57 protein-coding genes and 9 tRNA genes (2 of these 66 cut by a window edge) are annotated in these 56,568 nt (G+C 51.2%); 33 read left to right on the top strand and 33 right to left on the bottom strand.

Annotation, left to right across the window (positions count from 1 at the left end; genetic code table 11):
• Both NT239_05775 and NT239_05780 read right to left on the bottom strand, forming a co-directional pair.
• A protein-coding gene (locus tag NT239_05775) for a hypothetical protein (protein XGA72349.1) crosses the window boundary here: on the bottom strand, nt 1-950 show its beginning. It extends 1,093 nt beyond the left edge of the window; the window shows 950 of its 2,043 coding nt (coding positions 1-950); its start codon is at nt 948-950; its stop codon lies off the left edge, out of view.
• A gap of 187 nt (nt 951-1,137) precedes the next feature.
• Nucleotides 1,138-1,416: a hypothetical protein gene (locus tag NT239_05780; GenBank protein XGA72350.1), complete on the bottom strand. Its 279-nt coding sequence runs from the start codon at nt 1,414-1,416 to the stop codon at nt 1,138-1,140.
• A gap of 90 nt (nt 1,417-1,506) precedes the next feature.
• On the opposite strand from NT239_05780, the gene NT239_05785 reads away from it, so the two are divergent.
• The 3 genes from NT239_05785 (at nt 1,507) to NT239_05795 (ending at nt 2,797) form a co-directional block, all read left to right on the top strand.
• Nucleotides 1,507-1,842 (top strand): helix-turn-helix domain-containing protein, encoded by a 336-nt coding sequence (locus NT239_05785; GenBank protein XGA72351.1) that lies wholly within the window; start codon nt 1,507-1,509, stop codon nt 1,840-1,842.
• A 592-nt stretch (nt 1,843-2,434) separates the two neighbouring features.
• Complete coding sequence (locus NT239_05790; GenBank protein ID XGA72352.1) at nt 2,435-2,602, top strand: hypothetical protein; 168 nt, start codon at nt 2,435-2,437, stop codon at nt 2,600-2,602.
• Between the two features lie 51 nt (nt 2,603-2,653).
• Complete coding sequence (locus tag NT239_05795) at nt 2,654-2,797, top strand: hypothetical protein (protein XGA72353.1); 144 nt, start codon at nt 2,654-2,656, stop codon at nt 2,795-2,797.
• Nucleotides 2,798-2,992: 195 nt separating this feature from the next.
• Here NT239_05795 and NT239_05800 read toward each other — a convergent pair whose 3' ends face one another.
• The 3 genes from NT239_05800 to NT239_05810 all read right to left on the bottom strand — a co-directional run bounded on the left by NT239_05800 (nt 2,993) and on the right by NT239_05810 (nt 5,688).
• Nucleotides 2,993-4,276 (bottom strand): hypothetical protein, encoded by a 1,284-nt coding sequence (locus tag NT239_05800; GenBank protein XGA72354.1) that lies wholly within the window; start codon nt 4,274-4,276, stop codon nt 2,993-2,995.
• Nucleotides 4,277-4,547: 271 nt separating this feature from the next.
• A complete protein-coding gene (locus NT239_05805; protein XGA72847.1) occupies nt 4,548-4,934 on the bottom strand; it encodes a hypothetical protein in 387 nt (128 codons plus the stop codon).
• Nucleotides 4,897-5,688, bottom strand: coding sequence for an ROK family protein (locus tag NT239_05810; GenBank protein XGA72355.1), 792 nt, complete (start codon nt 5,686-5,688; stop codon nt 4,897-4,899). Before NT239_05810 ends, NT239_05805 begins: the two co-directional genes overlap by 38 nt.
• Before the next feature lie 294 nt (nt 5,689-5,982).
• Between NT239_05810 and NT239_05815 the strand changes: the two genes are divergently transcribed.
• A complete protein-coding gene (locus NT239_05815; GenBank protein XGA72356.1) occupies nt 5,983-7,416 on the top strand; it encodes a DUF2252 domain-containing protein in 1,434 nt (477 codons plus the stop codon).
• Nucleotides 7,417-7,492: 76 nt separating this feature from the next.
• Here NT239_05815 and NT239_05820 read toward each other — a convergent pair whose 3' ends face one another.
• The 10 genes from NT239_05820 to NT239_05865 all read right to left on the bottom strand — a co-directional run bounded on the left by NT239_05820 (nt 7,493) and on the right by NT239_05865 (nt 18,357).
• Nucleotides 7,493-7,687 carry a hypothetical protein gene (locus NT239_05820; protein ID XGA72357.1) on the bottom strand — a complete coding sequence of 65 codons (195 nt, stop codon included), beginning with the start codon at nt 7,685-7,687 and terminating at the stop codon, nt 7,493-7,495.
• 656 nt (nt 7,688-8,343) lie between these two features.
• Nucleotides 8,344-9,567: a hypothetical protein gene (locus NT239_05825; protein XGA72358.1), complete on the bottom strand. Its 1,224-nt coding sequence runs from the start codon at nt 9,565-9,567 to the stop codon at nt 8,344-8,346.
• The gene (locus NT239_05830; GenBank protein XGA72359.1) at nt 9,506-10,672 is read right to left on the bottom strand and encodes a di-heme enzyme; all 1,167 of its coding nucleotides are present in this window, start codon (nt 10,670-10,672) and stop codon (nt 9,506-9,508) included. Before NT239_05830 ends, NT239_05825 begins: the two co-directional genes overlap by 62 nt.
• A gap of 17 nt (nt 10,673-10,689) precedes the next feature.
• Complete coding sequence (locus tag NT239_05835) at nt 10,690-11,643, bottom strand: metallo-mystery pair system four-Cys motif protein (GenBank protein ID XGA72360.1); 954 nt, start codon at nt 11,641-11,643, stop codon at nt 10,690-10,692.
• A gap of 116 nt (nt 11,644-11,759) precedes the next feature.
• Entirely contained in the window at nt 11,760-12,227 is a 468-nt protein-coding gene (locus NT239_05840) for a copper chaperone PCu(A)C (protein ID XGA72361.1), read from the bottom strand.
• Between the two features lie 702 nt (nt 12,228-12,929).
• Nucleotides 12,930-15,677, bottom strand: a complete 2,748-nt coding sequence (locus NT239_05845; protein XGA72362.1) for a hypothetical protein — start codon at nt 15,675-15,677, stop codon at nt 12,930-12,932.
• Nucleotides 15,674-17,095, bottom strand: coding sequence for a site-specific integrase (locus tag NT239_05850; GenBank protein ID XGA72363.1), 1,422 nt, complete (start codon nt 17,093-17,095; stop codon nt 15,674-15,676). The genes NT239_05845 and NT239_05850 overlap by 4 nt, the downstream gene beginning before the upstream one ends.
• Nucleotides 17,095-17,346: a hypothetical protein gene (locus tag NT239_05855; protein XGA72364.1), complete on the bottom strand. Its 252-nt coding sequence runs from the start codon at nt 17,344-17,346 to the stop codon at nt 17,095-17,097. The genes NT239_05850 and NT239_05855 overlap by 1 nt, the downstream gene beginning before the upstream one ends.
• 121 nt (nt 17,347-17,467) lie before the next feature.
• Nucleotides 17,468-17,809 (bottom strand): hypothetical protein, encoded by a 342-nt coding sequence (locus NT239_05860; GenBank protein ID XGA72365.1) that lies wholly within the window; start codon nt 17,807-17,809, stop codon nt 17,468-17,470.
• Nucleotides 17,810-17,946: 137 nt separating this feature from the next.
• Nucleotides 17,947-18,357, bottom strand: a complete 411-nt coding sequence (locus NT239_05865) for a hypothetical protein (GenBank protein XGA72366.1) — start codon at nt 18,355-18,357, stop codon at nt 17,947-17,949.
• Nucleotides 18,358-18,491: 134 nt separating this feature from the next.
• Here NT239_05865 and NT239_05870 point away from each other — a divergent pair, with 134 nt between their 5' ends.
• Nucleotides 18,492-20,243 (top strand): SulP family inorganic anion transporter, encoded by a 1,752-nt coding sequence (locus tag NT239_05870; protein ID XGA72367.1) that lies wholly within the window; start codon nt 18,492-18,494, stop codon nt 20,241-20,243.
• A gap of 11 nt (nt 20,244-20,254) precedes the next feature.
• Here NT239_05870 and NT239_05875 read toward each other — a convergent pair whose 3' ends face one another.
• Entirely contained in the window at nt 20,255-20,725 is a 471-nt protein-coding gene (locus tag NT239_05875; protein ID XGA72368.1) for a multidrug/biocide efflux PACE transporter, read from the bottom strand.
• A 100-nt stretch (nt 20,726-20,825) separates the two neighbouring features.
• On the opposite strand from NT239_05875, the gene NT239_05880 reads away from it, so the two are divergent.
• Nucleotides 20,826-21,689, top strand: coding sequence for a LysR family transcriptional regulator (locus NT239_05880; protein ID XGA72369.1), 864 nt, complete (start codon nt 20,826-20,828; stop codon nt 21,687-21,689).
• 48 nt (nt 21,690-21,737) lie between these two features.
• Here the strand turns inward: NT239_05880 and nadA are convergent, their stop codons facing one another.
• The gene (gene nadA, locus NT239_05885; protein ID XGA72370.1) at nt 21,738-22,652 is read right to left on the bottom strand and encodes a quinolinate synthase NadA; all 915 of its coding nucleotides are present in this window, start codon (nt 22,650-22,652) and stop codon (nt 21,738-21,740) included.
• 236 nt (nt 22,653-22,888) lie between these two features.
• On the opposite strand from nadA, the gene NT239_05890 reads away from it, so the two are divergent.
• The 6 genes from NT239_05890 to NT239_05915 all read left to right on the top strand — a co-directional run bounded on the left by NT239_05890 (nt 22,889) and on the right by NT239_05915 (nt 23,558).
• Nucleotides 22,889-22,964, top strand: a tRNA-Gly gene (locus tag NT239_05890).
• Between the two features lie 41 nt (nt 22,965-23,005).
• Nucleotides 23,006-23,081 (top strand) — tRNA-Gly (locus tag NT239_05895).
• A gap of 20 nt (nt 23,082-23,101) precedes the next feature.
• A tRNA-Gly gene (locus tag NT239_05900) sits at nt 23,102-23,177 on the top strand.
• A 20-nt stretch (nt 23,178-23,197) separates the two neighbouring features.
• Nucleotides 23,198-23,273, top strand: a tRNA-Gly gene (locus NT239_05905).
• A gap of 43 nt (nt 23,274-23,316) precedes the next feature.
• Nucleotides 23,317-23,390, top strand: a tRNA-Cys gene (locus NT239_05910).
• Between the two features lie 83 nt (nt 23,391-23,473).
• Nucleotides 23,474-23,558: transfer RNA gene (locus NT239_05915), tRNA-Leu, on the top strand.
• A gap of 162 nt (nt 23,559-23,720) precedes the next feature.
• Here the strand turns inward: NT239_05915 and NT239_05920 are convergent.
• Complete coding sequence (locus tag NT239_05920; GenBank protein XGA72371.1) at nt 23,721-24,128, bottom strand: hypothetical protein; 408 nt, start codon at nt 24,126-24,128, stop codon at nt 23,721-23,723.
• A gap of 160 nt (nt 24,129-24,288) precedes the next feature.
• On the opposite strand from NT239_05920, the gene NT239_05925 reads away from it, so the two are divergent.
• The 18 genes from NT239_05925 (at nt 24,289) to NT239_06010 (ending at nt 40,660) form a co-directional block, all read left to right on the top strand.
• Entirely contained in the window at nt 24,289-24,966 is a 678-nt protein-coding gene (locus NT239_05925) for a beta-ketoacyl synthase chain length factor (protein ID XGA72372.1), read from the top strand.
• Nucleotides 24,963-25,730 (top strand): 1-acyl-sn-glycerol-3-phosphate acyltransferase, encoded by a 768-nt coding sequence (locus NT239_05930; protein ID XGA72373.1) that lies wholly within the window; start codon nt 24,963-24,965, stop codon nt 25,728-25,730. The genes NT239_05925 and NT239_05930 overlap by 4 nt, the downstream gene beginning before the upstream one ends.
• Nucleotides 25,723-25,986: a phosphopantetheine-binding protein gene (locus NT239_05935; GenBank protein ID XGA72374.1), complete on the top strand. Its 264-nt coding sequence runs from the start codon at nt 25,723-25,725 to the stop codon at nt 25,984-25,986. Before NT239_05930 ends, NT239_05935 begins: the two co-directional genes overlap by 8 nt.
• Nucleotides 25,987-26,081: 95 nt before the next feature.
• A complete protein-coding gene (locus NT239_05940; protein XGA72375.1) occupies nt 26,082-26,327 on the top strand; it encodes an acyl carrier protein in 246 nt (81 codons plus the stop codon).
• A 5-nt stretch (nt 26,328-26,332) separates the two neighbouring features.
• The gene (locus NT239_05945; GenBank protein XGA72376.1) at nt 26,333-26,881 is read left to right on the top strand and encodes a hypothetical protein; all 549 of its coding nucleotides are present in this window, start codon (nt 26,333-26,335) and stop codon (nt 26,879-26,881) included.
• Nucleotides 26,878-28,557: an AMP-binding protein gene (locus NT239_05950; protein XGA72377.1), complete on the top strand. Its 1,680-nt coding sequence runs from the start codon at nt 26,878-26,880 to the stop codon at nt 28,555-28,557. Before NT239_05945 ends, NT239_05950 begins: the two co-directional genes overlap by 4 nt.
• On the top strand, nt 28,554-29,300 hold the full coding sequence (locus NT239_05955) for a glycosyltransferase family 2 protein (GenBank protein XGA72378.1): 747 nt from the start codon (nt 28,554-28,556) through the stop codon (nt 29,298-29,300). Before NT239_05950 ends, NT239_05955 begins: the two co-directional genes overlap by 4 nt.
• Complete coding sequence (locus NT239_05960) at nt 29,297-30,250, top strand: acyltransferase (protein ID XGA72379.1); 954 nt, start codon at nt 29,297-29,299, stop codon at nt 30,248-30,250. The genes NT239_05955 and NT239_05960 overlap by 4 nt, the downstream gene beginning before the upstream one ends.
• Entirely contained in the window at nt 30,231-31,793 is a 1,563-nt protein-coding gene (locus NT239_05965; GenBank protein XGA72380.1) for an aromatic amino acid ammonia-lyase, read from the top strand. The genes NT239_05960 and NT239_05965 overlap by 20 nt, the downstream gene beginning before the upstream one ends.
• Nucleotides 31,790-32,224, top strand: coding sequence for an acyl-CoA thioesterase (locus tag NT239_05970; GenBank protein ID XGA72381.1), 435 nt, complete (start codon nt 31,790-31,792; stop codon nt 32,222-32,224). The genes NT239_05965 and NT239_05970 overlap by 4 nt, the downstream gene beginning before the upstream one ends.
• 15 nt (nt 32,225-32,239) lie before the next feature.
• The gene (locus tag NT239_05975; GenBank protein XGA72382.1) at nt 32,240-32,848 is read left to right on the top strand and encodes an outer membrane lipoprotein carrier protein LolA; all 609 of its coding nucleotides are present in this window, start codon (nt 32,240-32,242) and stop codon (nt 32,846-32,848) included.
• Nucleotides 32,848-35,196, top strand: a complete 2,349-nt coding sequence (locus NT239_05980; GenBank protein ID XGA72383.1) for a hypothetical protein — start codon at nt 32,848-32,850, stop codon at nt 35,194-35,196. The genes NT239_05975 and NT239_05980 overlap by 1 nt, the downstream gene beginning before the upstream one ends.
• A 23-nt stretch (nt 35,197-35,219) precedes the next feature.
• Nucleotides 35,220-36,446: a tryptophan 7-halogenase gene (locus NT239_05985; GenBank protein XGA72384.1), complete on the top strand. Its 1,227-nt coding sequence runs from the start codon at nt 35,220-35,222 to the stop codon at nt 36,444-36,446.
• On the top strand, nt 36,443-36,955 hold the full coding sequence (locus tag NT239_05990) for a DUF3261 domain-containing protein (GenBank protein XGA72385.1): 513 nt from the start codon (nt 36,443-36,445) through the stop codon (nt 36,953-36,955). Before NT239_05985 ends, NT239_05990 begins: the two co-directional genes overlap by 4 nt.
• Entirely contained in the window at nt 36,952-38,136 is a 1,185-nt protein-coding gene (locus NT239_05995) for a beta-ketoacyl-[acyl-carrier-protein] synthase family protein (protein XGA72386.1), read from the top strand. Before NT239_05990 ends, NT239_05995 begins: the two co-directional genes overlap by 4 nt.
• Nucleotides 38,133-38,612 carry a hypothetical protein gene (locus NT239_06000; protein XGA72387.1) on the top strand — a complete coding sequence of 160 codons (480 nt, stop codon included), beginning with the start codon at nt 38,133-38,135 and terminating at the stop codon, nt 38,610-38,612. Before NT239_05995 ends, NT239_06000 begins: the two co-directional genes overlap by 4 nt.
• Entirely contained in the window at nt 38,609-39,337 is a 729-nt protein-coding gene (gene fabG, locus NT239_06005; protein XGA72388.1) for a 3-oxoacyl-ACP reductase FabG, read from the top strand. The genes NT239_06000 and fabG overlap by 4 nt, the downstream gene beginning before the upstream one ends.
• 81 nt (nt 39,338-39,418) lie before the next feature.
• Nucleotides 39,419-40,660 carry a beta-ketoacyl-ACP synthase gene (locus NT239_06010; GenBank protein XGA72389.1) on the top strand — a complete coding sequence of 414 codons (1,242 nt, stop codon included), beginning with the start codon at nt 39,419-39,421 and terminating at the stop codon, nt 40,658-40,660.
• Nucleotides 40,661-40,679: 19 nt separating this feature from the next.
• Here the strand turns inward: NT239_06010 and NT239_06015 are convergent, their stop codons facing one another.
• From NT239_06015 to folD, 11 genes are all read right to left on the bottom strand, one after another.
• On the bottom strand, nt 40,680-41,603 hold the full coding sequence (locus NT239_06015; GenBank protein XGA72390.1) for a class I SAM-dependent methyltransferase: 924 nt from the start codon (nt 41,601-41,603) through the stop codon (nt 40,680-40,682).
• 336 nt (nt 41,604-41,939) lie between these two features.
• Complete coding sequence (locus NT239_06020) at nt 41,940-43,703, bottom strand: diguanylate cyclase (protein XGA72391.1); 1,764 nt, start codon at nt 43,701-43,703, stop codon at nt 41,940-41,942.
• The gene (locus tag NT239_06025; GenBank protein XGA72392.1) at nt 43,700-44,563 is read right to left on the bottom strand and encodes a transporter substrate-binding domain-containing protein; all 864 of its coding nucleotides are present in this window, start codon (nt 44,561-44,563) and stop codon (nt 43,700-43,702) included. Before NT239_06025 ends, NT239_06020 begins: the two co-directional genes overlap by 4 nt.
• Nucleotides 44,564-44,650: 87 nt before the next feature.
• Nucleotides 44,651-45,352, bottom strand: coding sequence for an electron transport complex subunit E (locus tag NT239_06030; protein ID XGA72393.1), 702 nt, complete (start codon nt 45,350-45,352; stop codon nt 44,651-44,653).
• Nucleotides 45,349-45,978, bottom strand: a complete 630-nt coding sequence (rsxG, locus tag NT239_06035; GenBank protein ID XGA72394.1) for an electron transport complex subunit RsxG — start codon at nt 45,976-45,978, stop codon at nt 45,349-45,351. The genes NT239_06030 and rsxG overlap by 4 nt, the downstream gene beginning before the upstream one ends.
• On the bottom strand, nt 45,975-47,024 hold the full coding sequence (gene rsxD, locus NT239_06040; GenBank protein ID XGA72395.1) for an electron transport complex subunit RsxD: 1,050 nt from the start codon (nt 47,022-47,024) through the stop codon (nt 45,975-45,977). The genes rsxG and rsxD overlap by 4 nt, the downstream gene beginning before the upstream one ends.
• Nucleotides 47,021-49,444 (bottom strand): electron transport complex subunit RsxC, encoded by a 2,424-nt coding sequence (gene rsxC, locus NT239_06045; protein ID XGA72396.1) that lies wholly within the window; start codon nt 49,442-49,444, stop codon nt 47,021-47,023. Before rsxC ends, rsxD begins: the two co-directional genes overlap by 4 nt.
• Complete coding sequence (gene rsxB, locus NT239_06050; GenBank protein XGA72397.1) at nt 49,444-50,013, bottom strand: electron transport complex subunit RsxB; 570 nt, start codon at nt 50,011-50,013, stop codon at nt 49,444-49,446. The genes rsxC and rsxB overlap by 1 nt, the downstream gene beginning before the upstream one ends.
• Nucleotides 50,010-50,591, bottom strand: coding sequence for an electron transport complex subunit RsxA (rsxA, locus tag NT239_06055; protein ID XGA72398.1), 582 nt, complete (start codon nt 50,589-50,591; stop codon nt 50,010-50,012). The genes rsxB and rsxA overlap by 4 nt, the downstream gene beginning before the upstream one ends.
• Nucleotides 50,592-50,820: 229 nt before the next feature.
• Nucleotides 50,821-51,852, bottom strand: coding sequence for a quinone-dependent dihydroorotate dehydrogenase (locus tag NT239_06060; GenBank protein ID XGA72399.1), 1,032 nt, complete (start codon nt 51,850-51,852; stop codon nt 50,821-50,823).
• An 82-nt stretch (nt 51,853-51,934) separates the two neighbouring features.
• On the bottom strand, nt 51,935-52,789 hold the full coding sequence (folD, locus tag NT239_06065; GenBank protein XGA72400.1) for a bifunctional methylenetetrahydrofolate dehydrogenase/methenyltetrahydrofolate cyclohydrolase FolD: 855 nt from the start codon (nt 52,787-52,789) through the stop codon (nt 51,935-51,937).
• Nucleotides 52,790-52,935: 146 nt separating this feature from the next.
• Here folD and NT239_06070 point away from each other — a divergent pair.
• The 3 genes from NT239_06070 to NT239_06080 all read left to right on the top strand — a co-directional run bounded on the left by NT239_06070 (nt 52,936) and on the right by NT239_06080 (nt 53,231).
• Nucleotides 52,936-53,012, top strand: a tRNA-Pro gene (locus NT239_06070).
• 29 nt (nt 53,013-53,041) lie between these two features.
• Nucleotides 53,042-53,118: transfer RNA gene (locus NT239_06075), tRNA-Arg, on the top strand.
• Nucleotides 53,119-53,155: 37 nt separating this feature from the next.
• Nucleotides 53,156-53,231: transfer RNA gene (locus tag NT239_06080), tRNA-His, on the top strand.
• Nucleotides 53,232-53,375: 144 nt separating this feature from the next.
• Here the strand turns inward: NT239_06080 and NT239_06085 are convergent.
• The 4 genes in view from NT239_06085 to NT239_06100 are tightly spaced (at most 26 nt apart) and all read right to left on the bottom strand, a layout consistent with a single transcriptional unit that may run on beyond the window.
• Nucleotides 53,376-53,858, bottom strand: a complete 483-nt coding sequence (locus NT239_06085) for a hypothetical protein (protein ID XGA72401.1) — start codon at nt 53,856-53,858, stop codon at nt 53,376-53,378.
• On the bottom strand, nt 53,855-54,442 hold the full coding sequence (locus tag NT239_06090) for an OmpA family protein (GenBank protein XGA72402.1): 588 nt from the start codon (nt 54,440-54,442) through the stop codon (nt 53,855-53,857). Before NT239_06090 ends, NT239_06085 begins: the two co-directional genes overlap by 4 nt.
• Nucleotides 54,443-54,468: 26 nt before the next feature.
• Entirely contained in the window at nt 54,469-55,773 is a 1,305-nt protein-coding gene (locus NT239_06095; GenBank protein XGA72403.1) for a TolC family outer membrane protein, read from the bottom strand.
• A 13-nt stretch (nt 55,774-55,786) separates the two neighbouring features.
• Nucleotides 55,787-56,568, bottom strand: the 3' portion of a protein-coding gene (locus tag NT239_06100) for an HlyD family type I secretion periplasmic adaptor subunit (protein XGA72404.1). 499 nt of this gene lie beyond the right edge of the window; only the last 782 of its 1,281 coding nucleotides appear in the window; its start codon lies off the right edge, out of view; its stop codon occupies nt 55,787-55,789.

The following is a 56,568-nucleotide window of genomic DNA, read 5'->3' on the forward strand; positions in this document are numbered from 1 at the left end:
TTGACGAAAAATAATTGCTCACCGTTTTCTTTCCGCTTGCCAGCGCTGCCAGTCTTAAGCACGAAAGCCTCGTTATCTCGCATGCCAGTGAAGGAGAGCACCAGCATATAGACATGTCGCGGGAGATCCTTGAAATAAAGCTTAATCAATGTACTAAGGCGGGCGCTCGCCTCCCTTTGCTGCGAAGGAATGACCTGGCGGATCAACTTTACAGCACTACCAGGAATGGCTTGATTTGTTAGCCACACTAACGTTTCAAGCTCCTCAAAGCGAGCTCTGGCTTCTTTGATATACGCGTCTGCTTCTGCGATCAGGGACTTCATTACGCCCGTAGGAATGATCGGATGGCGCAAACGGGCTTCCGCCTCGTGTTTGTCGATATGGCCAAGCGTCAAATCGTCCAACAGTTTTCGATAATCACCTCTGGAAACAAGCCCATAGTCTGCGACAAGCTTTAGGGCATCACGGAATGTCTTGTAACCAGAGGAACACTTTTGGACACTCAAACCTCCCTGATCCTCACCGGCTCGCATGAATTCCTGCATCAAAAAACGAAGACGCAATAGCTCTATCGTCTCGAAATCCCGGAAGGATGTAATTCCGCGCTTGAGAAGATACAAAGCAAACCGATGTAGCATTCTTACTCGCGTAGAGACGGAGCTCCACTTGTAAGTTGCACCACCCTCTTGTAACCCGAGATGCAACAAAGCAAGCATAATAGACTTGATTTCGAAATCGAAGATAGCGCTACCGGAATTGATTACAACAGATTTATTGAGGTTTTGCGGTCTGAATTCAGTATCACCAAATCGAACTATTCCTTGCAGGGTGCGGCGATCTCGATACGCCCAGACAACCATTTGCGATAATTTGGCGATAGCCTGCTCGTCCAGCGCGAGCAATCTTACCCGCCCATCAATGTGAGCAATCCGATCTAGAATTTCTGACATGTCTGACATACTCATTCTGGGCCTGATTTACCTTCATGACGGAAAGACAGCTTTATCGAATCGGCTGGCTTGAGAACAATAAGAGAGTTCCCGAGTTGCCAGCGGAATTGGCCAGACGCGTTTTACAAGTTGAATTTATTGCTGAACGACACGCAATCTATCTGTGAATTTTAACATTCACATGATGTCAGCACATGAAAAACAAACGAGCTGCTTGGCGTAGCACTGCATTCTCTTGCTCAAGTCGCTGTATGCGCTGTTCTAGCTCGTGTGTGGACTTTCGTGGTTCGAGCGTTTTGGTATTTTGCAGTTCACGTTTCATAAATTCTTCGAGCCCGATGCGTTGCCATGTGGCCAGTGTCGATGGGTGAACGTCAAAGCGGCGCGCCGCTTTGGTCAGGCTGCCAACACGGCGCAGGTATTGCAAGGTCTCGATTTTAAAGTGGTTTTGGTAAAAATTTTTCATGACGGCATTGATAACTAAGAATTCCTTAGTATATCTTATGTGAAGGAACTAAGAAAATCTTAGGTATTGCATCTAACTCGGACGTTCGCAATGCCTATCCAATCGCCGTTCCCAATTCGCCTGAAAGAAGCGCGACTCAACAAAGGCTTAACCCAAGTGCAACTGGGAGTGAGGATAGGAATGGATGAAAACAGTGCAAGCGCACGTATGAACCAGTACGAAAAAGGCAAACATGCGCCGGATTACGACACGATGAAGCGGATGGCTGACGAGCTAGGAGTGCCAGTGGCTTATTTTTATTGTGAGAGCTCAGTGGATGCTGAGCTCGTTAAAGTGATTAGCCATCTGAGTGATGATGAAAAGGTAGCAATGCTGGAACGGCTACTGAATGCAAAACCCGAATCAAATGCTCAATTTATTCTTTGATGCTGAGCATTGAAATTCCTTGCTTTTCAAAAAAAGTTGACATCATGATATATAACAATAGTAAATCCATCAAAGATCACAACAGAACGAAGGCGTTAACTACGTGATTTCCTAGCAAAAAAGTGGCATTTTTAGTCTCAATTGTGCCCCGACGAAGGCAAACTATGCTCACAAGTGACAGCTCCGCAGGTAAATCTTGGTAATTTCAAGCACATAAAATCACAACAGAACGAATTGCGGATTCTTATCAATTTATCCAGCCGTTCTTATCTGATGCCGCCACCCACGCTCACGCAATTATCCAGTGGACTGAGCTGCTGCACCCGACCCACTTCCGATACTCAGCTAGCTTTATCATGAGTGGCAGGTAACGAAAGTGAAGCTGCCGCACAGTGGCCGATGCTGAGCTTCAGCACCTCGGCCAAAGCGGCCAGTCAAATCTTATGAATAGATGTCCAAAATCAATGTGCCTCTGAAGTCAGATGCAAAATCAAATCACCACCGGCCCATGCCGTAGATCGAGTCGGTCAAGCTCCTCTAGGGTTTGGACAACCCTGCGAAGATGCTGGGGTAGATTGATCAAGACTACAAAATGTTCGCCGGCCCATCGTACTTGCAAAGCTGCACCCGTATCTTCGCGCCCGACGCGCAATACAGCGTGCCGGTGATTTTAAATATCCTGAAGGGCATTTCCTCAGCAATGATGCAGCTCAATAGTCATGGGCTAATACATGTTGATGTATATGCGTACAACATCTAAGTTCATCAAGACGGCAGGTGCCTACTCGGCGACTTCGGCGCCGCATCCTTCATGCCATCTGAACATCAAGCCGAACTCACCGCGATTGAAATGCGCGCGTTTGCATGTTTGATGGATGACTTGATTTACCGTGCTTACGCTGTAACAGATAGAGAGGTTCGGCGGCGTGCAATGCTGAAGTTACTGATGGAGTAATGTCGAGCTAGAAATCACAAACTACGTCCCACTGCTTTACAGAGCTAGTTGGGCAATTGCATCCGTTTAATTCAGATCCATCTGAATTGCTTCATGTTTGAATACTGATTCCATTTTATGACTCTGAGCCTGAAATTAAAAAGCGCCCAAGTGAGTTCGGGCGCCATGAAGAGTTTTTATAAATAAAAGAGGATTTTATTTTGATACTCGATAAAGCGTATCTGAGCCTAAACTAAGGCTTAAGCCATCCGCTGAAAGAATAATTGTAGAATCAAAGCCAAGGTTCGCTGGTTTATCCCAGAGCCCTGCGCAGTTATTTGTGTCTGTTTCAATTGATGTAATTTTGAGCGATTTACTGCTGCTATTGAATATGTATTTTCCCTTCTCGAGGCCGCCGACACTGCATGGAGTAGAACCCTCGTTATCTCCTATTGGGTCTGCCATTATATAGCTACCATCAGCTAAAAAGAAAAAATGCTGAACACCAATATTAGTGCTTGACCCTAGGGCCCACATTCCAACTAGGCTTCTATTATCATTAGTTATCCGTGCAAATTTTGTTTCAAGACCATCTACATCAACAAGAATAAGAACATCACCATCAAATCTAATCTTTTCATCGCCATTGACTTGGTTTAGCCCCCATCCTCCATTGGAATCAAAGGGCGGAATAATTAGGCGAGAAATTTTTCCGGTCTTTGGATCCCAACCAATTTGTCCTACTTCCGTTCCTGAATTTCCATCCGAATCCGTTGACCCAACCTCTCCAAGAATATAATTGCCTAGTTTGTCAAACCGAATAATCGTTTCAGTTGGAATCGTAGTATCAATGGTCCTCCATGTACCACTAAGTTTAATAAAGAACTCATTTTTAAAATGTGCGAGTGCATCTGCTTCACTGACTGGCGTTGATTTTGGTAGTGAGGCGGATTGCATTATTGTAGTGAGTGCCGTATTAGAGCTACTAGCAAATGTTGCAGGAGATACTGTTAAATCAATCACTGTATTTGCAGCTTGAGTTTTGACTGTGTCATTAATGGTAATGCCATTTGACGCATCGCCATCAGCATCGAGAGATTGGAGGAGAACTAACAGATTCGTAGCAATATTACTACTATTTCCTCCTGTATTTGCAGCAGCTAGTTCAAGTGGGGTAATTGTACCCGTAGCTTTGACTGTGCCAAGTGTAATCCCACCAATTTTGAATGTCACTGTCTCTCCAGAATTATAAGAATACTGCCCATTGGCATTGGTAGTTCCTGAATATCCCCCCGATGTTGAATAACTCACACCACCTACTGGGCTGTCACTCAATACACCTACTGACGTCCCAGGAGGTGTTGTTGGGGTAGGTGTTGGAGTTGGAGTTGGAGTAGACGCGGGCGTTGGAGTAATACTTGACTGAGATGCTTCTCCTCCTCCCCCGCAGGCGACTAGAAACAGCGTGGTTAATGAAACTGCAAGCGGAGTTATTTTCATGAGTGGGCGTCCTGTGTTGTTGCTTCAGAGCTTCAACGCTAGAATTTGACATAAGCATTTACTAATGAAATGTTTTCAATAAGCCGACAAGTGGACAGTATGCGTCCGGCGTAAACACCTTGTTGGAAGTTCAGGTTTGAATTAGCCACGCGGCGGCAGTAATTCATCAATACGGTTATTGGGCCAGGTGGGGAGCTTTCCAGTACATCCTTCAGCAACTCTGATAGTGGGTTAGAACGACCAAGCCCTGCATATACACATGCAGCAGTTCTCAAGGCTCATTTTTTGCGTCTTCCTGCTTACTGTCGATGCCGTTTGTCAATATTCGTTGAATGACCCAGCGGATTGTTGAGTCGTCGAATGCTCCATCTATCATTAATTCAATCTGATGAAATTCAGGATCACTCCGCTTGATCCCTAGATCTGTACTCAATAAGTCAGCTCGAAAATGGCGATAGATATCAGCAGCAATGTCATCAGCAGTGATCTCATTCTTAATCCGCTTATCAATTTCTACGATAAGCTCAGACGAGATTCGTTTAAAACCAGCTCTGTTTAATGCTGAAATTACTCTGCTCTGTTCGGTGTGCATCTTCTCATCATCAGCGTGTTTTCTGTATTTATAGAGAACCCGTGCTATTCCGTTGCTTATGGGCATACATGGCGGCTCCAACAATACCTGCATTATTCTTGAGCATCGCAGGTACGACATCGCAGCGGAGGTTTTTCATCAATGGAATGAATCTTTCAGCCTTTTTACTGATACCGCCGCCAATGATAATCAGGTCAGGAGAAAGTAAAAGCTGCAAATGAAGTAAATAATTATTGAGTCGTGTGGCATAGACATCCCAGCTTAGATCTGGATTTTCCTTGATGATTTTGCCTGCACAATAGAGCTCTGCAATGCTATCCGTTGGGAAAATGACATGTCCTAGCTCGGTATTTGGAATCAGCTGTTGGTTGACGACAAGTGCCGAACCGATACCAGTCCCTAGGGTGATCACGAGAATCTTGCCCGATCGTTGTTTTGCTGCACCAAATAGGACTTCAGCATATCCAGCGGCATCTGCATCATTGCAAAGATAGATGGGGCGTTGGAGTGCTTCCGAAAGTAGTGTTTGAGCAGGAGCATTGAGCCAACTGGAGTCGACATTAGTGGCTGAGAGGGTTATGCCGTTGTGAACAATGGCTGGAAAGGTGCATCCAACAGCGCCGTGCCAATTCAGCGTTTCGGAAATTGCATTGATTGTTGCCCCAACAGCCGCTGCTGTCGCCGGCTGAGGGGTGTCGAGCCGAACCCTGTCACTCAAAAGCTCACCCGAAGTCGTAGAGACCAAAGCCCCTTTGATTCCTGTTCCACCGATATCAATGCCGAGGATGATATTGTCGGTTTCACCTTTGCTTGAATCCATGTTTATCTCACGTAACTCATGCTCATCACTACCGATTTTACACCGATTCCCTCATGCTAGGTTTCATTCGCATGACAATACCAGGAATCTGTGGATAACCTCGTTAGCAAGTCAGTTTATTCTATAAAAATCAATGCCATATAAAATCGATTAAATAGTAAGCAGTTGACCTTTCGGGACGTAGGGCGCATCCGCTCAAGCAGTGAAAATTTCGGTCCGAATATTATTAAAGTATCTGATTAATAAAAAACACCACCTGCTAGACTGCTATCAATCTCCCATGGAAAATTGACCATGCCCCTCCAACAACAGCAGCAGTATGAACGAGGTAAACAGTTAAGAGCGCAAGCTCCATTGGCAAGTCACAGTGACGTGGGCAATGTTCAACGTAACGTGCTTGATTTAATCAAGGCCAGCAGTCAAGGGCGGATAGTGCGTCTAGTCCCGTTGCGATACGGACGGATGCTGGCATCACCATTCTCTTTTTTTCGTGGATCAGCAATGCTACAAGCGCATGATCTAGCTGCTACTCCATTTAGTGGTGTCATTCAGCAAATATGCGGTGATGCACATCTTGCCAATTTTGGAGGTTTTGCGTCACCAGAGAGAACGCTGCTTTTTGATCTGAATGATTTTGACGAAACGCATCCTGGGCCATGGGAATGGGATATTAAGCGTCTGGTTGCTAGCTTTGTATTAGCCTCACGCACCTCAGGCTTTGCAGCACATGTCGCGGATGACATTGTTTATCGATTAGTCAGCAGCTATCAGCGCTGGATGTTGGAATACTCTAAAAAAGGGGCTATGCAGATTTGGTATGACCGTATCAGCTATGAGCGCTTACTGGATCACATTGACGATCAGAACGCCCGCAAAGTACTTAAAAAAGAAATGAAAAAGGCGTTGAACAGGACTCATGAACGGTTGCTACCTAAAATTGGCAAAAAGGTCGATGGTTACTGGCGTATTAATGATGCTTTGCCCTCGCTATTCCATATTTTTGAAGACAACCGAATCTTTGGCCCCGAAGAGCGGGAAATCTTACTGGGTAATAAGCAAGCGCTTGCAGAACAACTCTTTAGCGAATACCTAAATACAATCAGTATTAGTCACCGCCATTTACTTGACCGCTTTACGACACAGGATCTGGTATGCAAGATCGTCGGGGTTGGTAGCGTAGGTACACGCTGCTTGGCGCAATTGCTATCTGATGAGCAAGATCAGCCACTGTTTTTACAGATTAAAGAAGCTCGTGCATCGGTGCTTGCCCCTTATGTACCGCACACAGCCATCTCTAGCTATGTTAATCAAGGGCAGCGCGTGGTTGTCGGTCAACGATTAATGCAAGCATTTAGTGACATTTTTTTAGGCTGGTCGAACGCAGGTGGGCATCACTTCTATTTTCGGCAGTTGCGCGATATGAAAATCTCGCCAGCCATTGAGCGATACAACCCAACGATCATGGGGCTTTATGGTGATCTTTGTGGCTGGGTATTAGCGCGAGCACATGCGAGAAGTGGCGGTTTCGCTAGCGAAATAGCAGGATATATCGGAATGGATGATGAATTTGCTACGGCACTTGTTCGATACGCGAATGCCTACTCGGCTCAGTGTGAAAAGGATTATGAAGTGTTTAAATCTGCGTGCAAAACCGGCCGGTTGTTCGCTCAATCCGAAGATGAGTTTCTAAATGCTCTAGATAAAACCAAGCTCAAAATTAAACGGTAGAGAATAAAGCAAAGAGTGGGGGCCTCGCCACGCATAATGACGCTCCTCTCATCGCAATTATTGCCGCACATAGTAGTTATGGCGCGAGCTCACGAGAATAAGACTTCTTTTTGGTGACACTCACGATCAATGGCGCGCAATATTCTTGGCGTTCGTTGAGTTTAATCCATGAAAATGGATTTTCTACTACAGGATGCTTTTTGATGGGTCTTTGCTTGCAACGAACTACTTTTGCTAGGGCTTGATGAAGACGTTTTGCGATTTCAGTCATTTTTCCCTCCAAACACATTGTAGCTACTCATCTGGTATTACAGTAAGCTCATCGAAAAACACGAATTGATGCCAGCTTTCTGCAGTTCAGCTACCGCAGTAGCTTAACCAAATCTGGGGCTTGCCGACTGATGTTCAATCCCAGAACTCAGTAGATCCTTTGCATCACAGACAATATTCCAAGTAGATTGCAATCCGATTACGCTACACAGTATTGGGCGATCAAACCCTTGGACCTCATCTAATATCGCCTCAATGCAGTAGTGTTTAATTACACCAATTTCAATATCCGAGGTGTGGCGAACTAACTTCCCAACAGAAAGATCAGACATATCTCCCCCGAGAAAAGTTGAGAAAATGGATATCGTGCACACTAAATGTGGCAATACCTCACTATTAGCCCTCCGAATATCAGCTGTTACGCCTGTCTAGTGTGCAAAATTGATTCATGTGCTAGCGGCGAAACTGTCTGCTAAGGCCGATCTCTTGATACTAAGGTTAGAAAAACGAAAGGCCGCAACCTGATGGTTTGCGGCCTTTCGTTTTTCATAATGTGGCATTCACAGATCGGTCTTAGCTGACCTTCATCTAGGTCTAGCGCAACTCAATGAGCAGCAATAGCTAATTTCCCAAGGTTTTTATGCGAGTCTGGTAACTTTACCATTGGCTATGCAATAGGTTTGACCATTGCCAGCTAGCGCGTATGGCCAGATAACGATTGTCGCGGGTATTGCTCTGCTCTTGCCCTGCCTCTAGAGCGATCAGCGTACTACGATGCGGACGCCAGCCGAGCATCAGGCTAAATCGCTCGCCGCCGTCATTGGGGCTCAGCAGCGCTTGTTGTGAGAGGAGCGTAGCCGAGAAACCACGTAGCTCATTATCGCCGTGCAGCCATTCATAGCGAGCGGCTATTTCCCACTGCGGTGTGAATTGCCAACGAGGTTCAAACCAGCCACCCCAGCTACGACTCTCGTAGGCTGCTTCGCTTGTGGTTGAGCGCAGTATCCCGCTCTCTTGGCGCCAAGCTCCGGCGGCACGCAGACTCAGTGCCGGCCATGGGCTCTGCCACACGAGGCTACCCCCGAGCAGAGCAGTATCGCCGGCATAGCAGACCACATTGTTCTTGATTGGCGCACAGCTGCTGCTGTCATGGCTGTGGCCAGCGCTGGTTCGCAGTGCGCTGCTTTGCCGCTGGGTGCTGGTTAATCGGCTGGCGAATAGATTAATCTGCCAGTGGTCATTCCGTGTTTCCAGTTGCAGAATCGGAAATGTCTCACTCTCTTCGCCGAGTGGATATTCCGTTTGCTGCCAGCCACTGAGACTAATTCCACTTTCCCAGTGTCCAATTGCGCCGCGCCAGCTTATCTGGCCACCGTTGGCAATCCAGTCACCACCGAGGAAGGCCTGTTTGACTAAGGGCATCAGCATGAAGCGATCCAGATGCCCAGCTTGTTGCCACACTGCGCCAATCGGCACGTTATTTCTACCTATGCCAATGGTCAGGTCTTGCCCTTGCCAGTGAGGTTCTACTTGCAGCCAAGCACTCTCCCAGTGCATTTCATCATGATCATGCCAGCCAAGGCCGACATGCGCGCCCAGCCAGTCATTGACCCGTACCCCAGCATTGAGTGCGCCGTGTTCTAGCCGCCAGCCTTGGCCATCGTGCGGCATCTCGCCAGTGCCCAGCACCCCTGAAACAGGAAGAGCAGGAAACTCGGCATCGCTATAAGCAACCCCGAGTGCGCCTCCCAGTTGCCAGCCCGGCTCGGCTGGAATGAGGCTTTGCTCGCCGTCATGTGCCCAAGTGAAGCCAGCCAGACTAATGCTGAGCAGGCTGAGTAAACGGATTGGCCAGTTTTGGATTGGTGAGTAGTGTGTCATCGGTCAGGGTCTTCAGAAAAGCCACCAAATCGGCGACTTCTTGTGGTGTCAGAGAAATATTACTGATCAGAGGATCTTTATACGGATTGATCCGTCCATCACCGGCATTGGGTCCACTTGTTATGTTGCGGCCGCCAGCGGCATAGGTGGAGACGACTTCTTCTAGCGTAGCCATACTGCCGTCATGCATATACGGTGCGGTAACCGCGACATTGCGTAAACTCGGAGCTCGGAACTGCCCCATGTCGCGCAACAGGCCGCTCAGTTCAAATACACCGCGATTGGGCTCAGGGTATGCACCCTTGCCATCAGTATTGTAGAGACCCGTATTGTGAAACGGCGTTTCGACTTGCGTTGAGGCTGCGTGAATGATTTGATTGTTAAAGTTAAAGCTACCATGGCAATGGAAGCATTCAGCTTTCTCGCCATTAAATAAATTCATGCCACGAAGTTCGGCGTCGTTGAAATTGGCTTTTCCTGCCAGATACTGATCGTAACGACTATTACCTGATAGGATCGAGCGCTGAAAGCTGGCAATGGCACGGATGATATTGATCCAGCTTACTGGGGTAGCATCACTAGGATAGGCCGCTTTGAACTTGGCTTGATAATCACTATTGCTGCTAAATCGCGCTAACACTGCGGCCTTATTGCTATCATTGATACCCATTTCTACTGGATGCTCGCCAAACAGCGGCACTTCCATCTGCTTTTCCAGCGAAACCAGTGCCGGATTAGCCCAAGTCAGTGTCGGGCTATACACCACATTGGCAAGGCTTTGCGAATTGCGATCAGTTGGCTCGCCGGTTGAGCCGATCGAAACTGAGCGTGCATCGGTAAAGGCTTTATCTTGCTGGTGGCAGCTGGCACAGGATTGCGTAGCGTTACCGGACAAACGTACGTCGTAAAAAAGATGTCGGCCTAGCTCAACCTTCTCTGTGCTCATCGGATTGTCGGCAGGGACTTTCGGTGCAGGAAAGAAAGCCGGCAACACCCAACTAAAACCGGTTGAATTAGGAATGACTTCGGTTACTTTGGTTTCGCCACCACCGCCACAACTGACCAGAGCCGCAGCCCCGGTCAGTGCAGCGAGCGAACGGATCATAGCTCGCTGCATCATGGTTATTTCGCTTCCACGCGGAATAATTGCTGGCCATCACCACCGTTGATGCTGGTGCCGGCATTTAAGTCAATTTTGAACGCACTAAAGATCGCAGTGCATTCTGGATCGGTCTTGCCTGACATGCACCCTGCCGGGCCACCACCGTTGATCGTGACATTTGAATTCGCCAGTAGCGTCTGCAGATCAATTACCACATTTTGATTTGCAGGATTAAAGCTGCTGAGCTTCACATCCATCCGATTGCTACTAGTACACGTGGTGGTTGCGCCTGTGGCCGGATTGCCCGTGCAACCGGTTGAGCCCAAATGCACCATGAAGGTTTTAGCTGTCCAAGTTCCAGCGACTCCTTGTGGATCAGTTACTTCGATCTTGGCGAACTTACGACCTGACTGCCATGACCATGCCATCGCTTGTACATTCATCGGTGCGCTAGCGGTCGCATAATCGGTATGATTCTGGTTGCTGGGCACGCCAACCGTCATTTTCAGACCGGTGTAAGTACCGGCTGGTACTTCGCCAATGATGTTGGCATTAGTGGCACTGGTACCGCCTGCGCAACTGCCGGTGCCGTCTTCTAGATCGATCAGTGCCACTTCGCTATTTTGCCAATCGTTAGCCGTAAGTTTTAGCGGTACTTCGCGGTTATCGCTGGTGATCAACACCACATTTGACAGATATAGGCGCAAATCTTTTAACTGAGCGGCGGTGCTAGGGTTACCAATACTAGTGATTGGCGTCCCGCACTTCACTGCTTCGGCACCAGACTTAGCCACAAACGATATATTCACGGCTTGTGGTGCGGGGATGGGTGAGGCGGATGGGGCTGGAGAGGCCGTTGGGGTTGGTGTGTTAACTGCAGTGGCTGTCGATGTACTGCTATCAGCACCGCCACCACCGCACGCTGTAAGTAAAGCGATGAAACCCAATGATGATGCCAAAATAGTTTTTTTCATTTCAATTTTTCTCTAAATAAGTACCGTACGCTGTTGCGCGGAACGGCAAATACGAATGCCGCAAGGTCGATACGATTTGTTAAGGGGTAGTCGCCTATATCGAGACCCCGCCGAAATTAATGACCTTCGTGCGAGCTAGACGCAGCCTGATAAGTCATATCTTCAACTTTCACATCGACAGTGGTTTTACCTGCCTTGGCAAATGTGAGTGTCATCGGAAAGCGCTCGCCTTTTTTCAAAGGCTTTTTCAGTCCTAATAGCATGATGTGATATGAGCCAGGAGCCAGCTTAGTTACACCGCCTTTAGGTAAGGTGACGGCATTGATTGGGCGCATTTTCATCACGCCATCGCTCATTTTCATTTCGTGGATTTCTACTTTGCTGGCCGCATCACTACTTGCTTGCAGTAGCTGATCATCAGCTGCGCTGTGAATAACCATGAATACACCAGCATTACTGGCCGCGCTGGCACTTTCGCGTGCCCACGGATGTTTGATTTCGAGCTGCCCTACGCTGTACTCGTGAGCAACTACCAATGCAGAAAGGCATAGCAATGCCGAGCCGCAAAAGAATCTTTTGAGCATATTTTATCCATTGATTCATTAACTTAAACAGGGTATGTCGTTCTAGTTAAGCAATATCAACGGGCGGGGCGTGACTCAAGGGGAGGGTATAAGGTATTTTCGGTATAAAAAAACCCTCATATCGCACCAGTCGTAGCGAGCTGATGTGCTCTCGAACAGAAGGTAAAACCGAAGGCGCCGACAATGGCGCAGGATGGTGGGCGGCACTTGCAATACAAATCGGGCATTGCATTTGGCCGTTTACAGCGGGGAGCTTACGATCCGTATCTTGGCTTGGTGAATTGACGCTACATAACGTCAATCCGCTTAGCCCCGATGCGGCATCACGCATTTGCATCGCATGTACAAAGGGCAATAGCATCTGCATGCAGAGCGCGATAAGCGCTATGCAATAAATGCCCCTCGTTTTTAAGCGATCAAAGTACATGATTGTCAATGTAAAAAATTTGGGCAGATTGTACTGGAAAAAAATCCGTGAGCAAGATCTATTCCTTCCTCGGCTCAGATCATATTTTGTAGTGGCTCAGTGATTTTGGCCTTCGATAAATAGGTTTTGACTGGCCGCTTTGGCCGATTATGTAGATGCCAAGTCATGGAATCGGGATAGGGGCGACCATACGTGCGATGAGTTTGGGTGGATAAATAAAATAAGATTCCGCACGAATTTCAATGCATATTGTTCATTGAGGAAAACAACACCACCTATTGGATCGGCGCATCTGGGAGCGCAAACGACCAATCCGGGTGCATTCCGCGGCTCCTAAGTAACATCTCCCCCTGCTCGGTCACTCCCGGAGAAATCTTGCTCAGTCGCTCAAGCATTTCCGAAACACGGTTTCGAAGAGTTTCGATATGAAACTGCTGGTCGTCAGTTTCATCGCCTTCCAAGGCTGAAGACTCCATGCTGCTTAGCAGATATTCCCGATAACTGAGTAGTTTCCAGGCGTGCTCAGGGTCAGCGACAAGCCGAAAATATTTGCACCAGACACAACTCAAGAAATCTGCGCAGACTCGCGATACGACTCCTTTTTCGGCATGCAATTTCTTATGATCCTTGTTGTAGCGTTCAACCTCCGCATCATTACCACTGGAAGCACATTCCCCAACCGGTGTGTGCTGCATATCTAGGGACGGCTCTGTAATAATGACAATATCCTTGGCAATCTCCTTGCCAGTGAAATATTTGCCCATTACCTCAACTGCTTTACCAAGCGAGTAGCGCGACTGATTTTCATCGATCCTGTAATAGTGGGATTCGAAGGTTTCGAAGTTGTGTTTGGCAGATGCCTCGTAAGCTTGTAAATCCTTCTGGACTTGCCGATACAGATGATTCATCCCACCTTTACGAATCTTCATGCTGTCGAAGGTGAGTGAGCTTCGCCGTCGTTCAAGATAAGAGGTCAGTGTGTTGACGGCATTATCCGCAAGCCTTTCAATACCAAGGCCATCTCTATGCACAAGAAATACGAAATTCCGGAACGGGTTATCCAATGGCAGCGAGTCTCGATATGAGGCAGTTAGTTTATCTCGAACCGTCAAAAGATCGGCGACAGCGCTTTTCATTGCTGCCGCATTCATTTCTGGATCGGCAAATGTGTACCCATCAGTCCGATACCCTGCCCTTGCCTTTCTCAATACGACAGTAACTATGCCATTGGGATTGAGAGAAGAAGGTACTCGCACGATGTCGTTGCATTCAATACCAAGCGTTGGGGCAAGATTCCAACCAGTTTTCAGAAGGATTCGCCCCAGCAGTAAAACAACTTTGAAATCATCCGGAGCGTCCATGTCCTGCAGGCCGCACTCGATGTGATAGGCAATCTCCCGACACTGCTCCGCACTGTAGTAGTCGTCGGTGTTCAATCTTTTGAGATGCTTTGCTGTCTTGGTTTGCGTGATCGGATAAGCTTCCACAATATGGAAACCGAACTTATCTAGGACCCATATGACTGCGGATTTGTAGGTATAGGCCGTGGATGTCGTCACTCCCCCTGTCTTTGCGGTATTTTGCAAAAAGAACCACAACGCTTTTTGTAACTTATGGCCAGGGAGATCAAAAGCCTTCATCCCGTGTTTTTCCAGCATCAAAAGATCTTCAGCAGAAAGTGATTCCTTAGCAAGCATCATCGCCGCCTTGAAGTTCGTAAACTGATGACAGACGGTTTTGATGTTGTACGACTTCTGGTCAATCGATTGCTTCTGCTCTTCCAGAAAAGCGGCCATGTCGTCGAAGAGCTTAACTGAAATCTCACGAATTGAACCATAATCGCAGTAGGTAGGGCGCGAAGAAAACTCGCTATCGAAGGCCAAGCGGTAGGGAAGGGATATTTCCTTCCATTTTGGAAACGCCGGAAACAGTTGTTCAACGAAATCTTTGATTGCGGAAAAAGTTCGAGCCTCAATGCGAGTTTCTCCGTCCAGCCAACGAAGCAATCGCGCCTCGTTCTCAATCAAAACACAAACACCTCGCTCCTTCAATGCAGCAGCGTCTGGATCCGATAGATATGAGTAGCAATCGAGGATTGCCCGCTGAACCATCGTCATCTTGTCCCTAAAAGTCATCGGTTTGCGTCCCTTCAATGGGGTTGCCGAGAGCAAATCACCGAATCGTTTCAGGTCACCAAATAACACTGATGAAAGATTGTAGATCTCTGTTAGATCTGCGGCATGCCCATGAACGAAAACCCATTTTTGCCCCCATCGCACTGGGTCATGCTGTTCTAGTACATACTCCAAAGCAGTAGGCGAGTGTCTGGGTTTCACTTCCTGCAAAATCCTAATGAGTAGGGCTGACTCATTTTCAAACGCATCAAACCCATGAGCCTTCAGCGCAGCTACAGCGGCCTTGTTTCTGACCAAGAGAGCAAGAAGTGGATAGGAATGATGCTTCACATTCATCGAAGTTGAAGGCAATTCCTCTTTGGCATCTATTTTCAGAATTAATTGCTTGAAATACAGCATAAAGGAAGGCGACACACGATATAAGTCCCCCACGTAGGAGGTACCAAAGCGTAATTGCAGAATACTTGGCGGGGGCAGGCCTGGCTGATTTTTGTGAATCGAATATAAGAGATTGAAGGCACGGGCTATTGAATTCCCCCGCTGGGGTGTCGAGCTAGGCAGAGTAAGCGACTTGCCCTCAACGTCCGCCCACACCGCTTCTACATTTAGCGCCGCCAGCCCTTCCCTAGACAATGCTAAAAGGTGTTCCGGCTCCAATGCTGCGGCCACCTCTGGTAATGCGGGCACCAATCGTGATAGAAGAGTTCTTACCGTAGCAGGTTTCACTTTCCACCGATCTGGATCAGCTCGGTATATTTCAATGGCTTGTGCTATATCACTCGCAAAACGATGGGAAATATCCACAGCACGTTGAAGATTAATAGTGCTGCCGGTAATAGTGCTGCCGGATTGAGCACAATTACTGGTGTCTGGATTTCTAATCTTCATGTTGATAATCCATTCTCACGAGCCTTGGCTTCGGCAGAGAGTTTGGGATTCAGATCACTGAAAATTTTATCGACCCAATCATTCATCTGGCTTTCAAAAGTGATAGAGCGTGCAAAGTTGATGTATTTCAGGGTAGATGAGAAGTTCTCGTGTCCCATCAACGCCATAAGCTTGTACTGAATGAAGCCGAGCGGTAAATGTTTCTCCAGCATGAAGCGGGCAAGACTTGTGGCAAATGTCGCCCGAAGATCGTGAAAACCTCGATCAAACGACTGACCAACCATAAGTTGTTCTTCAACAACCTTGGATGCTGCATTGGTAATCGACTTGCTCTTGATTCCGCCGCCCGAACGGTTAAGAAATAGCGGGCGGCGTTTCCCTGACCCCTTATCCAAATCCCATTTGGCAGCGCGCCTCAAGCGCTCCGGTGAATTTTTAAACACCCAGAGGGATTGCATCAAGAATAGAGGGATCAGAATTTTGCGCTCCTTGTTGAACTTCCCAAGGATGGTCACCTCGAAGACAGTCTTGTCACTTAAAGCAGGATCGACCACGATATCTTCGGGGAAACCTGCCACCTCCATGGCTCGTAGCCCACAGGCTAAACCAAGCTCCCCCCAGAGTTTCCTGTTCTCAAGCCGCATGTATTTGCTATCGAAGAATACCCTAAGTTCGGTAGCTGAATATGGCGTCAGTGCTTCCCCGAGGGACTCATTTTTCGACTTGTACTTCTTCGGGATCGTCAGGTCGCTGGTTTGAATCATCAGCGTCTTTTCATCTTGGAAGGTGCTGAACAAAAGATCGAAATCCCCACCTTTCCGAGGCTTCTTGATCGCAACACGAGAGTAGGTGAATGGGATGCGCTCAATCCGCCGAGTCTTCAATGCCCACTCGTAAAACTGCCGAATATGACTGAGGTACAGATTGGCAGTGTCCCGCGAGATGCTCTCCCGCTTCACTCTCTCGATCAAAACCGTTCGATATCGGTATGGAGGAAGCCATTCCTTTGCTTTTTCGCTGTCAGCTACGGCATAGACCTCTCGCCAATCCGTATTTGTCTCAGCCAGCCAGGCAAGGAATCCGCGCAATGAGTTTGCAATCCCGTAGAGAGTTTCAACTGTGACCCCTCCACGCAGGTTGCGTTTACCGCCCTGCTTGGGGGGTAAAAAGCGGCCACGATAGCGATGCTCAATGAACAGATTCATTTCAAGCCCGTCGATTATTCGGGCCGGGCAAAACAAGAGGGGAAAGCCTTCCACCACATGATCGCGGTGAAAATGGACATTACGAATTTCTGCCACTTCGCTCTTCATGGCGATCTCGGACTGCCCATCGAAATAGGGTAAGTCGCCAAGATTGATCGCGACACGGACAACCTGAACCAAAGACGACGGAAAAAATTCCGGGACAGAATCCATCAGCTTGCCCCACCTCTGCTGCCTCGGTTAGTGGCGACCTCCGGCAGTAGCTCGTTGATTAACTTCTCACCGACCAAGCTAAGGCGAAAATCACGGTACTGATGACCGACTTGAACTCGGACGCTTTTCCAGACTAGATCGAGGGCTTTATTTTTACGCTCGACCTTATGGTCTGCGCAAATGAAGGCCAGCACCTTCGCGAAACTCGCGCACCTAGCTTGGTTGATCGGTTCGGTATTCCACAGACTCATGAAAAGCGCTCCTGAACACTACTGGATTTAGATGTAGAGCAATGTGATTCATTACAATTCAGTGTAACACTTTTGCGATTTATTTCAAATGGACATTAGTTTGCAAATATCGTAGATGGCACTACACGCCGTCTTCCAGATATTGATACACCGCCGAGTACGACATCGGCTGGCGAATCGACATATTGTGCTGCTCATTCCCCAGATCGGTCATGTGTACACCGGGGATTTTATCGAGCACTTGGCCGATGAAAGTCGGCTTGGTTTCGGCGATGGTTTTCTCGCCAACTTTACCAATCGAGACCGGTGCTTTGCTCAGTAGCGTGGCTTCACGCGTGGCGCTGACGACGATTTCATCGAGTTGTATCGGCTCGGCGGCTGATTGCGCACAAACCAATGGGGAAAACGCGGCCAAAATAGCGCACGTTAATGGGCGACGAGCCCAACAAAAAGAGGCTGACATTGCATTTCCTAATGCGTCTGCTGCGCACGGGCGCAAGCTGAACAAACACCTTGCGCCGCAAGGTGCCATTTAATCGATGTAGCCAAACAGCGAGCAGGACAAAGCCGGCACGCCGATTGGCTGCGCAATAAATACAATTAGGAACTCAAAGGGGGGCCGCGCGGCGGCGGTGGAATCGCGTAGGAATCTACAGAAAAAGACTCTGTGAGTCGCAAAATTGGCGAGTGACCAACGGGGATCAATAAGGGCAGACTAATTTGCGCCGGTGGGGGCGCAATCGCGTGCAAGCTAGCTACCGAACAGATCGCGCACTTAACGATGATTTTGGCATCGCTGCTACTTAGCGATGAATCCTGATTCACGCTCGGCGCTTGACCCGTGCCACACCATGCTAATGGCACTCCGGCATCCATCGCCGCGGCGTGCGCAAACGGCAGCAATAGCTGCGCCACCATGGCCAAAACAGCGAACCATGGTGCTAACTTGCGACGAAGAAATAGCGGCAAATTCACGGAGTACAAAGCACAGATAAAATTGGCCGCGATCATAGCCGATGTCGCAACGGACTCACAATGACATCAGTATGCGCTAATGCAAAGTGCGCTTTTTTCAGCACAGGTGTTTTCCCTAACGCGCGTTTGCTGACTACACTGAATTACCCCGCTGCGAGAAGGACCGCACTATGGCGCAAGATTCCGCATCACGCGTACACACGCTATGGCAACAATCGGGCTTGGCCAATATCCGCCGCGAGCATTTATCTGCCGATGTTGTCGCCGGGATTAGCGTATGCATCGTGCTGATTCCAGCTTGTGTTGCTTACGCCGATTTGGCCGGCATGCCGGCGCAAAATGGCCTGTATACCGCATTGGCAGGCATGTTGATGTATGCACTGCTGGGTAGCTCACGTCATGTGATTGTTGGGCCTGACGCGGCGATTGCCCTGCTGGTTGCTGCGGCGATTGCACCATTGGCGCATGGCAATGTGGCGCAGTATGTCGTGCTATCAGCAACGCTGACTTTTCTGGTCGGCGTATTGATGTTGATTGCCGCCAAGGCGAAATTGGGCGCGATTGCCGATTTACTCTCCAAACCCGTTTTGCTCGGTTTTATGAATGGCGCGGCGCTGATTTTAATCGCCAGCCAATTGGGAAAATGGACGGGAATGAGCTTGCACGAAGCGGCGTTTTTTCCGCGCCTGATCGAGCTTTTATCCCACAGCGATGAAATTCACAGCACGACGCTAATCGTTGGCACGCTCTCGCTGTTCTTTCTGATTTTGATGCGCCAGCTTTTCCCAAGCTGGCCTGCTGCCGTGCTGCTGTTTGTGCTAGCCATTGGCGCGGCGTATCTGCTTGAAATCACCCAGCACGGCGTCGCTTTGCTCGGCAATTTGCCGCAAGGTCTGCCCGACCTGGAAATGCCGCATTTAAGTTTTGAGCATCTCACCACCCTGCTGCCTGCCGCTGCCGGTATCGCGCTACTGGCGATGCCCGAAGGTATTTTGCTGGCACGCGCTTTTGCGCAAAAAAATCATTATGAAATCGCGCCCAACCGCGAATTAATGGCGCTGGGCATGGCCAATATCGCCGCTAGCCTGTGGCAAGGCTTTGCACTGGGCGCTAGCCAATCACGCACCGCGATTAACGATGCGGCGGGCGGTAAATCGGTGGTATCTGGTTTGGTGGCCGCACTCATACTATTGCTGTTTTTGGTATTTTTATCCGGCTCTTTACGCTATCTGCCGGTCACCACTTTATCAGCGCTGCTAATTTTTGCCGGGATCAATTTGATTGAAGTACGCACCTGGTTGGAAATGTATCGCTTGGATAAAACCGCGGCGATGTTTTCCTTAATCACGACCGCTGGCGTACTGATTGTTGGGGTATTGCCCGGTATCATTGTTGGGATATTGCTTTCACTGGCATACCTCATACAATTTATGGCCAGACCATTCGATGCGGTTTTGTGCTCCGCCGAAGGACGCAAAGGCTTTCATGATGTGGCCGAAGCGCATTTGATTGGTGAATCACGCTATCTGCAAGGCTTGCTCGTGTATCGCTTTTACGCGCCACTGCTATTTGCCAATAGCAGCTTTTTTGTCGATCGAATCAGCCAGCTGGTCGCCGAAGATGGCGATACGCGCTGGGTGCTGATTGATGCGCAGGCGATGACTTTTTTGGACGTCACCGCTGCGGAGCAACTCCTCACACTGAATCACCTACTCGAAGAAGCTGGCATTGATTTGAAATTTGCCCGCTGCAATCGACCGCTGCGCGAAGCATTTGATCGCTATGGCGTCACCCGAGCAATCGGCGCTGATAGTTTTTACGCCCATGTACACGATGCGCTGGCTGCCTACAAAGCGCTTTACCCCGATGTTGTGCCAGAACCCGTCAGCAGCTGGAACGGGGTTGAACGACGCCAACGCTAAATTCGCGCCTATCACGCCGGACGAAAACGGCGAAAATATTGCAGGCGTAGCGCATCGTAGGCCCAGTTGTACGCATAGGTATACGGTAGGAAAAATACAAAAAACCCGATATCCAAAGCCAAGGCCTGCCACAGGCTTAAATCCATCCACCACATCGTTAATGGCAAGGCCATCAACATAAAACCGCCTTCGAACAGCAGCGCGTGCAACGTGCGGATTTTTGGCGTGCGCTGCCAGCCTTGTTTGCGTTCGATTTTGTCAAACACAAAATTAAACAGCGCGTTCCACGTCATGGCGGTGCTCGCTAAAATCACAGCCAAAACCCCGACGTGTGAGACGCTCGCGTCCATAATCCACGCCGCAATCGGCGTTACTAAAATCACCCCACCCACTTCAAACAGCACGGCATGCAAGGCGCGTTCCAGCCAGGTTTTTTCTGGCAATTGCGCTAAATTCGACAAATTTGTTGCTGAATCACTCATAGCCTTTTCCTTCTGCTTTGTGTAATTAAAACGATTATCACCATGAAAACCGATAGAATAAAATCAGTTACCATCGGAATAACCGATTCAAGGCAGACCCATGTTCAATTCCATCGACAGCCTCGCCGCTTTTGTGCACGCCGCGCAGCTAGGTTCTTTTTCCGCTGCGGCGCGCCATTTGGGCAAAAGCCAATCCACCGTTTCCGAGGCTATCAGCCAGCTTGAAATCGACGCAGGCGTACAACTATTTGATCGCCGCACGCGGCAACCAACGCTCACGGCGGCGGGCTCACGTTTGCTGAGCCACGCTCAGCATGTGCTCAATAGCCATGCCGATTTGCGCCATCAAGCACTCGCCTTGCAAGCGGGCGAAGAAGCGCAATTGAGCATTGTGCTCTCAGATACGTTTCAATCCTTGGAGTTTGAAGCGCTGTTAACAGCATTTGCCGCGCAGTTTCCGATGCTGCGGCTGGAATGTTTGGTGGGAGAAGACCAAGACGTATTGGCGCTGCTGCGCAGTGGGCGGGCCCAGCTAGGATTGGTACGTGCGCAAGGGGCGTATCAAGCTGATATTTCTTATCAGGCGATTGCTGGCCAAACCCAGATTGCGCTGTATGTTGGCAAGCAGCACCCGCTAGCACTGTATGGACACGTCGATGAAGCACAATTGCTGATGCATAGGGAGTTGATGCTCAGCACTTATTCAGAGCGCCAACCCAGCATCCATAGCCCGCGTTGCTGGCTGGCACCGAGTTACTTAATGCTATTGGAAATGACAGCTCGAAATTTTGGCTGGGCGGCTTTGCCAACTTGGCTGGCAGAGCAATTTGGCCAAAGCCAACTCGTTCAGCTCTCCGCCGCCAATTGGCCCAAAACCACCACGATTGATTTAGTCTGGCTGCGCAATGCCAACCTGGGGCCAGCGGCGTGCTGGTTGATCGAACAAATTAAACGCGCATCTTAACTAGCAAAGAAAAACGCCCCGATTGGGGCGTTTGGTATTGATGACGACTTAAGCGTAATAACGCTTAGAGAATTCCAACATGCGCTCGATCGGTGCGCGGGCGGCATCCATATCGGCAGGCGTTAGGTAATCGATTACCGTGCCCTGCCCTGCTTGCGCGCGTTTTACCGCCTCAATCGTATTCATTTTCATGTACGGGCAAGAGTTACACTGGCAACCAGCATAAATCGGCGCTTGCTCGATATTCAGATCGGGGCGAGCGAGGCGCATATTGTACAAAATGCCGTCTTCAGTCGCGACGAAGATCGCAGCATCTGGCTCTTTATCAAATGTTTTGATCCAGTTCAGCATGCCCGATGTTGAGCCAACATAATCGGCTTGCTGCAATACGGGTAGCGGGCTTTCTGGGTGAGCGATCAGGTATTTAGCAGTTTTCACTGCAGCAAACGCTTCATCCAAGGCGGTTTGGTTGAATTTATCGTGCACTTCGCACACCGCCGACCATAGCGGCATATCGTAGCCGTGCTGGAAGTTTAGGTAAGCGCCCATATTGCGATCTGGCGAGAAAATCACTTGTTTGCCTTCGGCATACAGGTGAGCAATGATGTCGTCGACGTTGCGGCTAGTCACGATCCAATCGCTCAGCGCTTTGTGCTCAGCCGAGCTATTGATGTACGACACATGCACATGATCTGGATAAGACTCGCGCCATTTTTTCAACGCCGCCACATCAGTTTGAGTTACCAAAGAACAGGTTGAACCTGCGTCTGGCAAAATTACTGTGGCATTCGGATTGAGGATTTTGGCGGTTTCGGCCATAAAGCGCACGCCAGCAAACACAATAATGTCGGCATCAGCATCACGCGCAAACAGCGAGAGCTCCAAGCTATCGCCCACTTTGTCGGCCATTTGCTGAATTTCAGGCGCGGTATAGTAATGGGCAAGTGTCACAACGCGTGGCATAAGTTTATCCTCGATCAGACTAATAGATTCATGCGCCTACTTGTATAAGCGCATTGCAAAAATGGATTGGTGCGAATATTAACACGTCGATGCCCCTCAACTCATTAGCAAAAACAGCATTTTCGATTAAAAAATCGACATTTATAAAAAAAATTGTTCTGCGGTGCTTGACACACCAAAAGCCCTTAGCCATAATTGCGCTCCTCTGCAAATCACTTAGAAATGCAGAACGTGATGCGGGATTAGCTCAGTTGGTAGAGCGATACCTTGCCAAGGTATAGGTCGAGAGTTCGAGCCTCTTATCCCGCTCCATCACATACTGGCGTAGTACAAATTAGTAGCATCATTGCGATGCGGGATTAGCTCAGTTGGTAGAGCGATACCTTGCCAAGGTATAGGTCGAGAGTTCGAGCCTCTTATCCCGCTCCAAAATCTGCCAAGCAGACGATGCGGGATTAGCTCAGTTGGTAGAGCGATACCTTGCCAAGGTATAGGTCGAGAGTTCGAGCCTCTTATCCCGCTCCAAAATCTGCCCAGCAAACGATGCGGGATTAGCTCAGTTGGTAGAGCGATACCTTGCCAAGGTATAGGTCGAGAGTTCGAGCCTCTTATCCCGCTCCAAATTTTTAAGAAAGTAGTTTTAAATACTTTCTTTACCCCTTAAGGCGGGGTAGCAAAATGGTTATGCCGCGGATTGCAAATCCGTTTACGCCGGTTCGATTCCGGCCTCCGCCTCCAGCATCAAAGCCCAGCTGAGCTGGGCTTTTTTGTAAAGCTGGTGTAGCAAGAAATGCGAAAGACTGTTAAGATTCGCACCCAATGCTCGGATGGTGAAATAGGTAGACACAAGAGACTTAAAATCTCTCGCCGCAAGGTGTGCCGGTTCGATTCCGGCTCCGAGCACCATTAGTAAGTTTCAAGCTGTACTAAACAGCCCTACAACCCGCATAAAGCCTGGCTTCTGCGGGTTTTTTGTTGTCTTACACAGCATTAAGGGCCCCCAGAAGATCCTATTTTTATGTCCCCGCTTGTGCCCCTGTACGAATCTCCTAACTAACTGCCCAACACTTATCGGGCATGCATGAGATTATTAATTTCCTTATTTAAATTAAAAACCCATCGATTATAGTTAGGGTGTATTTGTGCCACTCCATCGATCACTTCATAATTCATATTGATGCTATCAACATATTTAATTTGGTAAGCCTTCGTATCGTATTCAACAGCCACGGTCACCACGTGTTTACCATTGCCTTTGTTATATTGCAGCGTCATTTTTCCCACTTCGTTAGCAATCACGACCCAGCCAAATTTATTTGCTGCAGCCACAAAAATTGGGGTGACTTTTTCTGCCTCCACTGAGGCTCCCATGCTTTCAGCAAAAAGAACACGTGGCGTTTGCTCCATCGGCATTTGCCGAGCATAAACTTGAACGCTCAAGGCGAAGGCCATCACCAACCCAATCAAGTATTTCATTGAATAAACTCCAATATTTAAATAAAGAAAAGATTTTTATATTAAAAAAGACACCCCATGATACTAACTTGAGTCACTAAGGGCGAACAAACCCAATGTATGGCACAATCTCGGCTACACGCCTTTTATCTTCATCCCCGCATAGATAAGTTTGCCTGCAATGCACTCGCCCTATTGGTCAATTCAACTCAGTATTTCACGAATGAGTGCTTGGCATAACGATCAAGATGCCAGCCCGCGGCTTGATTTCATCCCAACACTACAGCGCCGACGCTTATCGCCATTGGCCCGCATCAATCTGCAACTAGCGTACGACATAAACCCAGACCAACAACTTTTGCGCTGTGTATTTGCCTCCAGACATGGTGAGATTCAACAAACCGTAGGCATGCTGCAAACTTTGGCACGCGATGAATTATTGTCTCCAGCCACGTTTAGCCACTCGGTCCACAATGCCACGCAAGGTTTGTGGAGCATTTTTGCGCAACAAAAAGACGAGTGCAGCGCCATTAGCGCAGGCATTGATACGCTGCCGATGGCCTTGCTAGAGGCCGCCACGATGCTATCGGATCGCCGCGAGCCGGCGGTATTACTTATGTATTCCGATGAAGCCGTGCCCGATATTTTAAAACCCGATGCAACAGAAGCGATGCAACGCTTTGCAGTTTGCGCCCTGATCGACGCCAACACACCCAATTTGCGACTCAGCGCCCTGCCCTCGTCGCCCAACCATACGCCAGTAGCTACGCAACATGATGTTTACCGCTGGTGGCAATCAGGCGAGGCGCAATTACTCACGCAGGGCCTCAATTGCGTTTGGGAATGGACGCGCGTATGAGTTGGCGCATAAAACTAAATTGGCTGCGGCGCCTGATTGGCACCGCGATTGCATTTAGTAGTTTTGGCGTCGGCGGCTCATTATTGGGGCTTTTTTTTCCGCTGATGAATATGGCGACGCCCGCTACGCGACGCCGGCCGCAAGCCAGAAAAATCATCCACTGGGTGTTTTATCAATTTCTGCGCTGGATGCGTTTTTTGGGCATTATGCGCTGGCAGATCGAAGGTCAGCATTTGCTGGGTCGCCCCGGACAACTCGTCATCGCCAACCATCCGTCTTTGCTCGACGTGGTGTTTATGATGGCGCATATTGATGAGCCCAATTGCGTCGTTAAAGGTAGCCTGTGGCGTAATCCGTGCATGGTGGGGCCGGTTTCCGCGGCAGGTTTTATACCAAATCACAGCAGCGAGCAAATGGTCGCCGACGGTGTCGCTGCCTTGCAGGCCGGCGATTGCCTGATTATTTTCCCCGAAGGCACACGCACCACACCTGGGAAAGAGATGCAATTTCACCGCGGTGCGGCAACGATTGCGATTAAAGGCGCGCGCATTTTGACGCCGGTGCTGATTACCGTCAGCCCAACGACTTTGACCAAGAACGAGAAGTGGTACAAAATTCCGCCGCGTCGTTTTGTCATGACATTACGCGTTCTTAATGATATTGAGCTTGAGCCCTATCGCCAAGCCAGTACCGACCCGATTGCCGCGCGCCGTCTCAATAGCGACCTTACCGCACTTTATACGCAGGAATTAAACCGTGGATAACACGCTGATTAATGAAATCAAATTATTCGTCATCGAGACGCTCAATCTCGAAGACATTACCGTCGACGATATTGACGCTGACAGCCCGCTATTTAACGAAGGCCTTGGTCTGGATTCGATCGACGCGCTGGAGCTAGGTGTTGGGCTGCAAAAACGTTACGGCATTAAGCTACAAAGCGATTCAGCAGAAAATCGCCAGCATTTTGCCTCAATTAATGCGCTGGCCCAGTTTGTTAGCGCGCAACGCTCAAACTAAGCACGCTGCGCTGTGCCGTAGACCTTAGCGCGGCAAATGCCTGCGCCAGCAAGTAGTATCCGGCAGTGAAATCGAAATAAAAATGAGAGAGAAACATGGAAAAAACGGCGATCCACAGCGAAGTAGTCCGCATTATTGCCGAGCTATTCGAAATCGACCCCGCGCGCATTACGCCCAACGCGCAGCTTTACACTGATTTGGAAATCGACAGCATCGACGCCGTCGATATGGCCGCCGAGCTTAAATCCTTAGTCGGCAAAAAAATCAGCCCTGAAGACTTTAAACAAGTGCGCACCGTGCAAGACGTCGTCGACGCAGTCTATAAACTGCAACAAGCCTAAGTGGCATGAAAAAAGCGCTTGCGATACTGGGTGCATTGCTGGCGCTGGCCTACCCGCTATTGGTGTATTTATCACTCGGCCATGCAACGAGCGAAGCCATGGCCGCGCTATTATTAGCCGTGGCCTTAATTCGTGGTGTTAGCAGTTGGAGCAAGCCAGGTATACCGCTACAGGTAGCGATACTATTGGTTTTGGCAGGCATACTCTATAGTCAAAAGCAGCCCGATTTGCTGCGCTACTATCCCGTACTGATTAATTTGGCCATGCTCGGCGTCTTTGCCAGCAGCCTGATTCGTGGCCCCAGCTTAATTGAGCGCTTGGCCCGGCTCAGCGAGCCCGATTTACCGCCCAGCGGCGTCATTTACACGCGCCGCGTCACGCAAGTGTGGTGTGTCTTTTTTATTGCCAATGGCAGTATTGCACTCTGGACAGCGCTGTACGCCAGTTGGGAAAATTGGACCTTATACAATGGCCTAATCGCCTACTTGCTGATGGGTGGCCTAATGGCAGGCGAATGGATACTGAGGCGGCGTATTCGCAAGAATAAACTATGAATAAATGGCTAGATAGCAATACCCCCACTTATGACTTTGCATTGCAGCAAGGCCGATTGATTGGCAGCGATGAATTTGCCACGCAAGTCGCCGCGCTGGCGCACACTTTGGCCGCGCAAGGCGAAAATGACATCAGCCTGTTTTGCCGCGACGCATATTGGTTTGCACTGGCGCTATTTGCCGCTTGGCAAACGGGCAAAACCGTTCACCTGCCTGGCGACGAAACGCGCGTTCACACCACGCCGTGCACGCTGCGCTTATCGGACGATGAAGAATTTGGTCTAGTGATTCGCGATCTGTGCGTACAAGCGCCAGCCGGTCACCAATATTTGCTGCAAGACATCGACGCTAACGCTTGCCAGCTCTACATTTACACCTCGGGCTCGAGCGGCGAACCAAAAGCCATCATAAAAAGCTACGCACAATTGCTCGCCGAAGTGAACGCGCTCGAGAGCTTGTTTGGCGCGCAAATTGCCGATTCGGTCGTGATCGGCACCGTTAGCCAGCAGCATTTATACGGCTTGCTGTTTCGCGTGCTGTGGCCCGTAGCAATTGGCCGCGTTTTCGCCGCAGAAACGGCGTTTTTCCCCGAACAACTGTGCTCAATGACCCGCGCAGTGGCCAAAGCCACGTGGGTGGCCAGCCCAGCGCATTACAAACGCCTAGGGCCGCATTTGCCGTGGGCCGAGATGGCGCCTCATTTAAGCGCGCTCTTTTCCTCAGCCGGCGTGCTGAGTTTGGCCGTCGCACAAGACATTAGCCAGCGCAGCGGCGTGGCGATTAACGAGATTTTTGGCTCGTCCGAAACCGGCGGCGTGGCGTGGCGCGTGCAAAGCGAGCAAGCCGCCAGCTGGCAAGCGCTGCCCGACGTCGCATTCAGGGTGAACCAAGACGGCGCGCTGGAAATTTGCTCGGCGCATTTGCCCGACGCAAACTGGCACACGATGGACGACGCGGCCAATGTCGCAGATAACGGCACGTTCACGCTGTTAGGGCGGCTAGATCGCATCGTAAAAATTGAAGAAAAACGCGTTGCTTTAGCAAGTGTCGAGCAAGCCTTAAGCCATTTGCCCGAAGTGGACGAAGCGGCGGTCGTCGCCGCCGAAGAGCAAGGCCGGCAAAGCATCAATGCCGTACTGGTTTTGCATGAAGCCGGTAGCGCGCTATTGGCGCAGTTGGGCAAAACTGCGCTGATCAAATTATTAAAAAAGCAATTACACGGCCAAGTCGAGCGTTTGGCGCTGCCGCGCCGTTGGCGTTTTGTGGCGGCCCTACCGGTCAATGCGCAAGGCAAAACGACGCAAGCGGCGCTTAGCGCTTTGTTTTTGCCGCCGGTATTGTTACCAACGGTCATCGCCGCGCAGCACAGCGGCGCGCATTGCGAGTTGCAATTACTCGTTCAGCCCGATATCGCCTATTTTGCCGGCCATTTTCCCGGCACACCCATTTTGCCCGGCGTGGCGCAAATCCACTGGGCAGCGCAGCTAGCACGCGATTATTTTGCGATTGACGGCCAATTTAATCGGATGGAAGTAATTAAGTTTCAACAGATTATCCAGCCGGGCACCGAGCTGAGTTTACAGCTCGATTGGGATGAGAGCCGCCAAAAACTGAGCTTTGCATTTACCTCAAGCCAAGGCGCACACTCATCAGGCCGCTTGGTGTTCGCCGCATGAGCGCATTTAAACCGTGCATTGTCATTCCGGTTTACAACCACGAACACGCAATCGGCGCGGTGCTGGAATCGCTGCGTGGCTTTGGCCTGCCTTGCCTGTTGATCGACGATGGCAGTAATGCGGCTTGCCAACGCGTGCTCGAGCAATTGGCCACACAGCACGCCGCTTGGGTCAGCTTAAAACGCTTAGACGTTAATCAAGGCAAAGGCGGCGCGGTCAGCGCGGGTTTATTCTGGGCTAATGAATTAGGGTATAGCCATGCAGCACAGATTGATGCTGATGGACAGCACCATACCCCAGATTTAACTCAATTCATTCACGCTGCGCAAACGCAGCCTGCTGCGTTGATTGCTGGCCAACCGGTTTATGATGAATCAGTGCCCAAAGGCCGTTTGTATGGCCGTTATGCAACGCATATTTGGGTGTGGATTAACACGCTCTCGTTTGCGATCAAAGACTCAATGTGCGGCTTTCGCGTGTATCCGCTTGCTGCAACGTGCGCGCTGCTACAGCGCGAAAAGCTCGGCAGCCGCATGGATTTTGACGTTGAAGTGATGGTGCGCTTGTACTGGGCGGGGATGAACATCGTCCAGCTGCCAACGCCAGTGCAATACCCGCTCGATGGCGTGTCGCATTTTGCCGTCTGGCGCGACAATGTGCTGATCTCACGCATGCACGCCAAACTGTTTTTTGGCATGTTGTGGCGCAGCCCGCGCCTAATCGCCCGTTGGTTTCGTTCATGACGCAAACTAATTGGAGCGAACAACGTGAGCGCGGTGGCAAGCTGGCGTATTGGGGCATGAAAATCATGCTCAAAGCCTACGCGCTTGGCGGTCGCCCTCTGTTTGCGCTGATTTTATATCCAGTGTTGGCGTGGTTTTTTTGCTTTGGCAAACTGGCGCGGCTCTCGTCGCAAGACTATTTACAGCGACTCTCCCGCAGCGCGCCGCATTTGCAATTGCGCGTTTCCTTGCGCCTGAGCTGGCAACATTATTTAAGCTTTGCCGACACAATTTTGGCTAAATTTCATGCGTGGACGGGCCAATTGCAGCATACGCAGGTGAGCTGTACCGGCCGCAAGATGATGCTGCAACGGCTCGCGCAAGGCCAAGGCGGCATTATGCTGACCGCGCATTTGGGCAATACCGAGGCGATGCAAGCCTTGTCGCAAGCCAATGAAAATCTGCGGTTAAATGTATTGGTGCACACGCAGCATGCCGAGCAATTTAACCGCATTTTGGCTGCACAAGCGCACACGCGTGCTGTGCGGCTGATTCAGGTTTCAGACATCAACCCCGCGCTTGCGGCCGATTTAACCGCACGCGTCGAGCGCGGCGAATGGCTAGTGATTGCCGCCGATCGCGTGCCGGTCAACGCCAACAAAACCGCAGCGCGTACGCTCATTGTCGATTTTCTCGGCGCCAAGGCGCGCCTGCCGCTGGGCCCGCATTTACTCGCGCTGATGATGCAATGCCCGCTGGTGTTTGCCGTCTGCTTAAAACAAGGCGACGGGCTGCATTTATACTTTGAAACTTTAAGCGAGCCGCAAGCCGTGGCGCGCACTGCGCGTGAGGCGTGGCTAGCGGCTTCGGCGCAACGCTACGCCGATAAGCTGGCGTATTATTGCCAACTCGCGCCTTTACAGTGGTTTAACTTTTACCCTTTCTGGACCGATGATGAACCAGACCAATAACGCCAAGCGCATTGAATTTGGTGCACAGCGCCTCTGTATCGAAGACATTCTGGCTGTTGCCAACGGTAGCGGCGCGCAGCTGGCGAGCGATCCCGCGTTTCGCCGCCGCGTTGATGCCGGCAGCCAGTTTTTAGATAATTTATTGGCCGAGCATGGCGAAATTTATGGCGTCACCACCGGCTACGGCGATTCGTGCACCGTCGCCATTCCACAAAACCTAGTTGCCGAGCTACCTAAGCATTTGTACACCTACCACGGCTGCGGGCTGGGCGCGTTTTTCGACGCCTACACCGGCCGCGCGATTTTGGCCGCGCGATTATTGTCGCTCGCGCAAGGCTATTCGGGCGTGCGTTGGGTCTTGCTCGAACAACTGGCGACGCTGATCAACGAAAATCTGGTGCCTGTTATTCCCGAAGAAGGCTCGGTCGGCGCCAGTGGCGATTTAACGCCGCTATCATACGTCGCCGCAGTATTGGCTGGTGAGCGCTATATCTACGAAGCTGGCGAGCCATACCCCACAGCCAAAGCCTTTGCTGCGCGCAATATCACACCGCTGACGCTCGCGCCGAAAGAAGGTTTGGCGCTGATGAACGGCACCGCGGTGATGACGGGTTTGGCGTGTATCGCGTATAGCCGCGCTGAATATTTGGTCAAACTGTGCGCGCGCTTGACCGCGCTGGCGTCCTTGGCGACCGATGGCAATAGCTATCACTTTGACGCCAAATTATTCTCGGTAAAACCGCATCCGGGGCAAAATGAAGTTGCCGCGTGGATTCATGATGATTTGCTCGCTGGCGAAGCGCCACGCGAAGGCTTGCGTTTGCAAGATCGCTACTCGATCCGCTGCGCGCCGCACGTGATCGGCGTGCTTGCCGACGCGCTGCCGATGCTGCGGCAATTTATTGAAAACGAGCTCAATAGCGCCAACGACAATCCAATCATCGACGGCGAAGGCGAACATGTGCTGCATGGCGGGCATTTTTACGGCGGCCATATCGCGTTTGCGATGGACAGCCTAAAAAACTGCGTCGCCAATCTGGCCGATTTGATGGACCGCCAGCTCGCGCTGATGGTCGACACGCGCTACAACCACGGTCTGCCGAGCAATTTATCTGGCGCCAGCGGCGAGCGCCGCGCGATTAATCACGGCTTTAAAGCGGTACAAATCGGCGCGTCGTCATGGGCCGCCGAAGCGCTGAAACTCACAATACCAGCCAGCGTCTTTAGCCGCTCAACCGAATGCCACAACCAAGACAAAGTCAGCATGGGCACCATTGCTGCGCGCGACGCGCTGCGTGTATTGCAATTGACCGAGCAAGTTGTTGCCGCGCATGCGCTGGCGGCGGTGCAAGGCGTTGAATTGCGCATCGCGCAAAATGAGCTCAGCGCGGCGCAATTATCGACTGGCGTGCGCGATTTAATCGCCGAAGTACGCGCATTTTCAGCACATTTACTGGAAGATCGCGCGCTTGATAGCGATTTACGCGCAACGATTGCCGCGATTCAGGCGCAAAACCTGAGCGTACCGGGAGCAAGACAATGAGTGAAACCGGCCGCAAGACACTCGAACACAGCATTGAAATCACACCGGCGTTTCACGATATCGATTTAATGGAAATCGTCTGGCACGGCCATTATGTGAAATATTTCGAGCTGGCGCGCAGCGCGTTACTGCAAAGCTTTGATTATGATTATCCGGGCATGCGCGCTTCGGGCTATGCGTGGCCGATTATTGATTTAAATATTCGCTATTCGCGCCCAGCCAGCTTTGGGCAAAAACTGCGCGTCTCTGCAAAGATTGTCGAATGGGAAAATCGGCTAAAAATCAGCTACCGCATTCACGACATCGCCAGCGGCGATTTACTGACCAAGGGCCACACGGTGCAAGTGGCGGTGAATATGCAAACGCGCGAAATGTGCTACGTCTCGCCCGACGTGTTGTTCGAAAAACTCGACCTGCCGATGCCGCACTGATAAGAAAACAACGCCATGCTAAAAAAAATCGCCCTGTGCTTTAGCCTGCTACTAATCACCTTGCACACCAATGCCGCCCTGCTCGATGACGTTAAAGCGCGCGTTACCTTCAAAGACGCGCAACGCGGTGAGTTTCGCCAAGAAAAACGCATCGCCAATTTAAGCAAACCGCTGATTTCCAGCGGCAGCTTTGTCTACGTCAAAGACAAAGGCTTGCTGTGGCAAATCGCCAAACCGTACGCGTCCGACGCGATCATTACTGGCGATACGCTAGTGCAGCGCGTGCAAGGCAAAACCATTGTGCGTGTCGACGCGCAAAGCCAGCCTGGCTATAGCGCCGTGTCGCGCATTTTTATGGCCTTGGTCGGCAGCGATTGGGCGGTGCTGGAGCGCGATTTTGCGATTAGCGGCAAGGTCGATGGGAAAAACTGGCAGCTTGAACTCAAACCCAAGGGCGGCCTATTTGCCAGCTTTGCCAAAACGCTCACGCTCAGCGGCAGCAATGCGATTAGCCAGCTGGATATCGCGGAAAAAAATGGCGATAGCACGCATTACACTTTTAGCAACGTCAGCGCTGCGGGCGCGCTCAGTAGCGACGAAACGAACAAGTTTTCAATTAAATAATGCGCCGTATCTCTGAGAAAAGCTTATTTTATATTTGGTGCATCGCCATACTGGTGATGGGTATTTTACTCGCCCTGCTCTTTGCGCGCGGCTTGCCCTTGCAAACCAATTTAATGGCGCTCCTGCCCAGCGGCGAGAGCGATCCGGTCGCGCAACGTGCGGTTCAGCATTTAGAGCAGCAACTCGGCGAGCGCCATGTGCTGCTGATTGGCGCCAGCACCGCAGCCAACGCAATTGCCGCCGCCGAGCAAGCGGCGAAAACCTTAGAACAATCGAAGGCGTTTAGCCAAGTAACGCTACAGCAGCCACGCAGCACTGGGCTGGCTAGCGCCAAGGCGATGCACTTTGCGCTGGCGAGTCCAGCGACGATTGCGCAACTAAAACGTGGCGAGACTGCAGCCTTTTTGCAAGAACAAGGCGCGCAACTTTACGGCCCACTTGGCAGCTTGCGCGCTGCGCTACTGAGCCAAGACCCGCTGTTTTTGGCTGGCGACTTACTGAGCCGCCGCTTAGAAAAAGGCGTCGACTTTGACCCGAGCAGCGGCGTGGTCTTGCTGCACGGCGAAGGCAAAGTTTGGGCCCTGATTGAAGCGAAAAGCAAAACGCGCGCGTTTGATGATAGCGGTCACGATACCGGCAGTGATGAAGTGGCCCAAACCGGCCCCGCTCCCACCGCGCGCGCGATTTATGCGGCGATCGATAGCGCAAAACAACAGGCTGGCGTTGACGCGATTGCCGCAGGCGTGGCGCTGCACGCCGATTTGGCGAGTAGCAACGCCAAGTCTGAAATCAGCCGCATTGGCGTTGGCTCGTGGCTTGGCGCGGTGCTATTGATGTGGCTGGCGTTTCGTCGCATTAGCGCGATTGTGTTTTGCCTCGTGCCGCTGCTGGTGGCGACTGGCGTCGCGATATTGGCGACGACGTATTATTTTGGCAGCATCCATGTGCTGACCTTGGTGTTTGGCGCGAGTTTGATCGGCGTGGCGATTGATTATGGCACGCACTGCTTTGCCGATAGCCTCGGTGCTGATCAATCGTGGACGATGAGCGAGGCGGTTAAGCGGCTGCGCCCAGCGCTGTTTTACGGCGTCGCGACCAGCGTAACCGGCTATTTGGCGCTGGCGATTGCGCCGTTTCCAGGCTTGCGCGAAATTGCGGTGTTTTCATCAACCGGCCTCATCGCCGCCTACCTCACCGTGGTGATGGCGTTTCCGGTTTTACTGAAACACTATCAGCCCCATACCAAGGGTATGCGCTTGACGAGCATGATTATTGACGTGTATGAGCATATACACAGCTATAAATATCTACTGTTGCTGCTAATTCCGGCGCTATACGGTTTAAGCCAGCTGCGCGCCAACGACGATGTGCACAGCTTTTATGCGGTCGATGCCAAGTTGGCGCAGATGGAGCAACGCATTAAGGCGCTGTTTGCGCATGCGCCGGAAAACCAGTTTTACCTTGTTGAAGGCCGTAGCGCCGACGAAGTCTTGCAGCGTGAGCAGCAATTGCTGCAACAATTGCAACCGCTGCTCGCCTCGGAAGAAATCAGCGCGGCGCGCGCCTTGTCGCAAAACTTGCCGAGCATCGCGACACAAAACGACAATATTCGCACTTTGCAAACCGCGCTCGCCAACCCCGCTTACCGCGCTTGGTTGCAAGAGCTGGGCTTGAGCGATGCGGCGATCGCCAACGATCAAGCCGCGCTAGCCGCCGCGCAGCCGGTGAGCTTGGCACAATGGCTGGCGAGCGATTTGGGCCGCGCCGATGCGCTATTGTGGCTGGGCCAAACCGAGCGCGGCTATGCTTCGCTCGTGTTGCTATCGAACATCAAAGACAAAGCCGCGCTGGCGGCGATCAAGGTCGATGGCGTGCGTTTTGTTGATCGCGTCAATGATTTATCGGCGCTGATGGCGCGTTATCGCGATCTGGCGCTGGGCTTAACGGCGGCCTCATTACTGGCAATGTGGCTGGTGATGGCACCGCGCCACGGCTGGCAAGGCGCGTCGCTGATTATGTTGCCGTCGCTAATGGCGGCGATGGGCGCGCTGGCGCTGTTTGGCATCATAGGTATAGCGCTGAACATCTTTTCAGCCTTTGCCTTGCTGATCGTACTGGCACTGGGTATTGATTACGCGATTTTCTTTCGCGAATCGGGAGAGGAAAGCCACTGCGCGATGCTCGGCGTTTGCTTGGATTCAAGCACGACACTGCTATCGTTTGGCCTATTGGCGGCGTCCAGCCTGCCCGCCGCGCAATCGTTTGGCTTGATGGTGCTGTTTGGCATAAGCCTTGCCCTACTGTTCGCCCCGCTCGCCAGAGTGCCAGCGCCACCAAAAAATAATTAGCTTGTAAAAGCACAGGGAAAAAGATGAACTACGAATCGGATGTGTTAATCATCGGCGCTGGCCCTTCGGGCGCGGTCGCTGGCGCTTTGCTGAATAAACAAGGCTTTAAAGTGCGCATTTTGGAGCGCCAAACCTTTCCGCGCTTTTCAATTGGCGAGAGTTTACTCGCGCACTGCCTCGATTTTCTGGCCGAAGCCGATATGCTGCGCGCCGTGCATCAAGCCGGTTTTCAATACAAAAATGGCGCGGCGTTTGCGCACGACGGCAAATACAGCGAATACAATTTTGGCGACACCTTCACAGCAGGCTACCCGTACACCTTCCAAGTGCAACGCGCGCCGTTTGATAAGCTGCTCGCCGACGAAGCCGAGCGCCAAGGCGTGGAGATTTTGTACCAGCATGAAATCATCGCCGCCGACTTTAGCAACGAAAACCCGCTGCTAACCGCCAAAAATGCTGCTGGTGAAGTCGCCACCTACAGCGCCCGCTTTGTGCTTGACGCCAGCGGTTTTGGCCGCACGCTGCCGCGCTTGTTGGATTTGGAATTACCGTCCGATTTTCCGGTACGCCGCGCCGTGTTTACGCATATTGACGACAATATCGTCGCCGGTGAATTTGATCGGCAAAAAATCCGCGTCACCGTGCATCCGACCAAACCCGATATCTGGTTTTGGACGATTCCGTTTTCCAATGGCCGCAGCTCGCAAGGTGCGGTCGCATCAGCCGAGCGTTTTGCCGCTTATCCGGGCACGCCCGAGCAGCAATTGAAAGCGCTCATCGCTGAGACGCCGTGTTTGGCGCAGCTATTGCGCAACGCCGAGTGGGATACGCCAGTAAACGAGCTCAATGGCTACGCCGCGAATGTGAAAGCGATGCACGGCAAAGGTTTTGCGCTGCTCGGTAACGCCGCTGAATTTTTAGACCCGGTGTTTTCCAGCGGCGTAACGATTGCGATGCGCTCGGCATCGATGGCGGCCAAGGTGTTGACGCGCCAATTGAACGGCGAAAGCGTCGATTGGGAAAACGAATTTGCGCAACCACTGAAACGCGGCGTCGATACTTTCCGCACCTATGTGACAGGCTGGTACGACGGTCGTTTCCAATCGGTGATTTTCTCGCCCGATCAGCAGCCGCAAGTCAAAGCGATGGTGTGCTCAATTTTGGCCGGCTACGCGTGGGATGAGAAAAACCCGTTCGTTGCGCAAAGCGAGCGCCGTTTGCAAACTTTGTTTGAACTATGCAGCGCATGAAAACCGTACTGCGCTCCTTGCTATTGGCGCTAAGCTGCCTGCTGTTGCTCGCGTGCAGCACTCGCCCGACTGCGCAGTTACCGACGCTGATGCCGGTATCCGCTTTTGGCACGCTGGCGCAAAGCGAATTAGTCACGCTGACTGCGGGCGAGCAAGTATTTGCCTTCACCGCGCGCATTGAAAGCGATGGGCAAGTCTTGCAACTGGTCGCCATTACGCCGACTGGCCAGCGGCTGTTTAGCTTTACGCGGCAAGGCGACGAGCTAATCGCTGAGCCGGGCCCTTTATGGCCCAAGCGCATGCCCTTGGAAATGGTATGGCACGATTTTGAACTCACGCACGCGCAGCCCGCTGCAGCACTCGGCGCTGACTGGCAAAAAGTCATCGAAAATGGCGTTGAGCATTGGTCGTATCGCGGCCAAGCGCAGGCGCAAATTGTGCGTGAAGCCACAAAAATACAGCTACTAAAAAAGCAATATCAACTCACCATCGAGGTATTGCCTGAATGAGCGCATATTTGAACCATCTTGGGCTGATATCCCCCCTCGGTATCGGTCACAACGACACTATCGCGGCCTTGCTCGCGGGTACGCGTGGGCTGATTCCCGCCTGCGCAGACCTGATTGATCGCCCAAGCTGGATCGGCCAAGTGCCGGGGAAATTGCCTGCGCTGCCCGCCGAACTGGCGCGCTATCACAGCCGCAATAATCAATTGCTGTACGCTGCAGCGATGCAAATTGACGCGCCGATTCGGCAAGCGATTGCGCAATACGGCGCGGCGCGTGTGGCGATTGTGTTGGGCACCAGCACGTCGGGCATTGCCGAGAGCGAACAGGCGATGCGCGAGCTGGAGCAAGGCCGTTTGCCGCAAGACGGATACAGCTACCAGCGCCATGAAATGGGCGATCCGGCGCGATTTTTGGCTGATTTGTACGCCATCACAGGCCCGGCTTATGTGATTTCAACCGCATGTTCGAGCAGCGCACGTGCGCTGATCACCGCGCGGCGATTACTGAAAATGAATCTGGCCGACGTCGTGTTATGTGGCGGCGTGGATAGCTTGTGCCGACTAACGCTAAATGGCTTTGCCGCGCTTGAATCAGTCAGCGCGCAGCCTTGTAATCCATTTCGCGCCCAGCGCGATGGCATCAATATTGGCGAAGCGGCGGCTCTGTTTATCATGAGCCGTGATGTAGGACCTGTGGCACTCGTCGGTTGCGGAGCCAGTAGCGATGCGCATCATATTTCGGCGCCACATCCGCAAGGCCACGGCGCGGCAGCGGCAATGCAGGCGGCTTTGCTCGATGCGGCACTCAAACCTGACGATATTGATTATTTAAATTTGCACGGCACGGCAACGCCGCTGAATGACGCGATGGAAAGCCAAGCTGTTAGCGATACATTCGGTCAGTATCTGCCGCCAAGCAGCTCCACCAAATCGCTAACCGGGCATACCCTAGGTGCAGCAGGCGCGCTTGAAGCGGCATTTTGCTGGCTGCTGCTGCAAGATCAGTTCAACCCCAAACACTATTTGCCGCCGCAAATTGGCGACGGTGATTTTGATCCAAATTTGCCTGCGCTAAATTGGCCGCAAGCGGGTAAAAGCTACCCACTCAAAACTGCGATGAGTAATTCATTTGCCTTTGGCGGCAATAATGTCAGCCTGATTTTTCAACGAGTTCAACCATGAGCACCATTAGCAAACCGCGCTACTCACCCGCCGAAGTTTTACCGCACGCAGCGCCGATGATTTTGCTCGATGAAATCGTCGACTACGACGAACAAAGCCTGACCGCGGCCTTAACCGTACCCGCCGATGGCTTTTTTAACGATGCAGCGCTCGCCGGCGAAGTACCGGCCTATGTGGCGATTGAATATATGGCGCAAGCCGTTGCCGCGCTAAGCGGCTGTCGCGCCCGCGCGCGGGGTGAAGCGCCTAAAATTGGCTTTTTACTCGGCACGCGCGCGTTTGACAGCAATGTCGCCAGCTTTAAACCGGGCATTCGCCTTACCGTGAGCGTGAACGAAATGATTCAAGGCGATAATGGCATGGGCGTATTTGATGCCCGTGTCAGTGGCCACTTAGCCGATGGTAGCGATATTGTGGTCAGTGCCCGCATTAACGGCTTTCAGCCACCCAACCCAGAGGCTTTTTTAGCAGCATGAACGAGACGATTTTAATTACCGGCGCCAGCGGTGGCCTAGGGCGCGCGATGGCGCGCAAACTGGCGCAAGACGGTTTTGATTTGATTTTGCATTACCGCAACAATGAAGCGAGCGTGCGCGAGTTGCAAGATGAAATCATCGCACTGGGGCGACAAGCACGGCTGATTTGCTTTGACGTCAGCAATCGCACCGCTACGCGGCAGGCAATTGACGCCGATGTTGAAGCACACGGCGCACCTTACGGCGTGGTGATCAACGCGGGCATTACACGCGACACGGCATTTCCGGCGATGTCTGATGACGATTGGGATTTGGTGCTCGGTACAAATTTAGATGGTTTTTACAACGTGCTTCATCCGCTATCCATGCCGATGGTACGCCGCCGTAAAGCGGGGCGAATTGTTGCGATAGCATCGGTGTCGGGCTTGATCGGCAATCGCGGGCAAGTGAACTACAGCGCGGCCAAAGCTGGCCTCATTGGCGCGTGTAAAGCCTTGGCACTTGAATTGGCGAGCCGCAAAATCACGGTGAACTGCGTTGCACCCGGCTTGATTGAAACCGAGATGGTTGACGATTTACCTGCGCTGGACGACATCAAAAAAATGATCCCAATGGCGCGCATGGGCCGACCTGAAGAAGTGGCCGCTGCGGTGAGTTACCTAATGAGCGAAGGTGCGGCGTATACCACACGGCAAGTTATTTCGGTCAATGGTGGCTTGTGCTAAGCGCACCATCGGCTGAACCCGAACCGCTGAACATCATTCATCAGGTAAAATGTGAACCATGACACAAAGCCAGAATTTGCTATGAAACGCGTCGTTGTTACCGGCATGGCCGGCATTACCTCTTTAGGCTCAGATTGGGCAACGATCGCCAGCGCGATGCGCGCGGGTCAAACTGGCATTCGCCGTATTGATGAGTGGGCGCAATATCGCGATTTAAACACCCAAATCGCAGGACCTGTACTCGATTTTGCGCTGCCAGCCCATTACACGCGCAAGCACACCCGCTCGATGGGGCGAATCGCGCAAATGGCCGTCTACGCCACCGAGTGCGCATTAAATGATGCGGGTTTATTGGGTAATCCCATCATTCAAGACGGGCGGATGGGCGTGGCTTATGGTTCATCAACAGGAAGTACCGAAGCGATTCAGGCCTTTGGCTATTCCTTGCTCGAAAAAGACGTCAACGGCCTGAACGCCAATTCCTATTTACGGATGATGAGCCACACTTCAGCGGTAAATATTGGCGTGTACTTTGGCTTGAAAGGTCGCGTGATTCCAACGTCGAGCGCCTGTACATCGGGCAGCCAAGGGATTGGTTACGCGTATGAAGCGATTAAATACGGCCAGCAAAAATTGATGGTTGCCGGCGGCGCCGAAGAGCTGTGCCCAACCGAGGCGATGGTGTTTGATACGCTGTACGCCACCAGTACAAAAAATGACGCGCCGCACACCACGCCGCGCCCGTTCGATCAAGACCGCGATGGTTTGGTGATTGGTGAAGGCGCTGGGACGCTGATTTTGGAAGAGCTGGAACACGCACTGGCGCGCGGCGCGCATATCCACGCCGAAATTGTTGGTTTTGCCTGTAATTCGGACGGCGCGCACGTCACACGCCCCGAATCAGCGACGATGGAAGTCGCAATGCGCCTCGCGCTCGATAATGCTGAACTCAAAGCCAGCGATATTGGCTACGTTAACGCGCATGGCACAGCCACCGAGCAAGGCGATATTGCCGAGAGCCAAGCTACGCATCGCGTGTTTGGCGAGCAAATGCCGGTGAGCTCGCTCAAAGGCTATTTTGGCCATACTTTGGGCGCTTGTGGCGCACTCGAAGCTTGGCTAACGATTGAAATGCTCAATGGCGGTTGGTTTGCCGGCAATGTGAATTTGGATACGCTAGATCCTGCCTGTGGCACCTTGGACTATTTGCCATTGGCCGGGCGTGAAATTCAATGCGTGCATGTGATGAGCAATAATTTTGCGTTTGGTGGCATTAATACTTCGCTGATTTTCCGCCGCTGGCCACACGCTGATTCGGCTTGAGCGCAGCCTGAATTTAAACTTAAGTACCATTTTTCTGAAATTGCAGCAGCGTGTGAGACAGGCCAAGCCCATCCCAGCTTTGAGTTAAAGCAAAACCCGCCTGCTCAGCGCAAGCAATGTATTCAGTGGCACGATAAATCTTGCTATTCCCGCTCGCCATACACGTAAAGTACGGCGAGGTGTTGATTAGGCAAAATGCAGCAATATCGTATTGCTGCCTATCCCAAAAGGTATCCAGAATAAACAGCTTGCCGCCAGCACTTAGCGCATTGGCTGCTCGTTCTAAGATTTTGCCAATTTCAGCCAACGAAAAACACGAAAGAAATTGGCTCATCCAAATCGCATCGTGCCCTTTGGGAAAAGCCAAATCGGCTGCGAGCAAATCACGCGGCGCCAGCGAGACGCGCCCTAAAAAACCAGCTTGTTCTAAGTTCTTTTGCGCCACATTTAATTGAATGGGCAAATCTACCAAAGTGAGCTCTACATCGCTGTTGTAGCGCAAACACTGCAACGCCCACTTGCCAGTATTGGCCCCAACATCCATTAAACGCTGCGGCGCAGCAGCAAAAACTTTCGCTAAGGCATCGGGGAATGCCGAATCTGAATAAAAGTGATCAAACTCAAACCACGAGGTTTTTGCCGGCTCCGGCAAATCAGATAAGCCCTCGTATATCGTTTTCCAAGGCCCTAAATGCGCTAAGCCCAATGGCTCTTCTGCATCTAAAGATTGCTCAAGTTCAAACAAGCCCTGCCAACACACATCATTAATGTAATTAAAATTAACTTGGGTCAATTTATCATTGACTAACATATAGCCAATTTTTTCGAGGCGCCAGCAATTATCTTCCATGGCGACTACACCCGCTGATAAGCAGCTCTCGAGGAGTGTGTGGAGTGCATAAACGCTAATCTGATGTTTTTCAATCAGCTGATCACTACTCATCGCCCCCTGAGCAAGACTATTTAACAAGCCTTTTTTCCAAGCAATGCGAACACATTGAAAAACAACCGGACCAAATGCGATTTTTTGCGCTTCGTATCGAGCTTGAAAGGCGGTTAATTCTGCTATAAATTTTTTCTTCATCTGCGTTTATGGTTTGATTTTGCTATCAAGTAGGCAAATTAATATACCACCTAGATTTTAACATTAGATTCATCCAATTATTTTAAAACCACAGCAAAGTCACGATTAGAAAATCAAGTAATTGCAACGCAATTCACTTTATTAAAGCGTAACTAGAAATATAAGGAGTGGTACAAATAGCGGAGTAGTCAAACTTTAAGATTGCGTAGCTGTCATGCAGCAATTTCTGCCGGTATGCTTGGCTTTATACATGGCATCGTCAGCATTACGCATGAGTGTGATCTCATCCTGCCCATCATTTGGAAAATAGGCTAGACCAATACTTGCCGAGATTTGGACTGGATGAGAATTAAGTCGATATGGGTCGGCAATGGTTTTACGAATTTTTTCCGCAATTTGCTCGGCCTCTTCACCGGGCACAAGCCCACCCAAGAGCAGAACAAATTCGTCTCCTCCCAAGCGACTCACAGTATCGCTACTGCGTACCGCGGATTCTAAGCGGCGGGCAACTTCGATCAGCAGCAAATCGCCGATTTCATGCCCGAAGTTATCATTTACTTCTTTGAAATAATCCAAATCCACAAAGGCCACAACAAAGCCACCACCGACACGACTGTAATGCTGGCAGGCTTGTTTGAGACGATCGGCAAAAAGCAGGCGATTAGGCAGCTGGGTTAAAGCATCATGATAAGCTAGATTTTCTGCGCGGACTTTATCGCTAATATCCAGTTGCACAACTAGAATTCTCAAACTTTGATTGAGTTCATCTTTTTCAGCCACCGCAGTGGTTAAGACATCGATAATCTCACCGCGCTTATTAATCAGCTGCTGCCGGACATCCTGGCAATTTCCTTTCTCATGCAGCCGCTGCAAAAATTCAGTTTGATGCCACTGCAGCGATTCCGGGCTCAGAAAATCAGTGGCTAATCGCTCAATCACTTCCTGCGGCTGATAGCCCATTTTATTCAGCCAAATATCATTTACAGTGAGGATCGTCCCATCGTCAGCGCATGAGTACATCATTGCAGGGGTCTGTTGGTATAACGATCGATATCGCCGCTCACTTTGTTGTAAGGCAATGGCGGCGGACCGATTCATATCCATTGTCACCGCCAACAACAAAGGTGGAATCAACGTAGCAAATACAGGCAAATAAAACAGCGCATAGCCCCATGAGTAAATCGTAGGTGGTGGCAGCAATAAGCCTAGCTCGATCAAAACACAAATACTCATTGCAACCAGCATATTGGCAATCGCAGTGCCCGCAACTCCACTTTGATAAGCAATATAAAACAACGGCAAACTGACATAAATAAATGGAAATGGGAGCAACATCGGGACGAGTAAGGCAACGGCTACAGCTAAAATCAGGCTGGCAGGTAAAAAGCGATTGCTTAACAGCTGCTTTAATCCATCCCTTCCCCGCAATGTGATCCAGTACGCAGCAGGTAGTACGCTAACCCCACCAATCGCGCTTCCCTCAACCCAATGTATAAAGACTCGTTCGGTAGCCATCATGCCATTAGCAACGAAGATGCCCCAAGACAGCGCACCACCAAGCAACACAGGGATACAAACACCTAGCCAAATAAAACGGAACACATCGCTTAGGCTGAAAAAAAAGGCCGAGTCGCGCCAATACCGCCGCAATAAATAAGCGCCCACGGCGACTTCAAGCAAATTACCCGGTAAGAATAATAAGGCAACGGCAAGGGGCGAGCCCATTAGCCAGTTGGCTAGCATCAAGCTGATCGCCAGCATCAACAATACAAGTGGCCAGCGCGAATAGATTAATTGACTCAGCGCGGCAATACCGACGGCATTAGCAAACCAAATCGCGGCAATGCCATTGCCAGCACGAAATAAAGCGATGGAGATTAGCGCCATCAAGCAGTAGAGTGTTGAAATCTTGATCGAATACAGAAACTCACTCCGACCACAGTTAGGAAAGCAGCTCAATCGCCCCTTCCTTTGCGCCGATATAGCAGCCATGCAAGATAAAGAACAGCCAGACCAATTAATACGCCACCTACCCAGCTAACAAGATGCTGAAATGGCTGCTCCTCAGTAATTTGCGCGGCATCCAGCCAACGTGCTAATAGCTGTTCACGCTGCTCTACTGGCAAACGAAACAGTGCTTCATCTAAGCGACGCCCCAATTCCAACTGTGCTTTTGGGTAAGCGAAACTAAGTTGATACTGAAAACCCACATTATGGGCAATACGCCATTGATGCTGCTTTTCTGATTTCCCAATAAAAATCACACTTGCAATATCAGCCACTACGGCAGCTACTTTTCCTTGCTGCAATAAGATGAGCGCTTGTCGGTCATCACTCACAGCAACCCAATCGACTGCTGGATATTTAGCACGGACAAATGATTCGACGGCAAAACCTTTCCCAACCGCCACTTTATGAGCCGCCAAATCTTTCAAGGAAAGAGCAGCGGCATCATCTCGTACTACCAGCACGGCAGGAACCGCCACATAGGGCTGGGTAAAATTTAGAAATTGGGCTCGCTCGGGCGTGGGTCGGAGCGAAGAGATTAGGTCAACCTGACCTGATTGAGCTTGCGCTAGAATGGTCGCGAGCGGAGCTGGAGTTAGAGTGGTAATAGTTAGATTACTGCTCTGCGCTACGGCTTGCAGAATATCCCAAGACAAGCCCCGGATTTGCCCGTGTTCATCTTGATAAATAAAAGGGCCATAGTCTTTTTCCGGGGCAAAGCGCACAGACAAAGGCGCTTGGGCCGCTGCGAACTGCCAGCACAGCACAAGAACTAAGGGGACAAGAAGGCGTTGGAAAATGAACTTAGTCATTTTCCAACTATAGGAATTGACGCTAACTTTGCAATTTCGTCGTTTTATTTCCGACAAACGCCAGCGTTACAGCATGAGGATTGCGCTTTAAGCCAGTTTTTCTTCGGCAACAATCATTTTTGCCGCCGCTTTTGCCTTAGCTTCCGCACGGCGATCCAGCGCCATCTTGCCAGCAATCAAAAAGCCCAAGCCAATAAATGCACCCGGCGGCAAGATCGCGATCAGGAACTGGTAATTGTATTCGGCTGGAATCACATGAATGACCCAAGATTTCGCTGCAGGGCCAAACACTAGATCAATGCCAGACAGTAGCGTGCCTTTGCCGATCAACTCGCGTCCAGCGCCGAGAATCCCCAGCACAATGGTCAAACCCAAGCCCATAAAAAAGCCATCGAGCGCAGAATGCGCCACGCCATTTTTGGAGGCAAACGCTTCAGCGCGCGCCAACACGATGCAATTGGTGGTAATGAGCGGAATAAAAATCCCCAATACCAAATACAAATCGTGAATGTAGGAATTAAACAGCAAGTCGACCATCGTTACCAAAGCGGCAATGATCAAGATAAAGATCGGTGCGCGCAGCTCATTCGGAACAAACTCACGAATCGCCGCAATCGCCGCGCCTGAAATCAGCATCACGATACTGGTCGCCAAACCCAGCGATACGCCGTTGACGATATTGCTCGACATCACCAAGACCGGGCACAAACCCAAGATCTGCACTAAACCCGCATTCTGTTTCCAGATGCTGTTTTTAATAATGTCTTTTGCTTCTAACCAAGTCATCATTGGGCTCCAAACAGCGCAGTTTGCTGCGCACTCACATAATCCAGCGTGTTTTTCACCGCCTTGACCACGGCCCGCGGGCTAATTGTTGCACCTGCGGTATAGTCAAAATCACCGCCGTCTTTTTTTACTTTCCAGCGGCTGGCATCGGGCGCCTGCAGCGATTTACCGTCAAAACCCAAAATCCAGTTGGATTTCACCACTTCGATATAGTCACCCAAGCCCGGCGTTTCTTTATGCGCCACCACGCGCACACCCAAAACTTGGCCGTCTTTACCCACACCAACCAGTAATTTGATTTTGCCCGAGTAACCATCAGGCGCTACGGTTTCAACCACTACCGCCACCGTATCGCTGCCTTTTTTGGCACGATAAATCTGCGCGCCAACTTCGGCATTGAGCTGCTTGAGCGTAGCGGCATCTTGCGCCATCGCATCACTCAAAATGTCGTTATCAAAGCTGCCTTTAGGCAAAACTTGCGCGATCAACGCCACCTTGGCGGCTTTTTCATTGCCCAGCACGATATCCTTGGTCAGCGCATACGTTCCTGCCATCAACGCTGTAAACACCAGCGCAAAAATAAACAAGGTAATCGCACCACGAACCCCATTTTGCACCATGGTTTTCATGCTTTGCCCCCCTTGCCTGCCACCCCTTTCCTTCCAAAAACGGCCGGCTGAGTGTACTGGTCAATAAAAGGCGCTGCGATATTCATAATAATCACGGCAAATGCCACGCCATCGGGGTAGCCGCCGTAAGTGCGAATCAACCACGTCAGCAAACCAATCAAAGCGGCATAAATCAAGCGGCCGCGCGGTGTCGTAGGCGCGGTCACCGGGTCGGTGACGATAAAGAAAGCGCCCAACATCGCCGCACCACTAAACAAGTGGAAGAACGGGCTGCTGTAATGCGCCGGATTGAGTAAATGGAACACACCAGAAAACAGCGCCAACGTCGCCAAAAACGCCACTGGCAATTGCCACTGAATCACACGTTGTTGCAATAAAAACAGGCCGCCAAGCAAAAACGCCGCGGCAATCCAACCCATTTCGCTCGGGAAATAGCCGGCTTGGAAAATGGCGCCGCTTAAAATATCGCTCATACTGTGTGACTGCATCAGCGCCGTTTTCATTGCGTCGAGCGGCGTCGCGGAAGCTAGGGTATCGAACGATAGACCTTCCGGTAATTGACCTGTGAAGATATACCCAAACTGCTGCAGCGGTGTCAGATCAGCATTCGGCAACGATAACGGCGCGTTCCAGCGACTCATTTGCGCGGGGAACGACACAATCATAACAGCAAAGCCAATCATCGCCGGATTAAATGGGTTTTGCCCCAACCCACCGTATAAATGTTTCGCTAAACCGATCGCAATCACCGTCGCCAACACAATCATCCACCAGCTCGACAGCGGCGGCAGCGACAAAGCGAGCAACCACGCGGTCACAATCGCCGAGCCATCGGTGATAAACGGTTTAATCGGATAATTGCGCAATTTCAGACACGCGGCTTCAGTAGCGAGGGCGGTAATCGTCGCTAACAGCAATTGCAGCAAAATGCCCGCGCCAAACACGTAAGCGTAGACCGCGATGCCGGGCAATAAAGCACCGGCGACTTTCAACATCACCACTTGCAGTGGCGTTGGTTTTACAAAATGGGGCGATGTACGAATCATGCCTTACCCTCGTCTTCGGCAGCTTTCTTAGCCGCCTTTTTTGCTGCCGCGGCAGCCATCGCTTCGCGAATTTTGGCGGCTTTTTCTGGATCAATGGCGGGTTTTGCCGCCTCAGCAGCGGACTCAGCAACGGCAGGCGCGACTGGGGCCTCGGCGCTCGCCACGGGCGCGCCACCTTCCTTGGCGGACTTTTTAGCTGCCGCCGCTGCCATTGCCGCGCGAATCTTCGCGGCTTTTTCTGGATCAATTGCGGGTTTTTCGGCCTCGGCAGTGGCTTCTACAACCGCAGCCTCTGCGGGCTCTTGTGCGCTCGCAACTGGCGAGCCACCTTCTTTGGCTGCCTTTTTAGCTGCCGCCGCTGCCATCGCAGCACGAATTTTCGCTGCTTTTTCTGGATCAATCGCAGGCTTTTCAGCTTCGACAGCAGGCTCAGTCACCGCTGGTTCGGCTGGCGCAGCGCTTGTTTCAACTGCTGCGCCACCTTCCTTCACAGCAGTCCCGGCTTTTTTCGCCGCCGCAGCCGCCATCGCAGCGCGGATCTTCGCCGCTTTGTCTGGATCAATTGCAGGCTTCTCCACCGCAGGGGTATCAGCAGCTACATCAGACGCAGCATTGCCTGCAGACGCACGCTCCCCCTCAGTATCTGCTGCCGCCGCTTTTTTCGCCGCCGCAGCCGCTTTTGCTGCCTCGATTTTGGCGGCGCGTTCGGCTTCGCGCGCAGCGCGCTCTTCCGGTGTTAAGGCGTCCAGCGCAGCTTTTTCGGCTGCGCGTTTTTCCATGCTTTCTTTAATCTTGGCTGCCTTTTCTGGGCTAACAAAATTCGGAATTTTCGCTTCGGCGTTCGGCGATGCAGGAGGCGCAGCACCGCCCTCTTCGGCTTTTTTCGCCGCAGCGCGCGCCATCGCGGCTTTGATTTTCGCCGCTTTGTCGTCCGCTGCCGCTTGTTCTTCTGCGCTGGCTGCCGTGGCTGTAGCTGCAGGTTTTGGCGCAGCTTTTGCCGCCAAACGCGCGGCTTTTTCTTCTTTTTCGCGCTCTTCGCGGAATTGTTTAAATTCATGCCGCTCGCGCGCTAAATCGGCCGATTTTTTCGCGCGCTCCGCTTCCCAAATCTCGGATTTGGCAAAGCGGTAGTAATCAACGAGTTGAATGCTTGACGGGCAAACGTAGGCACACGCGCCGCACTCGATGCAATCGAATAGGTTCCACTCTTGCGCCTTGCCAAAGTTTTTGGCGCGCGAAAACCAATACAAATCCATCGGCTGCAATTCTTGCGGGCAAGCCACGGCGCATTCGCCACAGCGAATACACGGCATTTCGCGCGGTTTTTCTGGGAATTGCTCGGCGTCCATCGCAATGATGCAATTACCGGCCTTGGTCAGACCCACCTTGGTCGATGGCAAGGTAAAGCCCATCATCGGCCCGCCGTAAATGCAGTTTGGCTTGGTATCCAAACCGGCAAATTCCAGCAAATCGTCGATTGGCGTACCGATCAGCGCTTCGACATTGCCGGGCTTGCGCACGCCACCGGTCAATGTCACCACGCGCGAAATTACCGGTTCGGCCAATTCAAGCGCGGCGTAAATCGTGTACACAGTGGCGATGTTGAAGCATTGCACGCCCATATCGGTCGAACGCACACCGCTGGGCACTTCTTTATTGGTCAGCAGTTTAATCAGCTGCTTGGCGCCGCCCGACGGGTACAGCGTGGGCACGACGACGACTTCAGCCGCAAAACCGCAGTTGCTGAGCGCTTCACGCAGCGCGGCGACGGCCTCGGGCTTATTGTCTTCAACGCCGATCAGCACTTCTTTGGCGTTCAGTAATTTGCGGACAATCGAAATACCTGCGACGATTTCGATCGCGCGTTCGCGCATCAATCGGTCGTCACAGGTAATGTAGGGCTCGCACTCTGCGCCGTTAATAATCAGCGTTTCAAGCGCTTCGCGGCCAGCTAGTTTTAAATGCGACGGGAACACCGCGCCGCCCAAACCGACAACGCCCATGTCTTGCAGATAATCACGGATCGATTTGGCATCACCACGCTCGAGCGCGGCTTTCCAATCAAACCGCTCGCGCGCAATCCATTCATCGCGACCATCGCTTTCGATCGTGATACACCATTCGGCCAAGCCTGAAGGGTGCGCCACTTGCTGCGCGTCAATCGCAACAATCTTGCCCGACGTTGGCGCATGCACCGCGACCGAGACATTACCGTCGTCCACCGCAATCGCTTGGCCTTTCAGTACCAAATCACCGACGCTCACCACTGCTTTGGCAGGGTTACCGATGCTTTGCTGCAGCGGGATCACTAAACGTTTGGGCAGAGGGCCATTCACAATCGGCGTGCGATTAGATAGCTCTTTCATTTCGGGCGGATGCACACCGCCGTGGAACGGGAAAATTTCGCGGATCGATTCCATTACGCCCCCGCCTTCACTTGTTTCAGTTGAATCACAGGGTAACGCCATTTCCACGTATTCACGTTTTCGCCGACTGTGACCATGTCGATACAGTCAACTGGGCATGGCGCAAGGCAAAGCTCGCAGCCCGTGCATTCCGATTCAATCACCGTGTGCAGATGTTTAGCCGCGCCGACAATCGCGTCGACCGGGCAGGCCTGAATACACAAGGTACAGCCAATACAGGTATCCTCGCGAATCACCGCCACCGCGCGCGCTTTAACCGCCGATTCGCCGCCATCGTCAAACGGCACGAAATCTTTGCCTAATAAATCAGCCAACTTGCGAATACCATCTTCGCCGCCGGGCGGGCATTTATTGATTTCAACTTCTTCGTTGGCAATCGCCGTGGCGTAGGGTTTGCACCCTGGAAAGCCACATTGGCCGCACTGAGTTTGCGGCAAAATCGCGTCGATCTTATCCACCAAGGGGTCTTCATCGACCTTGTATTTAATCGCGGCAAAGCCCAGTACCGCGCCCAGCACCAATGCCAGCGCGGCCATGACCGCCAGAGCTAACAGAAAACTCATTTCACCAACCCTGCAAAACCCATAAATGCCAAGCTCATCAAGCCCGCAGTAATAAATGCCGCTGGCGTGCCTTTAAACGCTTGCGGAATATCCGCGCCTTCCATGCGTTCGCGCATGGCGGCAAACAAAATCAAAATCAGCGAGAAACCGACTGCCGAACCAAAACCAAACATTAGTGATTCGAGCAGATTATGACGCGCACTCGAGTTAATCAGCGGCACACCGAGTACCGCGCAGTTGGTGGTAATCAGCGGCAAGTAGATACCGAGTGATTGATACAGCACCGGGCTCGATTTATGAATGAACATCTCGGTAAATTGCACGATGGCGGCGATCACGACGATAAAGGCCAGCGTGCGCAGGTATTCCAGATGCCAAGCGACCAAAAGCTGGTCGATCATCCACGACGTACCCGAGGCCAGCGTCAAAACAAAGGCCGTTGCCAAACCCATACCGATCGAGGCTTCGAGCTTTTTCGATACGCCCATAAAGGGGCATAGACCCAGAATCCGCACCAGTACTACGTTATTGACCAATACCGCCCCAACTAGTAGCAGTAGGTAATGACTAAATTCCATACATCTGACTCACTCAGCAGAGGATTGATTGCAAGGGGCGGCCGTTTTTTGCAGAGACGACACGCACGAATGCACCGATATTGTAGCAAGAGCGCAAGCTGACACGCTAAGCTTAATCAAAAAAACTTGATTAAAACCTTTTAACCATTCACAAAACCAATAACGCTTATTGAAAAAGGCGCAAATCGTCGCAGATTTGTCGCCTTTTATTTGCGGCAATGTCTAAGGTTTAGCGTTTCGCTTGCAAGGCTGCAATTGCATCAGCGCAATCGCTAACCAGATGCGGGCCTTCATAAATCAAACCGCTGTAGACTTGCACCAGCGCAGCGCCTGCGCGGATCTTTTCCACCGCATCATCGCCGCACATAATGCCGCCCACGCCAATAATTGGCAGCGCGCCATCAAGTACTTGCGCCAATTCGCGTATCACCGACGTTGATTTTGCGCGTACTGGTTCGCCCGATAAGCCACCGGTTTCTTGACCGTGGCGCAGGTTTTCAACACCGGTGCGTGACAATGTCGTGTTAGTCGCGATAACGCCGTCGATGCGATTTTCGATCAACAAGCGTGCAATTTCTTGAATTTGGTTATTGTCCAAATCCGGTGCAATTTTGACCGCCACCGGCACATAGCGGCCATGCTGATCGGCGAGTTTTTCTTGCTCGGCTTTTAATTGCTTGAGCAAATCACCCAATTCATCGCCCTGCTGCAATTGGCGCAGATTTTTAGTGTTTGGGCTGGAGATATTCACCGTTACATAGCTGGCCGCCGCATACACTTTGCGTAAGCCGATTAGGTAATCTTCCGCCGCTTTTTCAATAGGGGTATCGGCGTTCTTGCCAATATTGATGCCGAGTACACCGCGATACTGTGCATTAGCTACATTTCCCAGTAAGTTATCAACGCCACCATTATTAAAGCCCATGCGGTTAATAATGCCGCGCGCTTCTGGCAAACGGAACAAACGTGGTTTTGGATTGCCCGGCTGTGGGCGTGGCGTGACGGTGCCGATTTCCAAAAAGCCAAAGCCCAACTCGGCCAGCACATCAATGTAATCGCCGTTTTTATCCAGCCCCGCCGCCAAACCGACCGGATTGGCAAATTCGATGCCCATCACCGTGACTGGGTTATTGGGCACCGTTGGCGTCAGTGAGCGCAAAAAGCCCATGCTATTGAGTAAGCCCAAACCTTTAAACGCGGCATGATGCGCGCGCTCGGCTTCCATCATGAATAACAGGGGTTTTGCGAGTTGATATGCCATTTGTATGCCTTCAGTATTGCGATTGAGCCTAGCTCAAAGATCGAATTTTTGGGCATGCCGACTTGAGCATGCCCGCGGTAAATTAGCCTTTGCGATTCACACAAGCGTCGTAGGTGTTCTGCATCAGCGTCGCCACCGTCATCAAACCCACGCCGCCAGGCACTGGTGTGATCCAGCTTGCACGCTCTTTGGCGGTGTCGAACTCAACGTCACCGCACAATTTGCCGCTTTCCAGACGGTTAATACCCACGTCGATCACCACCGCGCCTGGCTTAATCCATTCGCCTTTTACAAAATTAGGGATACCCACGCCCGCCACCACAACGTCAGCACCCGCCACTTTGGCCGCTAAATCTTTGGTTTTGCTGTGGCAAACAGTCACCGTCGCACGCGCAAGCAACAACTCCAGCGCCTGTGGGCGACCGACGATATTGGATGCACCGATCACCACCGCATCTTTACCGACCAAATCAATGCCAGTTTTTTCCAGCAAAGTCATTACACCGCGTGGCGTGCATGGGCGGAGCAAAGGCATTTTTAACGTCAGACGGCCAATGTTGTACGGATGGAAGCCATCAACGTCTTTAATTGGGTCGATCAGCTCGATCACTTTGTCGGCGTCGATATGCTTAGGCAGCGGCAATTGCACCAAGATGCCATCCACGTCGTCATTTTGGTTTAACTCTGCAACCAACTTGAGTACTTCTGCTTCGCTGGTTTCCGCCGGTAAGTCATACGCTAATGACGTAATGCCTGCATTTTCACACTGGCGTTTTTTATTGCCTACATACACTTGTGAAGCCGGATCAGAACCAACCAAAATCACCGCCAAAGCTGGCGCACGTTTACCGGAAGCCACTCGCGCATCCACTTTAGCGCGCACTTCACGAACAATCTCTTGAGAAATAGCTTTACCATCAAGGATCTGGGCTGACATTGGCAATACTCCGGCAAATTGGGCAAAAACGTGATTTTCGCATTGATCGGCACTTTTTTGGACGTTTTTTCGTTTTTTTAGATTTTTTTTCAAAAAGGGGTTGACGGCTTTTAGGATGATCCGTATAGTTCGGCCTCTCTAGTCGTCGGGGCGTAGCGCAGTCTGGTAGCGCACCTGGTTTGGGACCAGGTGGTCGTGAGTTCGAATCCCACCGCCCCGACCATTAGAAACCATTTTTTAGCAGTGTTTAGAGCTCCCGTAGCTCAACCGGATAGAGCAACGGCCTTCTAAGCCGTAGGTTACAGGTTCGATTCCTGTCGGGTGCGCCAAGCAACTCGTAAAAATCAAAGAATACAAAGTTTTGTGGTGGCTGTAGCTCAGTTGGTAGAGTCCAGGATTGTGATTCCTGTTGTCGTGGGTTCGAGCCCCATCAGCCACCCCACAAAAAAGCATAAAACCCAGTCCTAGGACTGGGTTTTATGCTTTCTGGCCTCTAAATCTGAACGTCAATCACAAATCCAATTTCGCAGCAAATGAGGCAGAGATAAACCCTGCCCCATTCTTAGATCAAGAATTGCGAATCTTTTTAGCGATAACCGCCTGCTACTCGAGGTTTGCCAACCCCCAAAGAAACCCGGTTGCTTTGCACCACTTCAACGGGGGGCGCAGTCCATTGCCCCTTCATTCCTTGGGCGAGTTGATCCAACTGCGCAGAAATTGCCTCGCCTTGCGCTGACCCCTCCACAACTGCGTAACCATACCAAACTTGCACACTATCGCTTGCTTGCCCAAATGCCTGTACTGCTGGCAACTCTACCGCTGCGTTTTGCTGCTTAGCGGCAACCAACACTCTAGTTGGGCGTTTTGAAAGCCTATTAATTTGGGCGTCACTCAATGGTTCACTAGTAATCAGTAATCGACCCGACTCCTTAAGCAATTCTGTCGGATCACCATCGTACTGCTGCAGCTGTACACCATTGCTTTCAGAGGTAAAATCAACTGGAACTAGGACTGGCGAAGCGATTGAATTACCAAGCAAGAAAAGTGAGAAAATGGCAAGTAACCTCATTTAACACCCCCTTGAGCCATGCTAATACGATCTTCAGTTTGGTAGATGTGCCATGCACTTTGCGGATGACTCGCTTCCGCGTGGCGCACCAAAATTAAAGTCCGGCGTTCGCGGCTTTTTAAATGGGGACGGACAAGGCTATCGGTCGAAACCCACTGACCGATTCTGCCGGCTTCGACCCCACCCGCAATAAGTAGCTCAAACAACGCATCGGCTCGACGCTTGGCCAAATCGCGGTTGTATTGGTCGCTCCCCTCAGGGCTTGTATCCCCAACAACTAACACTTCAGCCCTTGCATCGGCTTTAGCGTCGGCGATCGCTGCGGCTATACTCTTTTTCTGATCGTCCCGGACGATGGCTTGATCCAAATCGAACTCAACCGCAAACAGTCGCTGCGGTGCAGATGTGACACTTCTAGTACAACCCTGCTCATCAAGCACCATCCCGGCAGGGCTGCTCGCACAAAGATCACGCTGATTAATTACGCCATCTTGGTCTTGATCCGCTAAATTGTCTGTTTGAATCCGATCCAAACGAGTCAACTCTGGCACACCTGTCGCACAAGCTGATAACAATAACGACATTAAAATAGCAATCCCAGCCTTCATTGTTATTTCTCCCTTGGCGCAAACTGTGTTGGCATATTGACTCGCAATGCATAGGCTAGCTGGCCTGTCGCGTTAAATAAGCGATACCCTGCCTGTATCCGATCATATTTGCTCGTTACATAGTTTCTTCTCGCCATAAACACCTCAACTTTTGCGTTCAAGACGTCCAATAAAGTTCGACGACCTAAGTCAAACTGAGTAATGTAGCCCGCTTCTGCGGCGGTTGCGGCATCAACACTTTGCTGCAAGTATGTCAGCTGCTCATTAAGCGCGTGCCATGCATTCCATGCTAGCTCCGTGCCTTCATCAACTTCACGGGTAGCTTTTTGTCTGATATTGAGCGCCTCATTGCGGCGCCATGCTGAGCTTTGTTCTCGAGCACGATCACGCCCTCCATTGAATAAGTCATAGTTCAGCACCAATAACGCTCGAGCACTTTCATCACGACCCTCATTCCCATCCTGATCGTGCCCTGTATTGGCAGATAACTCGAGCGATACCTGTGGGTAGAACCCAGCGCGTGAGGCGCGTATTTCTTGATCCGTAGCACGAATATCTGCTTCAGCTGCGGCTAACTCAGGATGAAGTTCACGAGCTCGAGTCAACGCCTCATTTAACGAAGCAGGGATCAAACCCGTATCAAGACGTGGCTCAATCAGTTGCTCTGGGGCTACGCCGACAAGTCGCGTGTATTTTGCTTCGATATCGGCCAGATTATTTCTCGCCGCCGATTGCGAGGACCGTGCAGTAGCAAGACGTGATGAAACTTGCGCAATATCTGAGTCACTGCTGTAACCCTTGGAAACTAGACCTTTAATATCCGCAAGGATTTTTTCGTGATCCGCAACATTACGGTTTGCCAACTCAAGTAACTCTCGCGCCTTGAGTACATCCAAGTAACTGGCACTGACTTGCACCGCCAAATTTTCTGCACTACTAATCACGCCTAAGCGCTCAGATTCTGCCTCATGCCATAAGCGCTCCGAGTTTGCTTGAGTACGAAAGCCGCTAAATAGCTCTTGGGTCAATCGTATACTTAGATCATCCCGCGTTAAGGTTTTACCAAGCTCACGCCCACTGCTATAGCGAGTATTTTCCGGCCCTACTTCTCCACGCAGTGAGAGCTGAGGTAAATATTCTGATTGCACGCTACGTCGATCCGCCAACACAGATTCATACCGCGCATAACGTGCTAACACTGATGGCTGGGTATCGATTGCCTGCGCTACGGCTTGCTCCAAAGTCGAGGCTGCACTCCACGGCATAGGCAATAATGCCAGCGCCACCATCACGGCTTTGAGTTTCATTTTTTTCTCCTGTTTAACGTTCACGCAGTGCTGCAGCTTTTGCGCGCAGCAATGGCTTCATCCAATAACTTAAAATCGATTTTTTCCCCGTTAGCACGTCAACCGATGCCTGCATACCAGGAATAATGGGATCACCGTGCAGTGTTGCTTCATTGGTTTCCACACTGATTCGGTAATATGGGTTGCCCTTTTCGTCTTGCAGCGCGTCAGCACTCACATGTCGGACAGTTCCTTTTAAGCCGCCATAGACCGTAAAGTCATAGGCGCTAAACTTCACCATCGCGCCAAGACCGGGCCTAACGTAGGCAATATCTCGTGGCGCGACCCTCGCCTCAACCACTAATTTGTCATCAAGTGGAACGATATCCAAAATAGTCTCCCCCGGCTTGACCACTCCACCTTGCGTGCGGATCGCAATTGCTTTCACCTTGCCAGCAACAGGGGAAACCAGTTTGGTGCGGCGTAATTGATCGGCCAGAGCGGGTTGGTTCTCACGCAATTTGGCTAAAGATCGCTCGATCTCAGCCAACTCAGATTGGCTTTGAGCGCGAAATTGATCAACGACTCCCGAACGCTCACTTGTGGCTTGCGCACGCGCAGCCGAAAGCTTGCTCCGCTCAAGCCGTGCAGCATCCAAATCCCCTTGTAAACGAACGCGATCCCGCTGCAATTTGCGCAACTCAGCCAACGGTAAAGCTCCTGACTTAACGGCTCCTTCGGTGGTTGCCACCTCTTGATCGAGCAAAGCCAAACTTTGCAGCAAAGTTTGCGCATTTCGTTCTGCAGCATTCATCG

This window comes from Chitinibacter sp. SCUT-21 (assembly GCA_041874755.1).
In the GTDB taxonomy this organism is placed as follows: domain Bacteria; phylum Pseudomonadota; class Gammaproteobacteria; order Burkholderiales; family Chitinibacteraceae; genus Chitinibacter.

What these genes read in the sequence shown, in the direction of transcription:
- NT239_05780 (XGA72350.1), bottom strand. Translation starts at nt 1,416, where the DNA reads ATGAAAAATTTTTACCAAAACCACTTTAAAATCGAGACCTTGCAATAC.
- NT239_05785 (XGA72351.1), top strand. Translation starts at nt 1,507, where the DNA reads ATGCCTATCCAATCGCCGTTCCCAATTCGCCTGAAAGAAGCGCGACTC.
- NT239_05790 (XGA72352.1), top strand. Translation starts at nt 2,435, where the DNA reads ATGTTCGCCGGCCCATCGTACTTGCAAAGCTGCACCCGTATCTTCGCG.
- NT239_05795 (XGA72353.1), top strand. Translation starts at nt 2,654, where the DNA reads ATGCCATCTGAACATCAAGCCGAACTCACCGCGATTGAAATGCGCGCG.
- NT239_05800 (XGA72354.1), bottom strand. Translation starts at nt 4,276, where the DNA reads ATGAAAATAACTCCGCTTGCAGTTTCATTAACCACGCTGTTTCTAGTC.
- NT239_05805 (XGA72847.1), bottom strand. Translation starts at nt 4,934, where the DNA reads ATGCCCATAAGCAACGGAATAGCACGGGTTCTCTATAAATACAGAAAA.
- NT239_05810 (XGA72355.1), bottom strand. Translation starts at nt 5,688, where the DNA reads ATGGATTCAAGCAAAGGTGAAACCGACAATATCATCCTCGGCATTGAT.
- NT239_05815 (XGA72356.1), top strand. Translation starts at nt 5,983, where the DNA reads ATGCCCCTCCAACAACAGCAGCAGTATGAACGAGGTAAACAGTTAAGA.
- NT239_05820 (XGA72357.1), bottom strand. Translation starts at nt 7,687, where the DNA reads ATGACTGAAATCGCAAAACGTCTTCATCAAGCCCTAGCAAAAGTAGTT.
- NT239_05825 (XGA72358.1), bottom strand. Translation starts at nt 9,567, where the DNA reads ATGACACACTACTCACCAATCCAAAACTGGCCAATCCGTTTACTCAGC.
- NT239_05830 (XGA72359.1), bottom strand. Translation starts at nt 10,672, where the DNA reads ATGATCCGTTCGCTCGCTGCACTGACCGGGGCTGCGGCTCTGGTCAGT.
- NT239_05835 (XGA72360.1), bottom strand. Translation starts at nt 11,643, where the DNA reads ATGAAAAAAACTATTTTGGCATCATCATTGGGTTTCATCGCTTTACTT.
- NT239_05840 (XGA72361.1), bottom strand. Translation starts at nt 12,227, where the DNA reads ATGCTCAAAAGATTCTTTTGCGGCTCGGCATTGCTATGCCTTTCTGCA.
- NT239_05845 (XGA72362.1), bottom strand. Translation starts at nt 15,677, where the DNA reads ATGAAGATTAGAAATCCAGACACCAGTAATTGTGCTCAATCCGGCAGC.
- NT239_05850 (XGA72363.1), bottom strand. Translation starts at nt 17,095, where the DNA reads ATGGATTCTGTCCCGGAATTTTTTCCGTCGTCTTTGGTTCAGGTTGTC.
- NT239_05855 (XGA72364.1), bottom strand. Translation starts at nt 17,346, where the DNA reads ATGAGTCTGTGGAATACCGAACCGATCAACCAAGCTAGGTGCGCGAGT.
- NT239_05860 (XGA72365.1), bottom strand. Translation starts at nt 17,809, where the DNA reads ATGTCAGCCTCTTTTTGTTGGGCTCGTCGCCCATTAACGTGCGCTATT.
- NT239_05865 (XGA72366.1), bottom strand. Translation starts at nt 18,357, where the DNA reads ATGATCGCGGCCAATTTTATCTGTGCTTTGTACTCCGTGAATTTGCCG.
- NT239_05870 (XGA72367.1), top strand. Translation starts at nt 18,492, where the DNA reads ATGGCGCAAGATTCCGCATCACGCGTACACACGCTATGGCAACAATCG.
- NT239_05875 (XGA72368.1), bottom strand. Translation starts at nt 20,725, where the DNA reads ATGAGTGATTCAGCAACAAATTTGTCGAATTTAGCGCAATTGCCAGAA.
- NT239_05880 (XGA72369.1), top strand. Translation starts at nt 20,826, where the DNA reads ATGTTCAATTCCATCGACAGCCTCGCCGCTTTTGTGCACGCCGCGCAG.
- nadA (XGA72370.1), bottom strand. Translation starts at nt 22,652, where the DNA reads ATGCCACGCGTTGTGACACTTGCCCATTACTATACCGCGCCTGAAATT.
- NT239_05920 (XGA72371.1), bottom strand. Translation starts at nt 24,128, where the DNA reads ATGAAATACTTGATTGGGTTGGTGATGGCCTTCGCCTTGAGCGTTCAA.
- NT239_05925 (XGA72372.1), top strand. Translation starts at nt 24,289, where the DNA reads ATGCACTCGCCCTATTGGTCAATTCAACTCAGTATTTCACGAATGAGT.
- NT239_05930 (XGA72373.1), top strand. Translation starts at nt 24,963, where the DNA reads ATGAGTTGGCGCATAAAACTAAATTGGCTGCGGCGCCTGATTGGCACC.
- NT239_05940 (XGA72375.1), top strand. Translation starts at nt 26,082, where the DNA reads ATGGAAAAAACGGCGATCCACAGCGAAGTAGTCCGCATTATTGCCGAG.
- NT239_05945 (XGA72376.1), top strand. Translation starts at nt 26,333, where the DNA reads ATGAAAAAAGCGCTTGCGATACTGGGTGCATTGCTGGCGCTGGCCTAC.
- NT239_05950 (XGA72377.1), top strand. Translation starts at nt 26,878, where the DNA reads ATGAATAAATGGCTAGATAGCAATACCCCCACTTATGACTTTGCATTG.
- NT239_05955 (XGA72378.1), top strand. Translation starts at nt 28,554, where the DNA reads ATGAGCGCATTTAAACCGTGCATTGTCATTCCGGTTTACAACCACGAA.
- NT239_05960 (XGA72379.1), top strand. Translation starts at nt 29,297, where the DNA reads ATGACGCAAACTAATTGGAGCGAACAACGTGAGCGCGGTGGCAAGCTG.
- NT239_05965 (XGA72380.1), top strand. Translation starts at nt 30,231, where the DNA reads ATGATGAACCAGACCAATAACGCCAAGCGCATTGAATTTGGTGCACAG.
- NT239_05970 (XGA72381.1), top strand. Translation starts at nt 31,790, where the DNA reads ATGAGTGAAACCGGCCGCAAGACACTCGAACACAGCATTGAAATCACA.
- NT239_05975 (XGA72382.1), top strand. Translation starts at nt 32,240, where the DNA reads ATGCTAAAAAAAATCGCCCTGTGCTTTAGCCTGCTACTAATCACCTTG.
- NT239_05980 (XGA72383.1), top strand. Translation starts at nt 32,848, where the DNA reads ATGCGCCGTATCTCTGAGAAAAGCTTATTTTATATTTGGTGCATCGCC.
- NT239_05985 (XGA72384.1), top strand. Translation starts at nt 35,220, where the DNA reads ATGAACTACGAATCGGATGTGTTAATCATCGGCGCTGGCCCTTCGGGC.
- NT239_05990 (XGA72385.1), top strand. Translation starts at nt 36,443, where the DNA reads ATGAAAACCGTACTGCGCTCCTTGCTATTGGCGCTAAGCTGCCTGCTG.
- NT239_05995 (XGA72386.1), top strand. Translation starts at nt 36,952, where the DNA reads ATGAGCGCATATTTGAACCATCTTGGGCTGATATCCCCCCTCGGTATC.
- NT239_06000 (XGA72387.1), top strand. Translation starts at nt 38,133, where the DNA reads ATGAGCACCATTAGCAAACCGCGCTACTCACCCGCCGAAGTTTTACCG.
- fabG (XGA72388.1), top strand. Translation starts at nt 38,609, where the DNA reads ATGAACGAGACGATTTTAATTACCGGCGCCAGCGGTGGCCTAGGGCGC.
- NT239_06010 (XGA72389.1), top strand. Translation starts at nt 39,419, where the DNA reads ATGAAACGCGTCGTTGTTACCGGCATGGCCGGCATTACCTCTTTAGGC.
- NT239_06015 (XGA72390.1), bottom strand. Translation starts at nt 41,603, where the DNA reads ATGAGTAGTGATCAGCTGATTGAAAAACATCAGATTAGCGTTTATGCA.
- NT239_06025 (XGA72392.1), bottom strand. Translation starts at nt 44,563, where the DNA reads ATGACTAAGTTCATTTTCCAACGCCTTCTTGTCCCCTTAGTTCTTGTG.
- NT239_06030 (XGA72393.1), bottom strand. Translation starts at nt 45,352, where the DNA reads ATGATGACTTGGTTAGAAGCAAAAGACATTATTAAAAACAGCATCTGG.
- rsxG (XGA72394.1), bottom strand. Translation starts at nt 45,978, where the DNA reads ATGAAAACCATGGTGCAAAATGGGGTTCGTGGTGCGATTACCTTGTTT.
- rsxD (XGA72395.1), bottom strand. Translation starts at nt 47,024, where the DNA reads ATGATTCGTACATCGCCCCATTTTGTAAAACCAACGCCACTGCAAGTG.
- rsxC (XGA72396.1), bottom strand. Translation starts at nt 49,444, where the DNA reads ATGGAATCGATCCGCGAAATTTTCCCGTTCCACGGCGGTGTGCATCCG.
- rsxB (XGA72397.1), bottom strand. Translation starts at nt 50,013, where the DNA reads ATGAGTTTTCTGTTAGCTCTGGCGGTCATGGCCGCGCTGGCATTGGTG.
- rsxA (XGA72398.1), bottom strand. Translation starts at nt 50,591, where the DNA reads ATGGAATTTAGTCATTACCTACTGCTACTAGTTGGGGCGGTATTGGTC.
- NT239_06060 (XGA72399.1), bottom strand. Translation starts at nt 51,852, where the DNA reads ATGGCATATCAACTCGCAAAACCCCTGTTATTCATGATGGAAGCCGAG.
- folD (XGA72400.1), bottom strand. Translation starts at nt 52,789, where the DNA reads ATGTCAGCCCAGATCCTTGATGGTAAAGCTATTTCTCAAGAGATTGTT.
- NT239_06085 (XGA72401.1), bottom strand. Translation starts at nt 53,858, where the DNA reads ATGAGGTTACTTGCCATTTTCTCACTTTTCTTGCTTGGTAATTCAATC.
- NT239_06090 (XGA72402.1), bottom strand. Translation starts at nt 54,442, where the DNA reads ATGTCGTTATTGTTATCAGCTTGTGCGACAGGTGTGCCAGAGTTGACT.
- NT239_06095 (XGA72403.1), bottom strand. Translation starts at nt 55,773, where the DNA reads ATGAAACTCAAAGCCGTGATGGTGGCGCTGGCATTATTGCCTATGCCG.